The sequence below is a fragment of the Altererythrobacter sp. CAU 1778 genome (assembly GCF_054482795.1).
The window spans coordinates 618,442-673,323 of the sequence record NZ_JBTLRP010000002.1 but is presented as its reverse complement, the minus strand read 5'-3'; the positions used below and the strand labels follow the sequence as shown (position 1 = coordinate 673,323).

General features: G+C 63.8%; 57 protein-coding genes, 2 tRNA genes and 1 other RNA gene (2 of these 60 cut by a window edge). 22 read left to right on the top strand and 38 right to left on the bottom strand.

From position 1 onward, the window contains the following. Together fabF and ACXYN8_RS11430 are read right to left on the bottom strand one after the other, a co-directional pair. Positions 1–575, bottom strand: the 5' end (the start) of a protein-coding gene (gene fabF / locus ACXYN8_RS11435) for a beta-ketoacyl-ACP synthase II (protein ID WP_458889572.1). Its footprint begins 685 nt before the window's first position; 575 of the gene's 1,260 nt are visible here — the first part of the coding sequence; it begins with the start codon at positions 573–575; its stop codon lies beyond the left edge, outside the window. Between the two features lie 130 nt (positions 576–705). Then, entirely contained in the window at positions 706–942 is a 237-nt protein-coding gene (locus ACXYN8_RS11430) for an acyl carrier protein (RefSeq protein WP_458889571.1), read from the bottom strand. A gap of 259 nt (positions 943–1,201) precedes the next feature. Here ACXYN8_RS11430 and ACXYN8_RS11425 point away from each other — a divergent pair, with 259 nt between their 5' ends. Continuing rightward, on the top strand, positions 1,202–1,633 hold the full coding sequence (locus ACXYN8_RS11425; RefSeq protein WP_458889570.1) for a ferritin-like domain-containing protein: 432 nt from the start codon (positions 1,202–1,204) through the stop codon (positions 1,631–1,633). Positions 1,634–1,696: 63 nt separating this feature from the next. On the opposite strand, the gene aspS is transcribed toward ACXYN8_RS11425, so the two are convergent. Then, complete coding sequence (gene aspS, locus ACXYN8_RS11420; protein ID WP_458889569.1) at positions 1,697–3,562, bottom strand: aspartate--tRNA ligase; 1,866 nt, start codon at positions 3,560–3,562, stop codon at positions 1,697–1,699. Positions 3,563–3,764: 202 nt separating this feature from the next. On the opposite strand from aspS, the gene rnd reads away from it, so the two are divergent. From rnd to ACXYN8_RS11405, 3 genes are all read left to right on the top strand, one after another. Further along, positions 3,765–4,997: a ribonuclease D gene (gene rnd, locus ACXYN8_RS11415; protein ID WP_458889568.1), complete on the top strand. Its 1,233-nt coding sequence runs from the start codon at positions 3,765–3,767 to the stop codon at positions 4,995–4,997. A gap of 10 nt (positions 4,998–5,007) precedes the next feature. Beyond that, entirely contained in the window at positions 5,008–5,904 is an 897-nt protein-coding gene (locus ACXYN8_RS11410; RefSeq protein ID WP_458889567.1) for a hydrogen peroxide-inducible genes activator, read from the top strand. 76 nt (positions 5,905–5,980) lie between these two features. Then, positions 5,981–6,358, top strand: coding sequence for a PilZ domain-containing protein (locus ACXYN8_RS11405; RefSeq protein ID WP_458889566.1), 378 nt, complete (start codon positions 5,981–5,983; stop codon positions 6,356–6,358). A 16-nt stretch (positions 6,359–6,374) separates the two neighbouring features. On the opposite strand, the gene pgsA is transcribed toward ACXYN8_RS11405, so the two are convergent. Next, a complete protein-coding gene (pgsA, locus tag ACXYN8_RS11400) occupies positions 6,375–6,941 on the bottom strand; it encodes a CDP-diacylglycerol--glycerol-3-phosphate 3-phosphatidyltransferase (RefSeq protein ID WP_458889565.1) in 567 nt (188 codons plus the stop codon). A 128-nt stretch (positions 6,942–7,069) separates the two neighbouring features. On the opposite strand from pgsA, the gene ACXYN8_RS11395 reads away from it, so the two are divergent. Further along, positions 7,070–8,431 (top strand): MFS transporter, encoded by a 1,362-nt coding sequence (locus ACXYN8_RS11395; protein ID WP_458889564.1) that lies wholly within the window; start codon positions 7,070–7,072, stop codon positions 8,429–8,431. On the opposite strand, the gene ACXYN8_RS11390 is transcribed toward ACXYN8_RS11395, so the two are convergent. Together ACXYN8_RS11390 and ACXYN8_RS11385 are read right to left on the bottom strand one after the other, a co-directional pair. Continuing rightward, positions 8,428–8,628, bottom strand: a complete 201-nt coding sequence (locus tag ACXYN8_RS11390; RefSeq protein ID WP_458889563.1) for a hypothetical protein — start codon at positions 8,626–8,628, stop codon at positions 8,428–8,430. The two genes, ACXYN8_RS11395 and ACXYN8_RS11390, sit on opposite strands and share 4 nt — an antisense overlap. A 110-nt stretch (positions 8,629–8,738) precedes the next feature. Next, a complete protein-coding gene (locus ACXYN8_RS11385; RefSeq protein ID WP_458889562.1) occupies positions 8,739–9,152 on the bottom strand; it encodes an EVE domain-containing protein in 414 nt (137 codons plus the stop codon). A gap of 136 nt (positions 9,153–9,288) precedes the next feature. Between ACXYN8_RS11385 and ACXYN8_RS11380 the strand changes: the two genes are divergently transcribed. From ACXYN8_RS11380 to ACXYN8_RS11360, 5 genes are read left to right on the top strand one after another with little or no spacing between them, the layout of a single operon-like run. Continuing rightward, complete coding sequence (locus ACXYN8_RS11380) at positions 9,289–10,905, top strand: putative bifunctional diguanylate cyclase/phosphodiesterase (RefSeq protein WP_458889561.1); 1,617 nt, start codon at positions 9,289–9,291, stop codon at positions 10,903–10,905. A 57-nt stretch (positions 10,906–10,962) separates the two neighbouring features. Continuing rightward, positions 10,963–11,772: a diaminopimelate epimerase gene (dapF, locus tag ACXYN8_RS11375; RefSeq protein WP_458889560.1), complete on the top strand. Its 810-nt coding sequence runs from the start codon at positions 10,963–10,965 to the stop codon at positions 11,770–11,772. Continuing rightward, on the top strand, positions 11,772–12,947 hold the full coding sequence (locus ACXYN8_RS11370; protein ID WP_458889559.1) for a MiaB/RimO family radical SAM methylthiotransferase: 1,176 nt from the start codon (positions 11,772–11,774) through the stop codon (positions 12,945–12,947). The genes dapF and ACXYN8_RS11370 overlap by 1 nt, the downstream gene beginning before the upstream one ends. Next, the gene (gene ftsY, locus ACXYN8_RS11365) at positions 12,944–13,864 is read left to right on the top strand and encodes a signal recognition particle-docking protein FtsY (protein ID WP_458889558.1); all 921 of its coding nucleotides are present in this window, start codon (positions 12,944–12,946) and stop codon (positions 13,862–13,864) included. The genes ACXYN8_RS11370 and ftsY overlap by 4 nt, the downstream gene beginning before the upstream one ends. Continuing rightward, positions 13,864–14,514, top strand: coding sequence for an inner membrane-spanning protein YciB (locus ACXYN8_RS11360; RefSeq protein ID WP_458889557.1), 651 nt, complete (start codon positions 13,864–13,866; stop codon positions 14,512–14,514). The genes ftsY and ACXYN8_RS11360 overlap by 1 nt, the downstream gene beginning before the upstream one ends. A gap of 7 nt (positions 14,515–14,521) precedes the next feature. Here ACXYN8_RS11360 and ACXYN8_RS11355 read toward each other — a convergent pair whose 3' ends face one another. The 10 genes from ACXYN8_RS11355 to ACXYN8_RS11310 all read right to left on the bottom strand — a co-directional run bounded on the left by ACXYN8_RS11355 (position 14,522) and on the right by ACXYN8_RS11310 (position 22,705). Beyond that, positions 14,522–16,435, bottom strand: coding sequence for a potassium transporter Kup (locus ACXYN8_RS11355; RefSeq protein ID WP_458889556.1), 1,914 nt, complete (start codon positions 16,433–16,435; stop codon positions 14,522–14,524). 114 nt (positions 16,436–16,549) lie between these two features. Then, positions 16,550–17,209: a hypothetical protein gene (locus ACXYN8_RS11350; RefSeq protein WP_458889555.1), complete on the bottom strand. Its 660-nt coding sequence runs from the start codon at positions 17,207–17,209 to the stop codon at positions 16,550–16,552. Then, the gene (locus ACXYN8_RS11345; protein WP_458889554.1) at positions 17,206–17,613 is read right to left on the bottom strand and encodes a cytochrome c-type biogenesis protein; all 408 of its coding nucleotides are present in this window, start codon (positions 17,611–17,613) and stop codon (positions 17,206–17,208) included. Before ACXYN8_RS11345 ends, ACXYN8_RS11350 begins: the two co-directional genes overlap by 4 nt. After that, positions 17,610–18,146, bottom strand: a complete 537-nt coding sequence (locus tag ACXYN8_RS11340) for a DsbE family thiol:disulfide interchange protein (RefSeq protein WP_458889553.1) — start codon at positions 18,144–18,146, stop codon at positions 17,610–17,612. Before ACXYN8_RS11340 ends, ACXYN8_RS11345 begins: the two co-directional genes overlap by 4 nt. Continuing rightward, complete coding sequence (locus ACXYN8_RS11335) at positions 18,143–20,092, bottom strand: heme lyase CcmF/NrfE family subunit (protein WP_458889552.1); 1,950 nt, start codon at positions 20,090–20,092, stop codon at positions 18,143–18,145. Before ACXYN8_RS11335 ends, ACXYN8_RS11340 begins: the two co-directional genes overlap by 4 nt. A gap of 13 nt (positions 20,093–20,105) precedes the next feature. Further along, the gene (gene ccmE, locus ACXYN8_RS11330; protein WP_458889551.1) at positions 20,106–20,570 is read right to left on the bottom strand and encodes a cytochrome c maturation protein CcmE; all 465 of its coding nucleotides are present in this window, start codon (positions 20,568–20,570) and stop codon (positions 20,106–20,108) included. Continuing rightward, positions 20,570–20,710: a hypothetical protein gene (locus tag ACXYN8_RS11325; RefSeq protein ID WP_458889550.1), complete on the bottom strand. Its 141-nt coding sequence runs from the start codon at positions 20,708–20,710 to the stop codon at positions 20,570–20,572. The genes ccmE and ACXYN8_RS11325 overlap by 1 nt, the downstream gene beginning before the upstream one ends. Beyond that, entirely contained in the window at positions 20,703–21,437 is a 735-nt protein-coding gene (gene ccmC / locus ACXYN8_RS11320) for a heme ABC transporter permease CcmC (protein WP_458889549.1), read from the bottom strand. Before ccmC ends, ACXYN8_RS11325 begins: the two co-directional genes overlap by 8 nt. 73 nt (positions 21,438–21,510) lie before the next feature. Continuing rightward, positions 21,511–22,572 carry a Leu/Phe/Val dehydrogenase gene (locus tag ACXYN8_RS11315; RefSeq protein WP_458889548.1) on the bottom strand — a complete coding sequence of 354 codons (1,062 nt, stop codon included), beginning with the start codon at positions 22,570–22,572 and terminating at the stop codon, positions 21,511–21,513. Positions 22,573–22,628: 56 nt separating this feature from the next. Further along, positions 22,629–22,705 (bottom strand) — tRNA-His (locus tag ACXYN8_RS11310). A 170-nt stretch (positions 22,706–22,875) separates the two neighbouring features. Between ACXYN8_RS11310 and ACXYN8_RS11305 the strand changes: the two genes are divergently transcribed. Then, positions 22,876–23,541, top strand: coding sequence for a prolyl hydroxylase family protein (locus ACXYN8_RS11305; RefSeq protein WP_458889547.1), 666 nt, complete (start codon positions 22,876–22,878; stop codon positions 23,539–23,541). Continuing rightward, positions 23,538–23,906 (top strand): hypothetical protein, encoded by a 369-nt coding sequence (locus ACXYN8_RS11300; RefSeq protein ID WP_458889546.1) that lies wholly within the window; start codon positions 23,538–23,540, stop codon positions 23,904–23,906. The genes ACXYN8_RS11305 and ACXYN8_RS11300 overlap by 4 nt, the downstream gene beginning before the upstream one ends. 69 nt (positions 23,907–23,975) lie before the next feature. Here the strand turns inward: ACXYN8_RS11300 and rpmE are convergent, their stop codons facing one another. The 12 genes from rpmE to rpsB all read right to left on the bottom strand — a co-directional run bounded on the left by rpmE (position 23,976) and on the right by rpsB (position 35,190). Next, positions 23,976–24,200: a 50S ribosomal protein L31 gene (gene rpmE / locus ACXYN8_RS11295; protein ID WP_458889545.1), complete on the bottom strand. Its 225-nt coding sequence runs from the start codon at positions 24,198–24,200 to the stop codon at positions 23,976–23,978. 101 nt (positions 24,201–24,301) lie between these two features. Next, positions 24,302–24,751 (bottom strand): 3-hydroxyacyl-ACP dehydratase FabZ, encoded by a 450-nt coding sequence (gene fabZ / locus ACXYN8_RS11290; RefSeq protein WP_458889544.1) that lies wholly within the window; start codon positions 24,749–24,751, stop codon positions 24,302–24,304. Between the two features lie 30 nt (positions 24,752–24,781). Next, positions 24,782–25,453: an OmpH family outer membrane protein gene (locus ACXYN8_RS11285; RefSeq protein ID WP_458889543.1), complete on the bottom strand. Its 672-nt coding sequence runs from the start codon at positions 25,451–25,453 to the stop codon at positions 24,782–24,784. Beyond that, positions 25,453–28,125 (bottom strand): outer membrane protein assembly factor BamA, encoded by a 2,673-nt coding sequence (gene bamA / locus ACXYN8_RS11280; protein WP_458889542.1) that lies wholly within the window; start codon positions 28,123–28,125, stop codon positions 25,453–25,455. Before bamA ends, ACXYN8_RS11285 begins: the two co-directional genes overlap by 1 nt. A gap of 155 nt (positions 28,126–28,280) precedes the next feature. After that, positions 28,281–29,405: an RIP metalloprotease RseP gene (rseP, locus tag ACXYN8_RS11275; protein ID WP_458889541.1), complete on the bottom strand. Its 1,125-nt coding sequence runs from the start codon at positions 29,403–29,405 to the stop codon at positions 28,281–28,283. A gap of 1 nt (position 29,406) precedes the next feature. Continuing rightward, positions 29,407–30,561 carry a 1-deoxy-D-xylulose-5-phosphate reductoisomerase gene (locus ACXYN8_RS11270; protein WP_458889540.1) on the bottom strand — a complete coding sequence of 385 codons (1,155 nt, stop codon included), beginning with the start codon at positions 30,559–30,561 and terminating at the stop codon, positions 29,407–29,409. Beyond that, positions 30,558–31,247, bottom strand: coding sequence for a phosphatidate cytidylyltransferase (locus ACXYN8_RS11265; protein WP_458889539.1), 690 nt, complete (start codon positions 31,245–31,247; stop codon positions 30,558–30,560). Before ACXYN8_RS11265 ends, ACXYN8_RS11270 begins: the two co-directional genes overlap by 4 nt. Beyond that, a complete protein-coding gene (gene uppS / locus ACXYN8_RS11260; RefSeq protein ID WP_458889538.1) occupies positions 31,234–31,923 on the bottom strand; it encodes a polyprenyl diphosphate synthase in 690 nt (229 codons plus the stop codon). The genes ACXYN8_RS11265 and uppS overlap by 14 nt, the downstream gene beginning before the upstream one ends. A 25-nt stretch (positions 31,924–31,948) precedes the next feature. Continuing rightward, a complete protein-coding gene (frr, locus tag ACXYN8_RS11255) occupies positions 31,949–32,506 on the bottom strand; it encodes a ribosome recycling factor (protein WP_458889537.1) in 558 nt (185 codons plus the stop codon). Positions 32,507–32,509: 3 nt separating this feature from the next. Beyond that, the gene (gene pyrH / locus ACXYN8_RS11250) at positions 32,510–33,232 is read right to left on the bottom strand and encodes a UMP kinase (protein ID WP_458889536.1); all 723 of its coding nucleotides are present in this window, start codon (positions 33,230–33,232) and stop codon (positions 32,510–32,512) included. A gap of 176 nt (positions 33,233–33,408) precedes the next feature. After that, positions 33,409–34,335: a translation elongation factor Ts gene (gene tsf / locus ACXYN8_RS11245; RefSeq protein WP_458889535.1), complete on the bottom strand. Its 927-nt coding sequence runs from the start codon at positions 34,333–34,335 to the stop codon at positions 33,409–33,411. Between the two features lie 96 nt (positions 34,336–34,431). Beyond that, positions 34,432–35,190 carry a 30S ribosomal protein S2 gene (gene rpsB, locus ACXYN8_RS11240; RefSeq protein WP_458889534.1) on the bottom strand — a complete coding sequence of 253 codons (759 nt, stop codon included), beginning with the start codon at positions 35,188–35,190 and terminating at the stop codon, positions 34,432–34,434. Between the two features lie 361 nt (positions 35,191–35,551). On the opposite strand from rpsB, the gene ACXYN8_RS11235 reads away from it, so the two are divergent. Next, entirely contained in the window at positions 35,552–35,794 is a 243-nt protein-coding gene (locus ACXYN8_RS11235; protein ID WP_458889533.1) for a hypothetical protein, read from the top strand. On the opposite strand, the gene ACXYN8_RS11230 is transcribed toward ACXYN8_RS11235, so the two are convergent. Beyond that, a complete protein-coding gene (locus tag ACXYN8_RS11230; protein ID WP_458889532.1) occupies positions 35,766–36,587 on the bottom strand; it encodes a CDP-alcohol phosphatidyltransferase family protein in 822 nt (273 codons plus the stop codon). The genes ACXYN8_RS11235 and ACXYN8_RS11230 overlap by 29 nt on opposite strands. Then, positions 36,584–37,330: a phosphatidylserine decarboxylase gene (locus tag ACXYN8_RS11225; RefSeq protein ID WP_458889531.1), complete on the bottom strand. Its 747-nt coding sequence runs from the start codon at positions 37,328–37,330 to the stop codon at positions 36,584–36,586. The genes ACXYN8_RS11230 and ACXYN8_RS11225 overlap by 4 nt, the downstream gene beginning before the upstream one ends. Positions 37,331–37,446: 116 nt before the next feature. Between ACXYN8_RS11225 and ACXYN8_RS11220 the strand changes: the two genes are divergently transcribed. Continuing rightward, entirely contained in the window at positions 37,447–38,520 is a 1,074-nt protein-coding gene (locus ACXYN8_RS11220) for a phosphatase PAP2 family protein (protein WP_458889529.1), read from the top strand. Between the two features lie 3 nt (positions 38,521–38,523). On the opposite strand, the gene ACXYN8_RS11215 is transcribed toward ACXYN8_RS11220, so the two are convergent. The 3 genes from ACXYN8_RS11215 to ACXYN8_RS11205 all read right to left on the bottom strand — a co-directional run bounded on the left by ACXYN8_RS11215 (position 38,524) and on the right by ACXYN8_RS11205 (position 42,362). Next, positions 38,524–40,005 carry a Ppx/GppA phosphatase family protein gene (locus tag ACXYN8_RS11215; protein WP_458889528.1) on the bottom strand — a complete coding sequence of 494 codons (1,482 nt, stop codon included), beginning with the start codon at positions 40,003–40,005 and terminating at the stop codon, positions 38,524–38,526. Next, on the bottom strand, positions 40,002–42,179 hold the full coding sequence (locus ACXYN8_RS11210) for an RNA degradosome polyphosphate kinase (protein WP_458889527.1): 2,178 nt from the start codon (positions 42,177–42,179) through the stop codon (positions 40,002–40,004). Before ACXYN8_RS11210 ends, ACXYN8_RS11215 begins: the two co-directional genes overlap by 4 nt. A gap of 97 nt (positions 42,180–42,276) precedes the next feature. After that, positions 42,277–42,362: transfer RNA gene (locus tag ACXYN8_RS11205), tRNA-Tyr, on the bottom strand. Between the two features lie 151 nt (positions 42,363–42,513). Between ACXYN8_RS11205 and rlmB the strand changes: the two genes are divergently transcribed. Continuing rightward, positions 42,514–43,323 carry a 23S rRNA (guanosine(2251)-2'-O)-methyltransferase RlmB gene (gene rlmB, locus ACXYN8_RS11200; RefSeq protein ID WP_458889526.1) on the top strand — a complete coding sequence of 270 codons (810 nt, stop codon included), beginning with the start codon at positions 42,514–42,516 and terminating at the stop codon, positions 43,321–43,323. 90 nt (positions 43,324–43,413) lie between these two features. On the opposite strand, the gene ACXYN8_RS11195 is transcribed toward rlmB, so the two are convergent. Then, complete coding sequence (locus ACXYN8_RS11195) at positions 43,414–43,686, bottom strand: HU family DNA-binding protein (RefSeq protein ID WP_458889525.1); 273 nt, start codon at positions 43,684–43,686, stop codon at positions 43,414–43,416. A 260-nt stretch (positions 43,687–43,946) separates the two neighbouring features. Then, entirely contained in the window at positions 43,947–46,340 is a 2,394-nt protein-coding gene (lon, locus tag ACXYN8_RS11190) for an endopeptidase La (RefSeq protein WP_458889524.1), read from the bottom strand. 143 nt (positions 46,341–46,483) lie between these two features. On the opposite strand from lon, the gene hrpB reads away from it, so the two are divergent. From hrpB to ACXYN8_RS11165, 5 genes are all read left to right on the top strand, one after another. Then, positions 46,484–48,889 (top strand): ATP-dependent helicase HrpB, encoded by a 2,406-nt coding sequence (gene hrpB, locus ACXYN8_RS11185; protein ID WP_458889523.1) that lies wholly within the window; start codon positions 46,484–46,486, stop codon positions 48,887–48,889. A 15-nt stretch (positions 48,890–48,904) separates the two neighbouring features. Further along, positions 48,905–49,183 (top strand): ETC complex I subunit, encoded by a 279-nt coding sequence (locus tag ACXYN8_RS11180; protein ID WP_458889522.1) that lies wholly within the window; start codon positions 48,905–48,907, stop codon positions 49,181–49,183. Positions 49,184–49,242: 59 nt separating this feature from the next. Then, positions 49,243–49,337, top strand: an RNA gene (ffs, locus tag ACXYN8_RS11175) — signal recognition particle sRNA small type. Between the two features lie 58 nt (positions 49,338–49,395). Continuing rightward, entirely contained in the window at positions 49,396–51,168 is a 1,773-nt protein-coding gene (locus ACXYN8_RS11170; protein ID WP_458889521.1) for a DNA polymerase III subunit gamma/tau, read from the top strand. Between the two features lie 13 nt (positions 51,169–51,181). Then, a complete protein-coding gene (locus tag ACXYN8_RS11165; RefSeq protein WP_458889520.1) occupies positions 51,182–51,523 on the top strand; it encodes a YbaB/EbfC family nucleoid-associated protein in 342 nt (113 codons plus the stop codon). Between the two features lie 3 nt (positions 51,524–51,526). Here the strand turns inward: ACXYN8_RS11165 and ACXYN8_RS11160 are convergent, their stop codons facing one another. Beyond that, positions 51,527–52,537, bottom strand: a complete 1,011-nt coding sequence (locus tag ACXYN8_RS11160; protein ID WP_458889519.1) for a polyprenyl synthetase family protein — start codon at positions 52,535–52,537, stop codon at positions 51,527–51,529. 65 nt (positions 52,538–52,602) lie between these two features. On the opposite strand from ACXYN8_RS11160, the gene ACXYN8_RS11155 reads away from it, so the two are divergent. Then, complete coding sequence (locus ACXYN8_RS11155; protein WP_458889518.1) at positions 52,603–52,899, top strand: chorismate mutase; 297 nt, start codon at positions 52,603–52,605, stop codon at positions 52,897–52,899. A 15-nt stretch (positions 52,900–52,914) separates the two neighbouring features. Here the strand turns inward: ACXYN8_RS11155 and ACXYN8_RS11150 are convergent, their stop codons facing one another. Together ACXYN8_RS11150 and ACXYN8_RS11145 are read right to left on the bottom strand one after the other, a co-directional pair. Beyond that, positions 52,915–53,547 carry an exopolysaccharide biosynthesis protein gene (locus ACXYN8_RS11150; protein WP_458889517.1) on the bottom strand — a complete coding sequence of 211 codons (633 nt, stop codon included), beginning with the start codon at positions 53,545–53,547 and terminating at the stop codon, positions 52,915–52,917. A 66-nt stretch (positions 53,548–53,613) separates the two neighbouring features. Beyond that, positions 53,614–54,777 (bottom strand): acyl-CoA dehydrogenase family protein, encoded by a 1,164-nt coding sequence (locus tag ACXYN8_RS11145; RefSeq protein WP_458889516.1) that lies wholly within the window; start codon positions 54,775–54,777, stop codon positions 53,614–53,616. A 97-nt stretch (positions 54,778–54,874) separates the two neighbouring features. Here ACXYN8_RS11145 and ACXYN8_RS11140 point away from each other — a divergent pair, with 97 nt between their 5' ends. After that, positions 54,875–54,882: the beginning of an alpha/beta fold hydrolase gene (locus ACXYN8_RS11140; protein ID WP_458889515.1), read on the top strand. 865 nt of this gene lie beyond the right edge of the window; the window shows 8 of its 873 coding nt (coding positions 1–8); the start codon lies at positions 54,875–54,877; its stop codon lies off the right edge, out of view.

Here is a 54,882-nt window from a genome sequence, read left to right as displayed (position 1 = left end):
AGCATGACATCGGCGTCGCCGTCCTTGATCATCCGGGCAGCATCGCCGATCGAATGGGCCCCGGTGGAGCATGCGGTCACGACCGCATGGTTCGGCCCCATCATGCCGTATTTGATCGAGACCTGTCCGCTGATCAGGTTGATCAGGCGGCCGTGGACGAAGTGCGGGCTGACACGGCTGGGGCCGCGTTCATGCAGGTTGATCGATTCCAGTTCGATCCCCGGCAGACCGCCGATGCCCGAACCGATGGAGCAGCCCGCGCGAAGCTTCAGGTCTTCGTCCATCTCGGTCAGGCCGGCATCTTCCAGCGCCTGTCCTGCCGCGTCGATGCCGTAGATGATGAAGGGATCGACCTGCCGCTGCACCTTGGAGTCGACGCGAAGATCGGGGTCGAAGCCCCACGGATGGTCCTTCGCCTTCACCTCGCACGCGATCTGGCACTTCTGGTTGGAAGCGTCGAAGCGCGTGATCGTGCCAGCGCCGCTTTCCCCGGCTATCAGGTTCTTCCACGAGGTTTCGACGTCCGCCCCAAGCGGAGTGACAAGTCCAAGTCCGGTTACGACCACACGGCGCATAGCATTCTCCAAAACGCAGAACAGGCCCAGCCCCGCCGGGCTGAGCCTGTCGGAGCCCGCTTGGCCCGGCACCCTTCAACGGGGCGTCAGGCCCGCCCCTCGATGAGGGCGGCGGGCTGAACCCAGGGGCTTAGCCCTTGTGTTCTTCGATATACTTGTTGGCGTCGCCGACGGTGTTGATCTTTTCCGCCGCATCGTCGGGGATTTCCACGCCGAATTCTTCTTCGAAGGCCATCACCAGTTCGACGATGTCGAGACTGTCTGCGCCCAGATCGTCGATGAAGCTGGCTTCGGGAGTGACCTTGTCTTCCTCGACGCCGAGGTGCTCGACGACAATCTTTTTCACGCGGTCAGCGGTATCGCTCATAATTGGCCCTCTATTCATGGGGGTTGATCAGTTGCGTTTCGCCCTAATGAACGCGCTTGGCAAGCGCAAGGGCAGTTCGTTCGGGGAATCGCCTGCAATCGAGCCGGACGTAACGGATACCGGCCCCGGCGGCTATCCCTGCGCCCAATCGAGCGCCTCATGCGCCCAGCCGAATCCCCTCGCAATAAAAACTCGGAGCGAATGCTGCGCAGGGCCGTTGGTGTGGCATCTATCCAATTGAATCAAGGATGCTCTTACTATGGCTACCACGACCTTCAAATCGCTCATCGATACCACCTGGGACTCGGTCGAAGGCTACCGCAAGGCCGCCGAAAAGGCGGACAGCAGCGGCCTGAAGCAGGCCCTCAACCAGCGCGCGTCGCGCCGCGAGCAGACGTTGCAGCAGATGAACTCCGAACTGCAGCGCCAGGGCGACGAACTGGTGACCAAGGGAACGATGACCGGCGAACTGCACCAGATGTGGCTCGGCATCTCGGACCTGTTCGAGCGTGGCGACGAAGCCGCGAGCGAGCGCGTCGAGGAAGGCGAAGACTACATCAAGGGCAAGTTCGAGTCCGCACTGAACGACGACGATCTCGCCGCAGAGGAACGTTCGGTCGTGCAGCAATGCTATGCCGAAATCTGCGAAGGCGAGAAGTTCGCCGACATGATCGAAAACCAGTACGACTGATCAGCGAGCACGTCGTACCGGGAAAGGGCGCGAAGGTCTGACCTTCGCGCCCTTTTCCACGTCTCAGCCGTTCTTGTTGTCCGGCGACTGATCGCGATCGGTCGCCTGCGAGTTCATGTCGGTCTGCTCCGCCGCCGGGGCGGCCTCGACCGCCTCGCGGGCAGCTGCGGACAGCTGGATATGCACATCGCGCAACTGGCGCGGACTGACGACGGAGGGTGCGCCCATCATCAAGTCCTGCGCACGCTGGTTGAGCGGGAATGCGATGACCTCGCGGATATTCGGCTCGTCCGCGAGCAGCATGACGATGCGATCGATCCCCGGTGCCGAGCCGCCGTGAGGCGGTGCGCCGAGCTTGAACGCCTCGATCATGCCGGAGAAGTTCGCGTCGACATCTTCCTGCGAGTAACCGGCAATCTCGAATGCCTTGTACATGATGTCGGGGCGGTGGTTACGAATGGCACCGCTGGACAGTTCATAACCGTTGCAGACGATGTCGTACTGCCACGCCTTGATTTCGAGCGGATCGGTGTTTTTCAGCGCGTCCATCTCGCCCTGCGGCATCGAGAACGGGTTGTGGCTGAAGTCGACCTTCTTCTGGTCTTCGTCATATTCGAACATCGGAAAATCGACGATCCAGCAGAACTTGAAGCAGTTTTCCTCGATCAGGCCCAGCACCTCGGCAACGCGGGTGCGCGCGGCCCCTGCCAGCTTGGCAGCATCCTTTTCCTTGCCTGCCGCGAAGAAGAGGCCGTCGTTTTCGCCAAGACCCAGCTCGGCATAGAGCTTCTCCATGCCTTCGGTGCCGTGGTTCTTCGCGATCGGCCCACCGAACTCGCCGCCCTTGCGGGTGACGTAGCCCAGGCCGGCAAAACCTTCGCGGCGGGCCCAGTCGTTCATCTCGTCGAAGAACTTGCGGCTCTTTTCATGCGTTTCGGGTGCCGCCACCACGCGGACGCGCCCACCACCGCCGACGATCTTCTCGAAAAGGCCGAAGCCGCTTTTCTCGAAGTGCGACGTGACGTCGCTGATCTCCAGCGGGTTGCGGAGATCGGGCTTGTCGCTGCCGTATTTCAGCATTGCTTCGGCATAGGGAATGCGCGGGAAGCTGCCCGCGGGCGTTACGCTCTTGCCGCCGGAGAATTCCTCGAACACGCCAGCGAGCACGGGCTCGATCGTGTTGAACACGTCTTCCTGCGTCACGAAGCTCATTTCGAAATCGAGCTGGTAGAATTCCGGGCTGCGATCGGCGCGCAGGTCTTCGTCACGGAAGCAGGGAGCGATCTGGAAATAGCGATCGAAACCGGCGACCATCAGCAGCTGCTTGAACATCTGCGGCGCCTGCGGGAGCGCGTAGAACCGCCCCGGATGCAGGCGGCTGGGCACGAGATAGTCGCGCGCGCCTTCGGGGCTGGAAGCGCCAAGGATCGGGGTCTGGAATTCGCTGAAACCCTGGTCGATCATCCGGCGGCGCAGCGAGGTGATCACCCGGTTGCGCAGCATGATGTTGGCATGGACACGCTCCCGCCGCAGGTCGACGAAACGATATTTGAGGCGCGTTTCCTCGGGATAATCTTCGGCAGAATTGACGATCAGCGGCAGTTCGTCGGCACGGCTCTGCACGGTCACGCCGCGCGCAAAAACCTCGATCTCGCCGGTCGGGAGGTTCCGGTTTACCGCGACCTTGTCACGCGCCTTCACCGTGCCGTCGATGGTGACGACCGATTCCAGCCGCAGCTTTTCGAGCACGGGCAGCGCCTCGCTGTCGGAATCGGCGACAATCTGGGTGATGCCGTAGTGGTCGCGCAGGTCGACGAACAGGACGCCTCCATGGTCGCGCTTGTTATGCACCCAGCCCGAAAGGCGGACGGTATCGCCGACGTTGTCCTTCGTCAGCTGTGCGCAATTGTGGGTACGATAGGCGTGCATCTAAAATCTTTCCGTTTTCCGGGCTATGGCGCTATGCGCGCGCTTGCTGTCGCCCCTGGTCTGCCGAGGGTGTGGTCTGCGGCGAAGGATGGGCGCGCTAACAGGCGAAGGCCACCACTTTGTCAAGCCGTGCGGCGCAAGGCGTATTTACTGGGGCGATGTGCCCCGATGGGCGGCACACCGCCCGAGCAAGAAAAGACCGATGAAAATACACGACCTGATTACCGACACTGCCACGCTCGACGCCTTGTGCGAGCGGCTCGCCAAGTCCGACTTCGTCACCATCGACACGGAATTCATGCGCGAGAATACCTATTGGCCCGAACTCTGCCTGGTCCAGATCGCGAATGAGGAAGAAGCCGCCGCGATCGATCCGCTGGCCGACGGCATCGACCTCTCTTCCCTGATCGCGCTGATGTGCGAGAACGAAGACGTGCTGAAGGTCTTCCACGCGGGCGGGCAGGACGTCGAGATCATCTACAACATTTCCGGCAAGACACCGCAGCCGATCTTCGACACGCAGATCGCGATGATGGCGATCAGCCAGTCAGAGCAGATCGGTTATGCCAACCTCGTCGAAAGCTGGCTTGGCCTGACGATCGACAAGGGCGCGCGTTTCACCGACTGGAGCCGCCGCCCGCTGACGGACCGCCAGATCGAATACGCCATTGGCGACGTGACCCACCTGTCGGAAATCTTTCCGAAGATCCTTGCGAAGCTGGTCAAGACCGGGCGCGGCGCGTGGCTCGACATCGAGATGGAAAAGCTGGCCGATCCGGCTAATTACGCACAGGAACCCGGCGAATCCTGGCGCCGTATCCGAGCCCCCAGCCGGAATGCCCAGGTGCTCGGTCGACTGAAGGCTCTCGCCGCGTGGCGCGAGATCGAAGCGCAGGACAAGAATATTCCGCGCGGCCGCATCGTGCGCGACGAGACATTGGCCGACATCGCCAGCCACCCGCCCAAGAAACAGGCCGACCTCGCCAAGGTCCGCGGCCTGTCGGGTGCCTGGAAGGAGAACGAGATCGGAAAGCGGCTCATGCGCACACTGGCCGCTGCCGAGCCCTTGCCGAAAGACGAGATGCCCGAACGCAAGACAGGCGTACCTCTGGGCAAGGAAGGCGCGCTGGTTGCCGATCTGCTCAAGCTCCTGCTTAAGATCCGCGCGCGCGAAATCGACGTCGCAAGCCGCCTGCTGACCAAGGCGAACGAGCTGGAAGCGCTTGCGTCCGGGGTGCGCGATCTCCCGATCCTCGAAGGCTGGCGCTACGAGGTCTTCGGCCGGGAAGCGCTCGAACTGGTCGAGGGCAAGATGGCGTTCGCAGTGAAGAAGGGCCGCCTCGCGATGACCCATGTCGACGACATGCACGCCGATATGCTGCCTCCTCGCGGGGACGCTCCGACCGAACCCGCCCCCACCGAAACTGCCGAGTGAGCCAGCGGTCGTGAGCACCTATCTGCCCACGATCAAGCAGCTGCAATATCTGGTCGCGCTGCACGAACACACGCATTTCGGCCGCGCGGCTGAAGCGAGTTTCGTTTCACAGTCGACCCTTTCGGCGGGAATCCGCGAGCTCGAATCGCTCCTGGGTGTCACGCTGGTGGAGCGGAGCCGCCGCGTGGTGCGCTTCACGCCGCTGGGCAATCAGGTGGTCGCCAAGGCCCACCGCCTGCTGCGCGAGGCGGAGGAACTGAGCGATCTGGTGCAATCCTCCGGCAAGCCGTTGTCCGGCGAACTCCGGATGAGTGTGATCCCGACGATCGCGCCTTTTCTGCTGCCCAAGATGCTGCCCCGCCTGCGCCGCGAACGTCCGCAGCTGAAGCTCTTCCTGCGCGAGGAGACGAGCCAGGACGCGATCGAATCGCTCCATCACGGGCGCGCGGATTGCGTGCTGCTGGCCCTCCCCTTTCCGACCGGAGAAGTGGAGAAAGAGGTGATCGCCACCGACGATCTGCTCGTGGCTTTCCCCAAGAACGATCCGCGCGATCCCCCGGAAGAGGTGCCGCCCGCGATGATCGACGAAGGGCGATTGCTGCTGCTGGAAGACGGGCATTGCCTGAAGGACCACACCCTCGCCGCCTGCAACCGCCCCGGCATGAATGCCAGCGCCACGATGATCGGCACCAGTCTTCACACCCTGGTGCAGATGGTCGACAATGGTCTCGGCCTGACCATCCTTCCGCGCATGGCGGTGGACGCGGGTATCCTTACCGGCACCGACGTTGTCGCCCGCCCGCTTAAATCCGCCAACGCCCACCGGCAGATTGCCCTCGTCTGGCGGAAGAATTCGCCGCGCGCGGATGATTTCCGCCTCTTGGCAGGCGAGCTTCAGTCGGGGTAGCCTCTGACCGGCGCATTTACCTTTTGTTTGCGAGGTCGGAGTACCCGCTGACGATGGGGAATTCAGGAGAGTTGCTATGCGACTTTACAACCGGATGGAGACAGACCTGCCAATCGTTTGCGCCTTCGATGGGCGCAGCGAGCCGGTCCAGCTGTACAATCTTTCGAGCGGCGGCTGCATGGTCGAAGCCGCGCCCGACGGGCTTGCCGTCGGAATGAACACGAAGGTCGTTCTCGACAACACGGTCGAATTGTCTGGGCGTGTTGCATGGCACATCGGTCGCAACGTCGGCATCCAGTTCGACGTGCCGCTGCACGCCGCTGTCATCAACAAGTTCGGTTACGCCGCGTCGGCCGAAGGTTTCGACGCGACCGAATGCCTGGATCGCTTTGGCCTGCCGCTTGACGCGGCGCGTCACGCATCGGCCGGCCATCGCGAAAACGTGGCCGACTGAACGAACTGCGGCCCCGTCAATCCATGTGGAGCAGTCCGACACGCAGGTAATCCCAGCCGGTAACGAGCGTCAGCACCGCTGCGCCCCACAGGCAGGTCAGGCCGGTCAGATGGATCCATTCGTAATGCGGCAATGCGCCGCCGAGGATCAGCGCCCCCAAAGAGAGCAGCTGGAACGTCGTCTTCCACTTCGCCAGCTTGGTGACCGGCACGGAAATCTGCAATCCGCCGAGGAATTCGCGCAGCCCCGAGACCGCAATCTCGCGGACGAGAATGATGAGGCCCGCAATCACGTGCATGTCGCCCACGTAGGGGCCGCGCAGAATGCCCTGCGCTGTCAGAACGAGAATGACGGCCGCGACCATGATCTTGTCAGCGATCGGATCGAGGAAAATACCCAGTTTCGAGACCGCGCCGCTCGACCGCGCGAGATAGCCGTCGAAATAATCGGTGATGCCCATCAGGCAGTAGAGCGCGAAGGCAACGCCATAGCCCAGCTCCCAGTCCGGCCACCACAGCAGGAAGGCCAGCAGCGGGACCGCGAAGATACGCGACATGGTCAGCAGGTTGGGCAAGCTCAGCATGGGCGGCACCCTTAGACGAGCCGGACCACGGGCAAAAGCGTTTCGCGCGGCCTTGTCCACCTCGCGATAACCGCTAGACAGGCCGCGGTGCGCGAGTGGCGCCGCAAAACGGGTCCGACGACAAGCGCATGACGACTTCCACACATCTCATGCGCTCGCGCCGCTTCGTGCCGCTCTTCGCGACGCAGCTGTTCAACGCCTTCAACGACAATCTCTACAAGACCGCGATGGTCCTGTTCGTCGTCTATTCGATCTACAACGACGAGGCGGCCGAAGGCATCTTCAGCGCGGTTGCCTCCGCGCTCTTCATCCTTCCCTTCTTCCTGCTGTCCGCGCTCGCCGGCCAGCTCGCCGATATGCGCGACAAGGCCGCCATCGTGCGCAAGGTAAAGGCGTGCGAAATCCTGTTGATGCTGATCGGGGCAACCGGCCTGCTGCTGGAATGGAAGGGATACGACCTGCCAGCGTCGATTCCGCTCGGTTTCATGACCATCGAAACCAGCTGGCCCATCGTTCTGATGCTGTTCGCGCTGTTTCTGACCGGCGTGCAGTCGACCTTCCTCGGTCCGATCAAATACGCGATCCTGCCGCAGCACCTCCACAAGGACGAAGTCCTGGCAGGCACCGGCTGGGTGGAGGCAGGCACGTATATCGCCATTCTCGCCGGCACTATTTTGGCAGGCTGGATTCCGGTCGAAGTGGCGGCTGTCGCCATTATAGGCGTATCGATCGCGGGCTACTTCACCAGCCGCTCCATCCCCGACGCGCCGCCGCAGGCCCCCGACGAAAAGCTGGACTGGCACCTGATCCGCGCGTCCTACACGCTGGTGCGCAATACGATGGCCGATGCGCGCGTCTATTACGCGATCCTGGCCATCAGCTTTTTCTGGACCATTGGCGCGGTGCTGTTCATCCAGTTCCCGCCGCTCGCCAAGAACGTGCTCATGGCAAGCAAGGAAGTCGCGAGCCTGTTCCTCGTCATTTTCAGCGTCGGCGTGGCGATCGGTTCGGTCTCGATCAATGCGCTGCTCAAGGGCACGGTTTCCGCGCGCTTCGCCCCGCCAGCCGTCATCGCCATGGGGTTGTTCGTCGCGACGTTCTACCTCGTGTGCCGCGCCTGGGCGGCGGATGTTGACCCGACCCGGTTGATGAACGTCAGCGAATTCATCGCCTACCCCCTTGCCGAGTTGCTGCTGTTCAACCTGCTGCTGATCGCGATTGCCGGCGGCATCTTCGTCGTGCCGCTCTACGCCTTTCTCACCACCAAGGTCGCGGCAGGTCAGGCGGCGCGCACTATCGCCGCGAACAATATCGTCAACAGCTTCGCCATGGTTGTGGGATCTCTGCTGGCGATGGGCCTCAGCGCGGTCGGCGTGCCGATCGTCGAGCAATTGCTGCTGAGCGCTGCGATGTGCCTCGTTTCCGCGTGGCTCGGCTGGCTGCTGTTCCGGGCGGAATGCAACCACCCGGACGCTGCGCTGGTCGACTAGACGATAAAGGTCATCGCGGCGACGAAGCAGGCCGAATAGGCCATCACGAATTCGCGCGCGTCCTTGCTGGTAAAGAGCCAGTCATCCTCCGCCTCTTCCGCGATCGCAAGATCGTCCACGGTGCGGACGTGCGGTGGCAAGCTCGCCAGAAAAGGATGGCGCGCCGATTCGTCTGTGAGGACAAGGTTTCTTCTCATGGCCACCGGGATTAACCCGTTGGTAACCATGCGGCAGGGGCGTTAACCCTGATTTGTGGGGATTGTCGCGCGGCGGGACAAAGCGGAAAGCGACAGCCCGCCAGCGGGAACTATTCGCCCGCCAGTTCCAGCACGATCTCCCATTCGCTCTGCCGTACTTCCGCGACCGACAGGCGGGACAGCTTGACCAGCTCCATCTCCTCCAGCCGAGGATCGGCTTTGATCTGCTTGAGCGTGACCGGGTTCGCGAGCGGTCGAACCGGCTTCACCTTCACTGCGGCCCACTTGCCTTCCGGATCATTGGGATCGGTGATGCCGGCAACGCTGACTTCCATGATCCCGACGATCTCCAGGCCCTTCACCGAGTGGTAGAAGAACGCCTGATCGCCGACCTGCATCGCGGCAAGGTTGTTCTTCGCGCGATGGTTGCGCACGCCGTCCCAGGTGGTCTCGCCATCACGAACCAGATCGTCCCAGCTGAAAGCGGCGGGTTCCGATTTCATCAGCCAGAGATTGTCGGACATGGTGTTCCTCGTTGCGGTTTCTAGGAATGCGGGAGAGACGGGGCTTCACCAGATCGCGCGCGATTGCACAAGGGGCCGCGTTAAGACGAATTTAGCCAAGTTCGGTTAGCCAAGCGCAAGTTGAAGGGGACAGCGCTTGCGTCAGGACGCGGGAAACACAGGCCAGCTACAGGGGACAGACGCCGGATCGCGGCCGACGGGCGAGCGTGCGCGGCACGATTTCGTTGCCTTCGGCATCGCGCTGGCGGCGCTGATCCTGTTCGTCGGCACGGCTGCGCGCGTCCTTCCCGAAGCTATCTCCGCCATCCTTGGTTTCGGCGGACGAGCCGACCCGACGATGACCAGCATCCTGCTGCTGAACATTGCCGTTCTGCTGTTCGGTTGGCGACGCTATTCCGACCTGCGTCGTGAAGTTGACCAGCGCCGCCAGGCCGAGGCGGAGGCCAACCACCTCGCGGATACCGACGCGTTGACCGGCTGCCTCAACCGTCGCAGCCTGCTTACGCGTGGCGCGGCGATCGCAAAGGCCCATTCGGGGCGCGTGGCCCTGCTGCTGCTCGATCTCGACAATTTCAAGCATATCAACGATGTCCACGGCCACCGCTGCGGCGACGAGGCCTTGCGCGAAACCGCCAGCCGCATCCGGGCATACCTCCGCCACGACCAGCTGCTGGCGCGTCTCGGCGGCGACGAATTTGCGTGTGTCGTCCCGTTCGGACCAGACGGCGCGGACGAACTGATCCGCCTGGCCGGAAGGCTGGTCGATACCGTCAGGCAACCCTGCGAAATTGACGGCGTGACGATCTCCCTCAGCGTCTCCATGGGGATCGCCTCAACGCCGATGCAAGGCGAAGCGGCGGACGATCTGATCGAAGTGCTGCTGAACAACGCCGATGTTGCGATGTATCAGGCCAAGAAGCAGGGCAAAGACCGCTTCGCCTGTTTCGAAGCCTCCATGCAGGACGAAAAGGAATTCCGCGAACGGATCGAACGCGGCATCCGCCACGGCCTGCGCAACCGCGAGTTCGTGCCGTTCTATCAGCAGCAGATCGAGCTGGAGAGCGGCGCCATCACCGGCTTCGAAATGCTCGCCCGCTGGAATTCGGAAGACCTCGGCAGCATCTCGCCTGAAATCTTCATACCGATCGCCGAGGAAATGGGCGTCATCGGCGAACTGTCCGAGCAATTGCTGGAACAGGCGTTCGAGGATGCGACCGCGTGGGACGCTGGACTCTCTCTTTCCGTCAATATCTCGCCGGTGCAGCTGCGCGATCCGTGGTTCGCTCAGAAGATACTGAAGCTGCTCCACCACAAGGGGCTCCAGCCCTCGCGTCTCGACATCGAGATCAGTGAGCGGTGCCTGCACGAGAACCTCGTTGCAGTGCAGACCATGGTCGCCAGCCTGCGCAATCAGGGTGTGAAGATCAGTCTCGACGATTTCGGCATGAGCTACGCGAACCTCGCACGGATGCACGACCTGCCTTTCGACCGTATCAAGATAGACCACACCTTCGTCGCCGGTCGCGGTGATGCGGCAGAGGACGAGAAGCTGATGAAAGCCATCATCGCGCTGGGCCAGAGCCTCGGCCTGCCGATCACGGCGGAAGGGATCGAGAGCGAAGGCGTGCTTTCGATCTTGCAGAAACTGGGTGAGATCAAGGGCCAGGGCTTCCTCTACGGGCAACCTGCCGACGCGCGCGAAACGCTGCGACTGCTCAGCGAAATTCGGCCCCGGCAATCCGCCCACGGCTGACGCCTTCGGGGAAAGACTGGACGAAGGTGGGTCCGCGGCATAGACGCCCGCAGCAGTATGGATGTCGCTTTCGTCAAGATGCACGGCCTCGGCAATGACTTCGTCGTGCTCGACGCGCGCGATGCGCCCCTGCCCGCCCAGATGACGCCCCCGAAGGCAAAGGCGCTGGCGGATCGGCGCACCGGCATCGGCTGCGACCAGCTGATCGTGCTGGAGCCGGACGCAGATGCCGATTTTCGGATGCGGATCTTCAATCACGATGGCAGCGAAGTGGAAAGCTGCGGCAATGCCTCGCGCGCAGTGGCCCTGCTGCATGGCCGGCCAGCAATCGTCGCAACCGGCGGCGGGCCCATCGCGCTCGAACCGCACGAAGGCGGGGCGAGCGTGGACATGGGCAAGCCGCGTTTCGATTGGGAAGCAATCCCCCTCGCCTACGCGATGGATGCTTCCGCCATGCCTTTGGGTTGGGAAGAACTGGAAAACCCCTTCGCGATCAATGTCGGCAACCCGCACGCGGTATTCTTTGTCGACGATTGCGACGCGATCGATTTGCTACGCCTGGGACCCCTGATTGAAAATGACCCGGTCTTCCCGCGGAAAGTGAACGTCAACGTCGCCAGTCCTCGCGCGGATGGGGGCATTCGCCTGCGCGTTTGGGAACGCGGTGCCGGCCTGACCCGGGCGTGCGGAACCGGAGCGTGTGCGACGGCCGTGGCAGCTATCCGCCGCGGCCTTGCCGCGTCCCCCGTCACGGTCGAACTGCCCGGCGGCGAACTGACCATCGCGTGGGAGCACGGCGGCGCGATCCGCATGACCGGCCCTGCGACGGAGAGCTTTCGCGGCACGTTCGACTGGGATGCGTTCTGATGGGTGTCGACGTGGTTACGCTGGGCTGCCGCCTCAACCTCTCGGAGAGCGAAAGCATCCGTGCGATGCTGGACGGTGACGGCGGGGACATCGTCGTCGTCAACTCCTGTGCCGTTACCAGCGAAGCGGTGCGCCAGACGCGGCAGGCCATACGCCGCGCCCGCCGCGCAAATCCGGACGCGAGACTGCTCGTCACCGGATGCGCTGCCGAGGTCGAGCGCGAGGCCTTGGGCGCCATGCCCGAAGTCGATGGGCTGGTCGCCAACGCAGCCAAGCTGGACCCACGCAGCTGGAACGCGCCGGTTGCGCGGGGGCCTTTGCCGCCGGTCCACACCCGCGCCTTCATCGCCATTCAGAACGGATGCGATCACGCCTGCACCTTCTGCGTAATCCCGCAAGGGCGCGGTACCAGCCGTTCGCTCGCCGTGGCTGAAGTCCTTCGTGTCGTGGGGCGTGAGTTTGAACGCGGGGCAAGGGAAATCGTGCTGACCGGCGTCGACGTGACAAGCTGGGGGCAGGACCTTCCCGGCAGACCAGCGCTGGGGCAACTGCTCGAAGCCATCCTTGTGGCCTTCCCCACGCTGGAGCGGCTGCGGATGTCCTCGGTCGACGGCGTGGAAATCGACGAACATATGTTCGAACTGCTCACCTCCGAACCCCGGGTGATGCCGCATCTGCACCTTTCGTTGCAGCATGGTCACGACCTGATCCTCAAGCGCATGAAGCGACGCCATTCCGCATCGCAGGCGGCCGATCTGGTCGCCCGCCTGCTGGATCGTCGCCCCGGCATCGCCATCGGCGCGGATATCATCGCTGGCTTTCCCACCGAAACTGAAGAGCACCACCGCGCCAATCTCCACCAACTGCGCGCCCTGCCCGTGGTCCATGCGCATATCTTCCCTTACAGCCCGCGACCCGGCACGCCCGCCGCACGAATGCCGCAGGTGGATCGCGTCACGGTCAAGCATCGCGCCGCGGAATTGCGGGCTGCGGCGGCCGAAATCCGGGAAACCTGGTTGCAATCGCAGCTTGGCAGGCCACATCGCGTACTGGCCGAAGCCGATGGAACCGGCCACGCCGAAAACTTCGCGACCGTGGCCCTCCCTGCCGGAACGCGGCGCGGAGAGGTCGTTACGGTGACGCCTACCACTCTGGAAAACGGATTGCTGACATGAGCGGCGAAAGCTGGACCGACCGCCTGTTCGGGGGCTTTCGAAAGACCTCCGATCGGCTGGGGCAGAACCTCACCGGCCTCGCCACCGCGCGGCTCGACGAGAGCACGCTCGACGATCTCGAGGATGCGCTGATCGTCTCCGATCTCGGGCCGAGCGCCGCGCGCCGCATACGCGACAAGCTGGCCGAAAAGAGCTTTGGCCGCGACATCGACGAACGCGGCCTGAAGGAAGCCGTGGCGGAAGAAATCGCCGCCATTTTGCGCCCGGTTGCAAAGCCGCTCGAAATCACGGCCTTTCCGCGCCCGCAGGTCATCCTCGTCATCGGCGTGAACGGCAGCGGCAAGACGACCACCATAGCAAAGCTTGCCCACCTGTTTCAGGAAGACGACTACGGCGTCATGCTGGCGGCGGGCGATACTTTCCGCGCGGCGGCAATCGGTCAGCTTGCGGTCTGGGCCGATCGCATAGGTGTACCGATCATCAAGGGGCCGGAAGGCGGCGACCCGGCCAGCATCGTGTTCGATGCGGTCAAGCAGGCGACGGCGACCGGGATCGATGCGCTGGTGGTAGACACCGCCGGCCGCCTCCAGAACAAGCGTGAACTGATGGACGAGCTGGAGAAAATCCGCCGCGTGCTGGGCAAGCTCAATCCCGAAGCACCTCACGATGTGGTGCTGGTGCTCGACGCCACCAACGGTCAGAACGCGCTCAGCCAGATCGAGACGTTCCGCGATGTCGCGGGCGTCACCGGTCTCATCATGACGAAGCTCGACGGCACCGCACGCGGCGGCGTGCTGGTCGCGGCGGCGGAGCAGTACGGCCTGCCGATCCACGCGATCGGCGTGGGCGAGACTATCGACGACCTGCGCCCCTTCGATCCGGACCTCGTCGCGCGCGTTATTGCAGGAGTTGCCTGATGAGCGATACGGCGGAAAAGAAGAAAGGTTCGGGCTGGCTCAACGTCGCGGTCGATTACGGGCCGCTGCTCGTCTTCTTCGTGACCTATCGCTATTTTTCGCCCGATGGCGAAGACCCGGTGGGCGAAGTCTTTGCGATGGTCCGCGGCGTGGGCGCCTTCATCGTTGCGGCGATCATCGCGCTGCTGGTGTCAAAATTCCGCCTCGGCAAAGTGTCGCCGATGCTCTGGATATCCACGGCGCTGATCGTGGGTTTCGGCGCATTGACGATGTTCTTCCAGGACCCGTTCTGGGTGCAGATCAAGCCCACGGCGGTCTACGTGCTGTTCGGGGTGGCCCTGCTGATTGCGTGGATGCGCGGGACCGCCCTGCTGAAGCTGCTGCTCGACGCGGCGTTCGAGGGTGTCGACGAAGCCGGCTGGTTGAAGCTGTCGCGCAACTGGGGCGTGTTTTTCCTGTTCCTCGCCGCGCTTAACGAGGTGCTGCGGCTCAGCCTGCCCTTCGGTGACTGGCTCGCTGCGAAGCTGTGGGTGTTCCTGCCGCTGACGTTCCTGTTCACCTTCACCCAGATCCCCATGCTGCTGAAGCATGGCCTCGCAGTAGAGGACGAGGACGAAGTGATCGAGAACGAGCCGCCGACCGGAAGCTGACTGCGCGTCAGATTTCCATCTGGCTGCCGAGTTCGACAACGCGATTTGTCGGCAGGCGGAAGAATTCCATCGGCGTTGCCGCGTTGCGGACCATCCAGGAAAACAGCCTCTCGCGCCAGATGGCCATGCCCGGCTTCTCCGCGCTCAGCAGCGTCTGGCGGCTGAGGAAGAAGCTGGTCTTCATCATGTCGAACTCTCCACCGCAGATCTCCCGCCGCTTGAGCTCCGCCGGAACGTCGGTTTCCTCCATGAAGCCGTAGTGCAGCACGATGCGATAGAAACCGTCGCCCAATTCCTCGATCTGGCACCGCTGAGCGGCATCCACATAGGGCGAATCGTCGATCTCCACGGTCAGCACGACGACCCGCTCGTGCAGGACCTTGTTGTGCTTGATGTTGTGGAGCAGCGCGGATGGGACGCCGCTGCCCGACGATGCCATGAAGATCGCCGTTCCGGGCACGCGCTGGGCGCTGTTGCGGGCGGACTTGGCGAAGACGTTGAGCGGCAGGCCCACCTCGCCCATGCGCTCGCGCATAAGCTTGCGACCCTTGGCCCAGGTCGTCAGCAGGGTGAAGGCGATGCCGCCCACCACCAGCGGGAACCAGCCGCCGTCCGGCACCTTCGTCAGGTTCGCTGCGAAATAGGCACCATCGACCACCAGGAACAGGATCACGACCGGGACCCCGTACCACCACTTCCATTTCCAGACCGCGAGCAACAGGACTGCCATCAGCAGCGTGTCGATCGTCACCGCGCCGGTGACCGCGATGCCGTATGCCGAAGCGAGGTTGGAGGAGTTCTGGAAGACGAACACCAGCATGATCACGGCCACCATCAGCGCCCAGTTGACGACCGGAATGTAGATCTGGCCCTGATGTTCGTCGCTGGTGTGCAATGTCGACAGGCGCGGAATGAAGCCGAGCTGGATGGCCTGATGCGTGATGGAGAACGCGCCGGAAATGACCGCCTGGCTCGCGATGAAGGTCGCTGCGGTGGCAAGCAGGACCAGCGGCAGGCGCAGGCTTTCGGGCGCGAGGTAATAGAACGGGCTCTGGATCGCCTCGGCAGCGGCCGCAGGTTCGAGGTTCATCACCATCGCCCCCTGCCCGAAATAGTTGAGCAGCAGGCAGGGCATGACGAAGCCAAACCAGCTCAGCTTCATCGGTCCGCGGCCAAAGTGCCCCATGTCGGCGTAAAGCGCCTCCGACCCGGTGACGGCCAGCACGACCGAACCAAGCGCGAGGAATGCCAGCGTTCCGTCGATGACGAAGAAATTGATCGCGTAATAGGGATTGAGGGCGTGCAGGACTTCGGGCGCGGATACGATCTGGATCGTGCCCAGCACCGCAATCACGGAGAAGTAGAAAATCATCACGGGCGCGAAGAGCGCACCGACCTTTGCCGTGCCGCGCTTTTGCAGCAGGAACAGGAACACCAGCAGGCCGACCGCGATCGGGATCACGAGCTTGTCGAGGCGATGGTCGACCACCGTCAGACCCTCGACCGCCGAAAGCACGGAAATCGCGGGAGTGATCATGCTGTCGCCGTAGAACAGCGATGTCGCGAAAACTCCGAGCAGTACCGTTACCCAGGCGTATCGCGAGTTGGTGAGGTGGCGCGAAAGCAGCGCGACCAGCGCGAGGCTACCGCCCTGCCCCTTGTTGTCGGCGCGCATCAGGATGCTGACATACTGGATCGCAACGACCAGCAGCATGGACCAGAAGATCAGGCTGACGACGCCCAGCACGTGCAGCCGGTCGAGCGCGAGCGGATGCGGCCCCGCGAAGGTCTCGCGAAAGGCGTAAAGCGGGCTCGTACCGATATCGCCGAACACGATGCCGATCGCGCCCACGGCCAATGCGACCTTGGCGTCGGAGCGCTTGGCACCTGTCAGGGGATGGGAAGCGTCGGATTGCGACATCGGGATTGCGGCCCCTCGTTTGCCCTTGTTCACGCGCATCTAACGGCGCGCCGGGCGGGAAAGCGCGGGCGATTAGCACCGCCATTGTGCGGGTGCAACATGGATAAGTGCAATCTACCGCGTCGGTTCGGCAATGGGACGCGGACCTGCCTGTTCGAGGCTGGCGTCCAGCGAGGCGAGGCGGCTCTCCATCAATCTGCGCTCCTCGCTGCCGGGGGCGGAACGCTCGACTGCCTCGGCCCAGGCAGCGCGCGCCTCTCCCGCTTCGCCGGCACGCAACAGAGCAAGGCCGAGGAAGAAGGGGACGCCTGCACTTTCGGACGCCGCTGCCTCGGCACGTCGCCACGCGATGCGCGCGGATGCGGGTATGGTACCGTCGGCATGAGCGACCAGCACGTTGCCGAGCGCCAGCCATGCCTCCGAATCCTGGGGATATTCCCGAGCCATTCCCCCATAGAGCGCCGCTGCATATTCAAACCTGCCGGCGCGCGCCATCGCGTCTGCGGTGATCAGCGCGGCCTGGTTCCGGCTGTAGTAGCGTTCCGCAATAACCTCGCGCCGCAGTTCGACGAGTTGCGCACCCTCTTCGGAGCGTTCCTCACGCGCGGCAACGGGCTGCCCTGCCTGCCCCGGCGAACCTTGCCAGGCATAGCCTGCCAGCCCGAACACCATCGCCGCCGCGAGCGCGGTCGCCATGCTGCGAGGCATATCGAGGATCAGCACCGCGACGACGATGCAAGCCAGGACCAGACCGAGACCGAGCAACCAGATCACGCGCGCCTCCTCATGCGGCGAAAGACAATTGTCGCTCCCGCCAGCAGGAACAGGACCGGCAATGCGAACAGCGGCCATGTCACGCCTGAAAGCTGCGGATCGTAGCTGATGTAATCGCCATATCGATCGATCAGCCAGTCGCGCACCGCTTCCGGACTCTCCCCGGCAGCGATTCGCGTGCGAATGTGGTGGCGCATGTCACTCGCCATGGTGGCATCGGAGTCCGCGACCGACTGCCCCTGGCAGGTCAGACAGCGGATTGTCTCCATCACCGCCCTCGCATCCGATTCCTGCGCCGGATCGTCCAGCTGCACATTCGCGAGCGGCGCTTCGGGCAGGCCCTGCTGCGCATGGAGCGCCGGCGCAAGACCCAGCAGCAGGAAACAGAAGATCAAGCGTCTCATGATGCCTCTGCCTTTTCCAGTTCGGCCAGCAGCAGGTCCACGTGCTCCGGACGGATTTCGCCGACGTGCTGGTAGCGGATCGTACCGCTGCCATCGATCACGAAGGTTTCAGGCACGCCGGAAGAGCCAAGCTCTATCTGCACTTCGGAGCGCTCGTCCGATCCGATGCGGGCGAACGGATTTCCGTAGCGCGCCAGAAAGGCGTCGACGTCCTCGCGTCGGTCGCGAATCGCGACCGCGTTGATCTCCGCACCGCGCTGCCGAAGAACCTCGAGTTGCGGAGCCTCGACCGCGCAAGGCACGCACCAGCTGGCAAAAACGTTGAGCAACCGCGGCTTGCCCGCGAAATCCGCACGCGACAGCGCCGGGACCCCGCTGGCGGCAGGCGGCAGGTCGAACTGCGGCAGGGACTTGCCCACCATTGCGCTCTCGACCGTCCGTTCTGCCGGATCGCTCAGGTCGAGCAGGAAGAACGTGACGATCCCGGCGAACAGGACCAGCGGAATCCACAGGAACCAGCCTTTGCCGGTCATGCCGCGCTCTCCTGCCGCTCGGCTATCCGGCGCTGGATGTAGCGGCGCTTCAGATCGGCCAGAACGCGACCGACCAGCGCCACAGTGCCGCCCAACGCGACGAGGATGCCACCGAGCCAGATAAGCGTGACGAACGGCTTCCACCACAAGCGCATCTGCCAGCGATCTCCCTCAGCCTCCTTGCCGACCACGGCGTAGAGCTGCCCGTTCCAGCGGGTGTGGATGGAAACCTCGCTCGTCTCCTGCTGCGGCGACCAGTAGGTACGGGCCTGGCTTTCCAGCAGCACCGGCTCGGCCTTGGCGTGACTTGCCGTGATCTGCGCCTCCAGCGCGGTCCAGTTCGGTCCGGCTACCGGCGCCACGTCGGATAGCGTGATTTGCCATGGCCCGATCTCGGTGGTGTCGCCGATCGCCATCGCCTTGAGGCGTTCCTGCGTGAAGGCAGCATCGCTCGCCGCGCCGACCATCGCAACGGCGAGGCCGAAGTGCGCCACCACCATGCCCCATGTCGCGAGCGGGGTGCGCAACAGATTGCGCCCTGCGAGCGGAAGCAGGCTCGCCACGGCAAGACCGAGGCCCAGAGCCATGCCGAGCAAGGGCAGGAAGCCGATGTCGGTCGAAAGTCCGAACAGCGCCAGCGCCACCACGACCACCGCCAGCCACAGGATCGCCTTGCCCTGCACCCGTCCGATCGCGTCCCCGCGCCAGCGCAGCAGCGGACCTACCGCCATGACCGCGACCAGCGGCAGGAAGAACACCGCGCCGACCGGATTGAAATAAGGTGGCCCCACGGAAATACGTGCGCCGAGGACCTCGGCCATCAAGGGGTATAGCGTGCCGAGCAGCACGATGGCGAGGATGCCGGTCAGCAACACGTTGTTGACCACCAGCGCGCCTTCACGACTGACTGCGGCGAAGCGCTTGCCCTCGGCAACTGCATTGGCGCGCAGGGCGAACAGCAGCAGCGCGCCACCAATGTAGATGATCAGCAGCGCGAGGATGAAGCTCCCCCGCTCCGGATCGACGGCGAAGCTGTGAACGCTGGTCAGGATACCGGAACGCACGAGGAAGGTGCCGACCATCGACATCGAGAACGCGATCACGCCCAGCATGATCGTCCATGTTCGCAAGGCATCGCGCGAGGCGAGCACGCTGACGGAGTGGAGCAGCGCGGTCGCTGCCAGCCAGGGCATGAGCGCGGCGTTTTCGACCGGGTCCCAGAACCACCATCCGCCCCAGCCCAGCTCGTAATAAGCCCAGTAACTGCCTGCGGTCAGGCCGAGGGTCAGGAATATCCACGCGCCCAGCACCCAGGGCCGCATGACGCTCGCAAAGTCGGGCGTCACCTGCCGCGTGATCAATGCGCCGACCGCGAAGCTGAACGCCACCGACAGGCCGACATAGCCGACGTAGAGTGTCGGCGGGTGCATCGCGAGGCCAACGTCCTGAAGCAGCGGGTTGAGGCCGAGCCCCTCCTGCGCTGCCGGACTGAGCCGCTCGAACGGGTTGGAACTGAACAGCAGGAAGGCGTAGAAACCCAGTCCGACGAAACCTTGTGCGGCAAGCGTCGCCAGCATCGTGCGTTCCGGCAGGCGGCGCTCGATTGCCGCGATCAGCGCGCCCGACAGCGCCATGATCGTGACCCATAGCAGCATGGAACCTTCGTGGTTCCCCCATGCCCCGGTGATCTTGTAGAGCAGCGGCTTGGCGGTGTGCGAATTGCTCGCGACGAGCAGGACCGACAGGTCGGTGCGCGCGAACAACCACAACAGCATGACGAACGCCAGCAAGGTCAGTCCGCCCTGCAGGACTGCTGCCGGCCGAACCAGCGTGCCGAGCGTCGCGCCCGCCTCGCCATCCTTGAGCGCAAGAGCGCCCGCCAGCAATTGCAGCGCCGCGAGCGCCGCCGCCAGCCACAGGGCGAGTAGTCCGAATTCCGCTATCATGTGGTGATGCCGATCACCGACCTTCGCCGGTCTCTGCCACGACTTCACGCTTCTGCGCGGCAGTCATGTCCTGCAACTCGCGCGGCACGTAGTTCTCGTCGTGCTTGGCGAGCAGATTGGTGGCGACGAATGTGCCGTCCGCCCCGATACTGCCCTCGGCCACCACACCGGACCCTTCGACGAAAAGATCCGGGAGGATGCCGGAATACCGCACGGGCACCTGCGCATCCCCGTCGCCAACCACGAAGCGCACTGTGACACCGTCCGACATCGTCTGGAGCGAGCCTTCCCGGACCATGCCGCCAAGCCGTACGGCCTGACCTGCGGAAGGCGGCTCGGCGACCATCTGGCTCGGCACGTAGAAATAGCTAGCCTGGTTACGCAGGCCCCATGCCGCGAGCATTCCCGCCGCGATCAGCGCGACGAGCGCCAGCACGACCATCACCAGCCGCTGGTGCTTCGGTTTGAGAGCCGCCATCACTTGCGCCGTGTCTCCGCCCGGCGGTTCTCGGCCCGTTGCATAGCGCGCCAGCACCAGCCGATCAGCAGCAGCGTGCCAGCGATGGTCAGGCCATAAGCGGCATCGACGAAGGCCATCTGGTCGAGCGATTCACGCATGGATCGGATCGTCCATTGCAGCCTTGCGCCGTAACCGCGCCTCGGCCTGCACTTCGGCAAGCAGCGCGCGCATCCGCATCAGCATCGCGGCGCCGAACAACAGCGAAAAGCCAAGCGAGGCCGCCAGCAGACCATAGAGAAACGCGGGCGCCATGGCGGAACCCGAGGTGGAGATGCTCGGCGGTTGGTGCAGGCTGTTCCACCACAGCACGGAGAAGTGAATGATCGGGATGTTGACTGCCCCGAACAAGCCGAAAATAGCCGGAACGCGGCTCGATCCGCCTTCACGGGCGACCGCTCCGGACAGCGCGATGTAGCCGAGGTAGAGGAACAACAGGACGAGGAAGCTGGTCAGTCGCCCGTCCCATTCCCACCACGTGCCCCAGGCCGGACGGCCCCAGATCGAACCGGTGGCAAGGCCCAGCGCGGTAAAGACCGCGCCCGGCACCGCCGCTCCGCGCGCGGCGAGCGCCGCCAGCGGGTGACGCCAGACCAGTTCCATGAGACTAGCGATCGCGATGGCGCTCCATCCCGCCATGCCAAGCCACACCATGGGCACGTGCACGAACAGGATTCGCACCGTCTCGCCCTGCAACCGTTCCTGCGGCGCGAAGGCGTAGCCGTAGATCATCGCGCCTGACGAAAGCAACAGTCCGGCACCCAGCAAAAGGGGCGTCAGCCAGCGGGCCAGTTTCAGGAAACGGGCAGGATTTGCGTAGGCGTGCATCGATCGGTCCGGTCGTCGGTGCTTTGGCACCCCCGCCGCATTTCAGCAAGGGCGAGTGGCGGCTGCCCGACAGTCAGCGGCCAATCAGCTTCTGTGCCATGCGGTCGGCGACGACGTCCGATGAAATGCCGGTGCTCTCGCTTTCCTGCCATATCATTTCGAGGCGATCGGGAATCGCCGCAATCCGCTGGCGCACCTCGTTGAGATCGCAGGGCTGACCGTGCTGACGGCACAGATATTCGAGAGCCACGCTGATAATGCCGCCGGCGTTGATGACGTAATCGGGCGCGTAGAGAATGCCGCGCGCGGCAAGTTGTGCGCCATGCTCGGGCCGCGCGAACTGGTTGTTTGCGCCGCCCGCCACGATCGCGCAGTCGAGCCGCGCAATGCCGTCGTCGTCGAGAATAGCGCCCAGCGCGTTTGGACTGAAGACATCGCAGCTGGTCGACATGATCGCATCGGCGGCGACCGCCTCTGCATCGAGCGTTGCTGCAAGCTGCTGCGCGCGGTCGGCATCGACATCGGCAAGAGTGAGTCGCGCGCCCTCGCCTGCGAGCAACCGCGCAACGCCGCCGCCAACGCTGCCGACGCCCTGAACGGCGACGTGGACCCCCTCGACGCTATCGCGGCCGAGCTTGTGACGAACCGCGGCCTTTATGCCGTGGAAGATGCCCATGGCGGTGAAAGGGCCAGGATCACCGCCCGCCTCGCCTTCTGCAACCGGCAGGCCGGAAACGAATTGCGTGCGCTTCGACACGGCGACCATGTCCGCTTCCGAAATGCCGACGTCTTCGGCGGTGACATACTTGCCGCCCAGCCCGTCGACCGCATCGCCGAATGCGGACAGCATTTCCGCCGTCTTTCGCTTGTCGGCCGGGGCGAGGATCACGGCCTTGCCGCCGCCCATAGGCAGTCCGGCCATGGCGTTCTTGTAGCTCATCCCCCGGCTGAGCCGCAGCGCATCGCGCATTGCGTCGCCGGGCTCGGCATAATGCCAGAACCGCGTGCCGCCCGCTGCGGGGCCAAGGTGGGTGGAATGCAGCGCAATGATCGCGGTGAGACCTGACGTGCGGTCATGGACGAGTTCGACCCGCTCGTGCTCGTCGTAATCCGGTTCGGTCCAGAAAGCGGTCATCGTATCGGCCCCCGCGCGTATGGCGTTGCATTTTTATCGCGCGAATACTGGGAAAATGGGGCGACCGAGGGGGCTCGAACCCCCGACCTCCGGTACCACAAACCGGCGCTCTAACCAACTGAGCTACGGTCGCCACACACCCCGGCATTCGCTTGACGCGGGGGCTGATACGCACTTGCACAAGGCGGTCAAGCCGCCTTCGCTGCGGGGGCGAGCCTGTTGCACAGCACACCCGACATGGAAAGCGAAAACTTCGCGGAATGCGCGCAAACGCAACTTTCTTGCGCGGCCTTGCGGCTTGTGATGAAAGCCCGGGACGATATGCTGCATGGCGTGAACCAGAACGACGAATCCATCGCGCGCCTTGTCGCGGACTATCCGTCGGCACGGCGCGCTCCGTTTCCGAAGCTCGAATTGTTCAGCGTATCCGATTTTCTGCCAGCGGATCTGTGCGAGGCGCTGATTGCGCTAATCGACACCGAACGCCGTCCGTCCACCCTCGCCGACGAGAACGGGGACGCCTATTTTCGCACCAGCGAGACGTGCGACCTTCCGCCGGAGGCGCCGGAGGTCAGCGATCTGGAAACCCGGCTCGCAGCGCTCAACGGCATCGATCCGCAATTCGGCGAACCGGTGCAGGGGCAACGCTACGCCGTCGGGCAGGAGTTCAAGGCCCACACCGACTATTTCGAACCCACCGGCGCGGACTACGACAAATACTGCTCCGTCGCAGGCCAGCGAACCTGGACCTTCATGGTCTATCTCAATCCGGTCGAGGCTGGCGGCGGAACGCGCTTCAAGGTAGCGAAGAAGACCTTCCAGCCCGAAACCGGAATGCTCGTGGCCTGGAACAACCGGCGGCCAGACTTGTCGCCCAACCCCAACACGCTTCATCACGGCATGAAGGTACGGAAAGGTGTCAAATACGTAATCACGAAATGGTACCGGGAAAAGCCATGGGGCTGGTGAGCCGTTTGCCGCCGGTCGTGCAGACCATCCTCGCTGCCTTGGCGGCGAGCGCCGTCGCGACGCTGTGGTGGATGTGGGCAGATGACATTGCGCCTGGCCGGGCGCTCCACACCCCTTTCCCTTATCTGGCAGCTTTGGGCGCCGTGGTGATCGGCGTGCCCTTGTGGCTGTTCCAGTACGAAAAGCTATCGCGATCCCTGCTACTATGCCTGTTGCTGGCAACTCTCACGGCCACACCCGGCATTGCGCTGGCGTTCAGCTACTTCCTGTTCGGAAGAGCCGTGTTTGCATCGTATCTGCTGCTCGGAACCGTATGGGTCGGAACCTCGGTATTCTGGGTGATCGCCCGCCGCATTCGCTACTGACAAACGAAAAGGGCGGCCCCGTCGGACCGCCCTCCTAACGGGCCGAAGCCCGCGTGGCTGATAAAGCCGTTATTTCTTGAGGCTGAGCCCGCCGAAACGCTTGTTGAAGGCTGCAACGCGGCCACCTTCCTGAAGCTGCTGCTTGCCGCCGGTCCATGCCGGGTGGCTGGTCGGGTCAATGTCGAGCGCGAGCGTGTCGCCTTCGCTGCCCCAGGTGGAGCGCGTCTGGAACTCGGTGCCATCGGTCATCTTGACCGTGATCATGTGGTAATCGGGATGCGTGTCAGCCTTCATGGCTCTGGTCCTTTGTAGCATGAGCCCGGTTCCGACCGGGCGCGCTGTGAAATTGGAAGCGGCGCCATTAGCGGCAACGCCGCCGATTGGCAACCTTCCGATCAGGCGTCCGCGATCATGGCGGTGAAATCCACCTCGCAGGTCACCTTGCCTTCGATGCTGGCCTCGCCATGAAACTTGCACACACGCGCGCGCTTCTGGACGAAGCTGGCCTTCAGGTCGAGCAGCACGCCCGGCTCTACCGGCGCGCGGAACTTCGCATTCTCGATCGCCATGAAATAGACCAGCTTGCCTGATCCGGCGAGTTCCAGCGTCTCGACCGCCAGAATTCCGGCAGCCTGAGCCAGTGCCTCGATCTGGAGCACGCCGGGCATGATCGGCCGGCCCGGAAAATGGCCCTGGAAGAAGCTTTCGTTGAAGCTGACCGCCTTCACCGCGTGGATCGATTCGTCGCGAACCAGTTCGGCCACGCGATCGACCAGCAGCATGGGATAGCGGTGCGGCAGCGCGGCAAGCACCTTCGTGATGTCGTAAGACGTCTCAGCGCTCATCGCTCTGCCCCACCCCTGTCCGTATGTTGTTCAGCGGCCCTGAACGGGCTGCTGCGCCGGGGCCTGCGCACCGGCCTGCGCAGCCTGAGCGGCCTGCGCTTCGCGTATCTGGCGGGGCATCCAGCCAGCCGGCGGCACGAGCTGCGCCGAGGGGATCAGGCGGTTGAGTTCGTTCAGCACCGCCTGGTTCATGTTGAGTGCTTCGGCAGCGTAGATCACGGTGTCGGGGCTCAGCACAAGCTGGACCTTCTGCGCGCTGGCAGCGTTCTCGATCGCGGCGGCGAGCTGGTCCTGGATCTGCTCCGCCACGTAGGCGCGGCTGAGTTCGACCGGTTGCAGGATGGTGGCCAGCTCACGCTCGCCCTGCTGGCGGATCTGCTGGATCTGATTGGCCTGCGTCTGCAGCGTCTGCTGGTTCGCATTGGCAGCCTGGCTGGCGGTCTGCAGGTTCTGCACCAGCGGGGTCAGCTGGGCGTTCAGCGCGTTCTGGCGCGTGGTCGCCTGATCGATCTGCGCCTTGTAGGTCGTCTGGCGTTGGGTCTGCGCGGTCTGGAACGCGGTCGAGTTCGCGACCACGGCGTTGATGTTCACGATGCCGACGCGCTGCGCGGCCTGCGCCGCTGCGGGCGTTGCCGCCATGGGCGAAGCGATGGCAGCAAGAGCGAGACCGGCGGCCATCGCCGGCTTGGTAAGAATGTGCATTAGAACTGTGTCCCTACATTGAATGAGAACCGCTTCGTATCGTCACCTTCCTGCTTTAACAGGGTCTGAGCGAAGTCGATGCGGAAGGGGCCGAACGGCGAATTCCAGTTAACCCCGATGCCCACCGAGACGCGCGGTTTCGGGCTGTCGCCGACGAACCGTTCGCGGAAGGCAGGAAGTGTCTGTCCGAGCGCAATTGCCCCCGTCGGAACGTTGCCACCGTCCGGGATGGCGAGCGTAACGTCGTCGTCGCGCGTATCGGGATCGTTGTCCTGGAAATACAGCGGAACGCCGTCGTCGTTGCGGGTCGGAATGAAAATCTCGTTGCCGAGCGGGCTCTGATTGAGTTCCGGCGCGGTAACGTTGAACAGCGACCCGACATCGACGAAGATCGACGGACGCAGACCCAGTTCGCGAGCGCCCGAGCCCAGCGGAATCTCGACTTCCGCACGCCCGAGGTAATAGGCATTGCCGCCCAGCGAATCGTCCTGCGTATCGGCAACCGTCACCCCGCCCTCTCCATCGGAGGTGAGGAATTCGCGCAGCACGCGCGGGCCGACACCGCGAATGTCGAAGCCGCGCATCTGCGGTTCGCCAAGGAAGAAGCGGTCGGTCAGCAGGACGTCGTCCACGCCTTCGCCGCGGTCCTTCAGACCCTTGATGTAACCACCCTCGGCAGAGAGCGAGAAGATGAACCCGCTGCCGAGCGACCAGAACTTCGCCGCGTTCGCGCGGCCGCGGGCATACCGCACGTTCCCGCCCAGACCGGCAAAGTCGGTCGACACCGTCACCGTCTCACCGCGTGTCGGGCGAACGCGGTTGTTGAGCGTGTCGTAGATCAGCGAAAGGCCGACGATCGAGCTGGTGCGATTGCCCAGCGCTTCGCAGATGTAGCGGCCCGCGATCAGGGGCTCGCATTCCTGCACCCCGTCACCGTCGAAGTCCGAGAAGAAGCGGCCCTCGTCGATCGTGATCTGGTCGTAGTTGAACGTGTATTTACCGATCAGCGACATGTATTCTGACAGGGGCACCGCACCGCGCAGCTGCGCGCCGGTGGTGGCCTGCTCATACGTCGCATTGTCGCGGTTGAAGAAGCCGTTGTTGTAGTCGCGCCGGTAGATGTCGAAGCCGGCCGAGAAGTTCTTGTCGAACACATACGGCTCGAAGAAGCTGATCGTGCCGGAGCGCGAGAAGCGGGACCAGTTGACGCTGGCACCTACGGTCTGCCCGCGACCGCGGAAGTTCCGCTGCCGGATGGAAGCCTGAAGGATGAAGCTCTCGAGGCTGGAGAAACCGGCCGAAAGCTGGAGTTCGCCGGTCGGCTTTTCCTCGACATTCGCTTCGAGCAGGATGCGGTCGAGCTGACTGCCCGGCTTCTGCTCGATCTCGAAGTTTTCCTGGAAGTAGCCAAGCGAATTGATGCGGTTCGTCGAACGCTTGACCGACAGGGAGTTGAAGGCGTCGCCTTCCGCGATGCGGAATTCGCGGCGCACGACCTTGTCCTGCGTCAGCGTGTTCCCGTTGACGTCGATCTGCTCGACATAGACGCGCGGTGCCTCGTTCATCACGAAGCGCACGTCCATGGTCTTGCTCTCGCGGTTCGGCAGGAATTCCGGCGAGACGTCGGCGAAGGCATAGCCGAAGGTGCCGGCGGTTTCGGTCATCTGCTCGACCGTGTCTTCGACCAGCTTGGCGTCGTACCAGTCGCCGGTCTTCATCGGCAGGCTGGCGGTCAGTCGCTCGCTGTCGAAATCGCGGATCAGGCTTTCGGCAGTCACGTCACCGAACTTGTAGCGTTCCCCTTCTTCCACCACGTAAGTGATGATGAAGTCTTCCTTGTCCGGCGTAAGCTCGGCCACGGCGGAAACGACGCGGAAGTCGGCGTAACCTTCGGTCAGATAGAACAGACGCAGCTTCTGCTGGTCGAATGCAAGGCGGTCGGGATCGTAGCTGGTGTTGGAGCTGAAGATCGTCAGCAGACCGCCGGACTCCTTGGTCACCATCTCGCCCTTCAGCTCGTTATCGCTGAAAGCCTCGTTACCAAGGATGTTGATCTGACGGACCTTGGACTTGGGCCCTTCGCTGATTTCGTAGACGATATCGACGCGGTTCTGGTCGAGCATGACCATGTTCGGTTCGACCACCGCGGCAAAGCGTCCCTGCCGCTTGTACAGCTCGATAATGCGCGCAACGTCGGCGCGGACCTTGGAGCGCGTGAAGATCTGGCGCGGCGCAAGCTTGATTTCCGGCAGGATCTTGTCGTTCTTGATCCGCTGGTTGCCTTCCAGGATGATGCGATTGACCACCGGATTCTCGACGACTTCGATCACCAGGTTCCCGTCGTTGAAACGGATGGTGTAATCGGAGAACAGCTCGGTCTCGGCGAGGTCCTTCAGCGCCTGGTCGCCCGCGGCCTGCGTGTAGACCTGTCCGGTGCGCAGCTTGATATAGCTGAGGATCGTTTGCGGCTCCAGCCGCTGCGCGCCAGCGACCGAAATGGTGCGGATGACCTGCTGCTGATCGAGCGATGTGGTCGTCGGGCTCGCGGGCTCGGCCGCGGTATCCTGCGCCAGCGCCGCGCCGGGCACCCCGGCAAAGCAGGTTCCGGCGAGCAGCAGCGCCGTCGCCCGAGAGATATTGCGTCCGCTGGTGGAGATCGAAAAGTTCGACACGCGTGTTCCCGTCCTGGTTGCGCTGGCTTGGCACGTTCGCCCGGAGCAAAGGCTGCCGGGGAAACAGTGGCCGCCCTCTGCCCGATGGCGCGATGCCAATCAAGCGTAGTCGGGTCGGCTGCCGCCTTGCCGGCGCGATTTTACCCGGAAATCACCTACCCGCTCGAAAGGCCGGTCAGCGATACCAGATCGTTGATCGTCACGAACAGCATCAACGCTAGCACGAAGGCTATGCCGGTGCGGAACGCCCATTCCTGACTGCGGGGACCAAGGGGTTTGCGGCGGATTGCTTCTGCCGCGTAAAATGCGAGGTGCCCACCGTCGAGGGCGGGGATTGGCAGCAGGTTAATGAATGCCAAGTTAATTGAAATAAATGCCGCAAATTCCACGAAACTTTGCCAGCCGAGCGACAGCCGCTCGCCGCTGAATTTCGCGATCTTCAGCGGCCCGCCAAGTTCGGAGACGGGACGGCGCCCGGTGATGATCTGCCCCAGCCCGTCGATCCCCATGGCGAGGATTTCGCCCGTCCTGCTGACACCTACGCCGATAGCTTCGATCGGTCCCACGGGAACAAGCTCCCCGGGGACGGCCTGCACGCCGAGGTAGCCCTTGCGGTACTCGTTGCCGAACCGGTCCTTTTCAACCAGCGCGGGGATCGTGAAATCGAGTTCGATCGCCCGGCCCTCACGCTCCAGTCCGAGCCGGATCGATTCCCCCGGATGCATCACGACGTGATTGCGCAGATCGAGGAACGAGCCGATCGCCTTCCCGTCGATGGCGGTAATTTCGTCGCCAGGCTGTACGCCCGCGGCCATTGCCGCCCCGTTTTCCTCCACTGCAGCAACACGCGGCGGGATGACGACGTCGCCATAGGCGTAGGCAAATCCGCCGAGGATCAGCACTGCCACGGCGAAGTTGGTGAATGGCCCTGCCGCAACGATCAGCGCGCGTTGCCACAGGGTCTTCGCCTGGAACGTCTGGGCACGCTCTTGCTCAGGCAGGGCGAGCCATTCCTCGTTCTCGACCGAGCGGCTCGACGGGTCCATGTCGCCCGCAAACTGGACGTAGCCGCCCAGCGGCAGGGCAGCGATTTTCCAGCGGGTGCCGCGCTTGTCGGTCCAGCCGACAAGTTCCTTGCCGAAGCCGATCGAGAAGGCATTGGCCTTCACGCCGAACCAGCGCCCGACCAGATAATGCCCAAGCTCGTGCACCGTGACGAGCGGACCCAGCACGGCCAGAAAGCCGACGATCCACATCCACCAGGGTATCGCATCAGTCACTTCAGGCGGTCTCCAGCATATCGGAAGCCATCGCGCGTGCTTCGGCATCGATCGCCAGCACATCGGCAAGCGATGCGGGCGCAGGCGGAGCATAGCGGGAAAGCAGTTGCTCGACCATTGACGCAATGCGGGTGAACTTGATCTGACCGGCGAGGAAGGCGGCGACCGCAATTTCGTTAGCGGCGTTCAGCACGGCTGGCGCCGCCCCACCCGCTTCCGCCGCCTGCCGCGCAAGGCGCGTCGCGGGAAAGCGAGTTTCGTCGGGGGCAAAGAAACTGAGTTCGCCGATGGTGGGCAAGTCCAACGCCGGCATCGGCGTATCCATGCGCTCCGGCCATGCGAGGCAGCTGGCAATCGGCACGCGCATGTCGCTGGGGCCAAGCTGCGCCAGCGTGGACCCGTCGCGGTACTCGACCATCGAATGAATGACGCTTTGCGGGTGGACCACGATGTCCAGCCTGTCGAGCCCAACAGGGAACAGGTGCCAAGCCTCGATCAACTCCAGCCCCTTGTTCATCATGTTCGCGGAATCGACACTGATCTTCGCGCCCATGTCCCAGTTCGGATGCCTGACCGCCTGTTCCGGCGTGGCTGCGTCCAGCTGGGCTTCAGTCCATTCGCGGAATGGCCCACCGCTCGCCGTCAGCGTGATGCGCTTCACATGGGCGAGCGTATTTCCGGCGAGACACTGGAAAATGGCATTGTGCTCGCTGTCCGTCGGCAGAAGCGTGGCGCCGTGACGCTCCACCGCGTCCATCAGCACGCCGCCCGCGGATACCAGCGCTTCCTTGTTGGCTAGCGCGATGGTGCCGCCCTGCTCGACTGCTGCCATTACCGGGGCGAGGCCCGCGCAGCCGACGATCGCCGCGACCGTCAGATCCGCACCGCGCCGCGCCGCATCGACCAGCGCTTGTGGACCGCCTGCTGCTTCCGTGTCGCTCCCCGAGAGGCCCGCCCGCAGTTCGGCTAGGCAGCCAACATCTGCCACCACCGCAAACTCTGCGTCGAACTCCCGCGACAGGTCTGCAAGCTCGCTCGCCGAGCAATTCGCCGTCAATGCGACGACGCGCCATTCGCTACGATTGCGGCGAATAAGGTCTAGTGTCGACGCGCCGATCGAGCCGGTCGCGCCGAAAATGGAAATGCTGCGTGTCACGGGTGCATCGCCCAGAGCGGCAGCGCAGCGATAGCCACGGGCAGCAATCCGTCCACCCGGTCGAACACGCCGCCATGACCGGGGATCAGGCGCGAGCTGTCCTTCACGCCTGCGCGCCGTTTCAGCCAGCTTTCGAAAAAGTCGCCTGCTTGTGCCAGCACCGCCAGCACCGCGCCGATTGCGAAGGCAACCAGCAGCATCGGTGTAAGCTTCAGCCCGCCCATGTTGTAGATCAGAAAACCGGTCGAAACGCAGCCCGCCAACGTGGCACCTCCGATGAGCCCGGCCCAGGTCTTGGAAGGGCTGATCGACGGTGCGATCTTCGGTCCGCCGATGGCCCGGCCGGAGAAATAGGCGCCGGTGTCCGTTGCAATCACGACCGCGACCACGCCCAGCAGGACGGCGATCGGCAGCTTAGCAAGGCTCAATCCCGCCGCCGCAATATAGGTCGCACCAAGCACCAGGGCGATGACCAGCCCCGCGCCGGCGAATGCGCGCCGCGAAAGCCGCGCGTATTCGAGGAACGTCAGGCCTGCGACCACCGCGACCAGGCCGACCCACGCCCAGCCGCCCAGCCATAGCGCCAGGCCGACGATGGCGAGCATGACCACGGCCGATAGCGACCGCACCTTCAGATCGGACGTCCGGGTAGCCAGCGGCACGGGCATCGATTCACCGTCCCCCATAGCGCCGCTCCCGCCCGGAAAACTCGCTGAGGGCCTGCCGCAAGTGATCGACGGAGAAGTCGGGCCACAAAGTGTCGGTGAACCACATTTCCGCATAGGCACACTGCCACAACAGGAAGTTCGAGAGGCGGATCTCTCCACTGGTGCGGATCAGCAGGTCGAGCGGCGGCAGATCGGCGGTATCGAGGTGTCGCGCGATCCCTTCGACCGTCACGCTTCCGTCATCGGCCTGCGCTGCGTTGGCAGCGCGGGCGATCTCGTTCTGCGAACCATAGTTGAGCGCGACGGCAACGGTCTGCGTGCCGCCGGCGGTCCTCTCTAGGGCATCTTCCAGCATCTCGACGATGTCGGGAGCGAGCCCCCGCCAGTCACCGATTATCTTCAGCCGAATGCCGTTTTCAATGAATTCGGGCAGGTCCGATTTGATGAACTTTCGCATCAGGTTCATCAAATCGTCGACCTCGTCCTCAGGCCGTTTCCAGTTTTCCGAGGAGAAGGCGTATAGCGTGATGCACTCCAGCCCGAGTTCGCCGCAGCCGCGCACCAGCTTGCGCACGGCCTCGACCCCGCGCTGATGGCCGATGGCGCGGGGCAAGTGCTTGCGCTTCGCCCAGCGTCCGTTGCCATCCATGATAATCGCGACGTGACGCGCTGTGGGCGGCGATTGCTCTGTCATTGTGTCGGTCCGGAGCGGCCAAGGCTCACTGAGTGAGGATTTCCTGTTCCTTCTTGGCCGCAGCGTCGTCCGCCTCGCCGACGAAACGGTCGGTCAGCTTCTGGACGTCGTCCTCGTGCCGCTTGCGCTCGTCTTCGGAGATTTCCTTCTTCTTCTCGTCTTCCTTCAGCGCTTCGTTCGCATCGCGGCGTACGTTGCGGATCGCGATCTTCGCGTTCTCGGCATATTTGCCGGCCAGCTTTGCAAGATCGCGACGACGCTCTTCCGTCAGATCGGGCATCGGCAGACGCAGGGTCTGGCCGTCGATCATCGGGTTCAATCCGAGATTAGCGTGGGCAATGCCCTTCTCGACCGCGCTGATGTTGCTCTTGTCCCATACCTGCACGCTCAGCATCCGCGGCTCGGGCGCCGAAACGGTGGCGACCTGGTTCAGCGGCATCATCGCGCCATAGACCTCGACATGAACGGGATCGAGCAGGCTGGTGTTCGCACGGCCCGTGCGCAGACCGGAAAGATCGCTTTTCAGGCTGTCTACCGCACCGCTCATCCGACGTTCGATGTCAGCCTTGTCATATTTCGCCATTACTTACCCTTTCGCTTGAACGACCGTCTGGACGCCCTGTCCGCTGAGCACGCGGGCCAGATTGCCCTGCTCGCGAATGGAGAATACGACGATCGGAATGTCATTGTCACGGCACAGCGCCACGGCTGACGCGTCCATGACCTTCAGATTGTCCGCCAACACGCGGTCGTAACCCACTGTTTCAAAACGCTTGGCCTGCGGATTGGTCTTTGGATCGCTATCATAGACCCCATCGACGCTCGTACCTTTCAAAAGCGCATCGCACTTCATTTCGGCCGCACGCAATGCCGCGCCGGAATCGGTCGTGAAATAAGGCGCACCCACACCGGCAGCGAAGATGACGACGCGGCCCTTTTCGAGATGCCGTTCCGCGCGGCGGCGGATGACCGGTTCGCACACCTGGTCCATCTGGACCGCGCTCTGCACGCGGGTCGAGACGCCCAGTTGTTCGAGCGCGTTCTGCATCGCCAGCGCGTTCATCACCGTGGCGAGCATACCCATGTAGTCGGCCTGCGCACGGTCCATCCCCTGCGCCGCGCCTGCCATTCCGCGAAAGATGTTGCCGCCGCCGATGACCAGGCAGATCTCCAACCCGGTGTCCTTGGCTGCCTTCACCTCTTTCGCCAGTTCGGCAACGAAAGCCGGATCGATCCCGAACTCGCCATCGCCCATCAACACCTCGCCCGACAGCTTGAGGAGGACGCGTTTGGCGGAGCTGAGCGGCATGGGTGAACGTTATCCAGAAATTGTGGGGACTTCGCGGTCCTTAGCGGGCGCAGCCGACCCGCGCAAAGGGAAAGGCTGCGCGGCTTGTGACAGCAAAAAGGCCCCCGGACGCCATGTCCGGAGGCCTTTTGCGAGCGCGGTCCCGGGGCAAATCCCGGTCTCCCGCAATTCGGTGATCAACCGCCGACGGCAGCAGCGACTTCTGCGGCGAAATCGCTTTCTTCCTTCTCGATGCCTTCGCCGAGCTGGTAGCGGACATAGTCCGTCAGTTCGATCTTGGCACCGGCGTCCTTGGCGGCCTGCGCGACGACCTGTTCGATCGGGGTCTTGTTGTCCATGACGAACAGCTGGCTCAACAGCGCGTTTTCCTTGGCGAACTTCTTCACCGCGCCGTCGACCATCTTTTCCTGCACTTCAGCCGGCTTGCCGCTTTCGGCAGCCTTTTCTGCGGCAATCGAACGCTCACGCTCGATCATTTCGGCGTCGAGGCCGTCGGCGTTCAGCGCCTGCGGGAAAGCAGCAGCAATGTGCCACGCCAGCTTCTTGCCGAGGTCTTCGAGCACGGCGCGATCCGCGTCGCTTTCCAGCGCCACGAGCACACCGATCTTGCCCAGGCCGTCAGAGGCGGCGTTGTGGACGTAGGGGAAGACGACGCCTTCGTTCACCGAAACGCTCTTCACGCGGCGAACCTGCTGGTTCTCACCGATCGTGGCGACGTTGTCGGTCAGCTTGTCGGCAACGGTGCCGCCGTCGGGATAGGCAGCAGCCTTGAGCGCGTCGACGTCATCGCTGTCCTGCGCCAGCGCGACCTGCGTCGTCTTGCGAACGAAGTCCTGGAACTGGTCGTTCTTGGCCACGAAGTCCGTTTCCGAGTTCACTTCGACGGCAACGCCCTTGGTGCCTTCCACGGCCACGCCGACGAGGCCTTCCGCTGCGGTGCGGCTCGACTTCTTCTGTGCGGTGGCGAGGCCCTTCGCGCGCAGTGCGTCGACAGCGGCTTCGATGTCGCCGTTCGCTTCTTCGAGCGCCTTCTTGGCGTCCATCATGCCTGCGCCGGTCTTTTCGCGCAGCTTCTTAACGTCAGCAGCTGTGAAAGCAGCCATGGTCAATTCCTTCAGCAAAAATGTGGGCGCCAGGCCACGAAGGGCCCGGCGCCGTTGGTCTTGTGGCGCGCCGAGATGACGGCGCAGCGACAGCGATCAGGCGCTGGCAGCCTCGGCCTCTGCCGGCGGCTCTTCCATCGCTCCCATATCTTCGCCCGACTCGGGAGCGGCACGGTTGCCACCCTTCGTCGCAGCTTCCGAAACGGCGTCGCAATACAGGCGGATCGCCCGGCTCGCATCGTCATTGCCCGGGATCGGGAATGCGATACCGCTCGGATCGACGTTGGTGTCGAGCACCGCGACCACCGGAATACCAAGCACGTTGGCTTCCTTGATCGCGAGATCTTCCTTGTTCGCGTCGATCACGAACATGACGTCGGGCAGGCCGCCCATGTCGCGAATGCCGCCGAGCGACATTTCGAGCTTGTCGCGCTTGCGCGTGAGGTCGAGGACTTCCTTCTTGGTCAGACCAGCGGTGTCACCCGAAAGACGCTCATCGAGCGACTTCAGGAACTTGATCCGTTCGCTGATGGTCTTCCAGTTGGTCAGCATCCCGCCGAGCCAGCGGTAGTTCACGAAGTGCTGGCCCGCGGCGAGCGCTGCTTCGCGGATCGGATCCTGCGCCTGGCGCTTCGTGCCGACGAACAGAACCTTGCCGCCCGCGCCGACCGTCGACGAGATGAAGTCGAGCGCACGCGCGAACAGCGGCACGGACTGCGACAGGTCGATAATGTGAACACCGTTGCGGGCGCCGAAGATGTACGGCTTCATCCGCGGGTTCCAGCGGTGGGTCTGGTGGCCGAAGTGTGCGCCGGCCTCAATCAATTGCTGCATCGTGACGGTAGGAGCCGCCATAGATAATTCCTTTCCGGTTTGTCCTCTGGAAGGCAGGGAACCTGCGATGGCCATCGGCCAGCGCGGGCACCGGTATGTCGGCGCCTTCCATGTGAATTTGCCCGGAAATACGTGCGGCAAAGCTGCCGACCGGTCTCCGGACGTGCGCGCCCTTAGCGTCTATGTTCTCGCTTGACCAGTACCAATCGGCGGCGCGGCATAAGGAGAATCGGTCCGATCCAGAACGAATCGGTTGACACTAGGAACATAAAGGGAACATATACTCGCAAGAACGCTTGGGGAACAAAGGTTGTCATACAGCGTTAACCACAACATATCCACAGCCTGCCCCCAAGGTTGTGACCATTGGAAAGATAGTTTGATGGTCGGTTTTCTGATCGCGATGGCGTTGATTGCTATTGCCACTTTCGCAACCCTGTCCCTCGCTCATTCCCTGCGGCAATCGCTTGCCAGCTACCGGGCCGTGACCGCAGAACTGCATCGCACGGAAACCGTCACGGTCATCCGTCGCGAAACCGCAGCTCTCGCTCGCAGCCGGGCAGGTCGTGGCTGGGCCGCTCCCGCAGCCGCGCGCGTCAGCTACGGGCGGCGCGCTGCCGCTTGAACCTGCTGTAGCGAACCAGCGAATAGGGTATCAGGATGAGATACCCGATGCAGATTATCGCCAGGGTCCACCAGGGTTCGAGCAATAGCGCAGCCACTAGAAGTCCCGCGAGCGCGATCGCTTCTAGCCGGATGCTGCGGCGTGGCCTGATCGAAGTCCAGCTGAGCGTCGCCATGTTCGAGATCATCAAGAAGGCGATTACTGCCACCCATGCGGTGACGAGCAGTGGCTCCTTGAACAGTTCGATCCCCGTCGAGACGTGCAGGTAGAAGGGCAGAAACGCCAGCCCTGCCCCCACCGGCGCCGGAACGCCGGTGAGATAGCCGGCCGACTTGTGCGGCTGATCGTCGGTATCGATCTGTGCGTTGAACCTCGCAAGGCGAAGCGCGCAGCAGATTGCGAATGCCAGCGACGCGAACCAGCCGAACCGCGGCAGGTCCTGCAATGTCCACATGAACATGATCAGCGCCGGAGCCATGCCGAAACTGAGCGAGTCCGCGAGACTGTCCAGCTCCGCACCGAAGCGTGACTGCGCTTTGAGGAGGCGGGCTATCCGCCCGTCGATCCCGTCGAGCATCCCGGCGATGAGGATCGCCAGCACCGCCATTTCGAAGTTGCCGCCGATCGCGAATCGGATTCCGGTCAGCCCCACACAGAGCGCCGCGGCGGTTATCGCATTGGGAATGACCGCCCGAAGCGTCAGACCACGCGCCCGTGGCGCAGGCGGAAATACCTCGTCCTCGGCGGCCTTCGGGCCAACGCGATAGCCGGGGTCCGGCCGGTCCGACTTCACTGGGCAACGCCCTCGATCAGGCGTTGCTGCCCAATGCGCGCAATCACTGTCTCACCGGCAACGATCTTCTGACCCAGCAGAACCTCCGGCAGAGTGCCCTGCGGCAGGTAGACGTCGACACGGCTGCCGAAGCGAATCAGGCCAACCCGCTGCCCGGCAGCCACGATGTCGCCCGGCTTGACGAATGGCACGATGCGGCGCGCTACCAGCCCGGCGATCTGGGTAAAGCCGATGGCCTGTCCATTACCCTGTTCGACCAGGATATGCTGGCGCTCGTTCTCTTCGCTCGCCTTGTCGAGATCGGCATTCATGAATTTGCCGGGGATGTAGACGACGCGGCGGATCGTCCCGCTGACGGGGGAGCGATTGATGTGCACATCGAACACGCTCATGAAGATCGACACGCGCGTGACCGACTGGCTGCCCAGCCCGCGCCCGTCCTGGTCGTCGATCTGGAGTTCCGGCGGAGGCTCGACTTCGGTGATAAGCGTGACGAGGCCGTCGGCCGGGGCAATGATCGCATTCTCGTCCTGCGGAACGGCGCGTTCCGGATCGCGAAAGAATGCCAGAGCCCCCAGCGTCAACGCGCCGAACGGCCAGGCCAGTGTCTCCCACGCCAGAAACGCGAACACCAGCGTCACGGCTGCGAAGATCGCGCCGAATTTGTATCCCTCGGGGTGAATCGGGGGCCAGCTCCAGCGTGCTTCGCCCTTGCCCGTGTTATCTACCAGTTCGCCTGCCATTGGGACCACTTAGGGACCGCGGCGCGAGGCGACAAGCGATAGCTCGGACAATCGCAAGCTGCGCCCCGGCCGCGCGTTATCGATTTTGCCAGATTCGCACGCTATGGCAGCAACGCATGGCAACGGGGTATTTCAGGCAGGCCTATCGCGCGCAGGTGCCGGTCTATGCGGTCGCAATCGCGTGGAGCATCGTCGTACTGGCGCTGGCGCAGTCGAAGGGCGTGCTCCCCGGCATCGGCGGCGTCCTGGGGAACGCCAAACTGTTCCTGGCGAGTGGCGTCGTCTTCCTTACTCTCGATCTGTTCGCGACCCTGTGGCGGGAGCGGCCCGACAGCCCGATCGCGTGTCTGAAGCAGCGTTACGGCGATCCCGACCTTCGCCGAGCGTTCCTCGCCGGCGTCCCGCTCCTGCTGATCGTCATCGTCCTCATGCCGCTGTTCTCGATGATGAAGTCGATGATCCCGCTGTTCAACGATTACACCTGGGACGCGACCTTCATCGCGTGGGACCGCGCGCTGTTCTTCGGCCAGGATGCGTGGCGCGTCCTTCAGCCCGTGTTCGGTTATCCCGTCGTCACCGCGCTTATTGCGGTCGCGTATCATCTGTGGATGCTACTCATCTACCCCGGCGTCCTGATGCTGATCTATCACCCCCGCGTTAGCGAAGACACGAAGCGGCGGTTCTTCTTCTGTTACGTTCTCGCATGGGCGCTGGTCGGCGGGGCGCTGGCCACCTGGCTCGCCTCGGTGGGGCCTGCTTTCTTGGAGCCGCTGACCGGCGATGCGACGTTTGCGCCCCAGATGGCTTATCTAAACGCCGCGAACGAGCAGGTGCCGGTGATGACGCTGACCGTTCAGGGGCTTTTGCTCGACTGGTTTCATGCCGACGAAAGCGGGCTCGGCAGCGGGATCACTGCCATGCCCAGCATGCACGTGGCGATTGCTTTCCTCTACTGGCTAGCGTGCCGGGAGATCGATCCGAAGCTGGGTCGGGCCGCCCTTATTTTCCTGATCGTTATCTGGATCGGCTCGGTCCACACCGCCTACCACTATGCCGTCGACGGGATCGTCTCAGGGATCGCAGTTCTGGCCCTCTGGCTGCTGAGCAAGCCTGTTTTCAACTTTTGGGACCGTTTCTCGATGCGCACCGGCGGTGCACCAGTCCAACCCGAAAGCGTGCCGGCAGAATAGCCGTCAGTCCGCGTTGGCGACGGTGCGGACCTGCGGTGCCAGGCCGAGCCAATCTGCCAGAATGGAGAGATCGCTTTCCCCTTGCGGACCAACGAGAGCGGCACTGCCTTCTTCCACTTCGAGGACCAGCCTATCCTCTTCGCGCAGCAGCCGCGTGACTTTCAGGGCAAGCTTCGAACCGCCTCCGAGCCGGCGATGAAGTCGCGTTGCGAGGCCCCAGCCTGCCGCACGTCGAAGCGCTGCCTCATCCGCCAGCCGTTCCACTCCGGGCGGAAAGTCGGAATTGCCGCAACTCGCCCACAGCGCCGATGCGAGTTGACCGCGCCCGGCCATGTCCAGCCCGATCCAGCGCTTGTTGAGCGCCCAGTCCAGCGCGTGGCGGGCCCGCCAGTTCGGTTCGACCCGCGCGTTCGCCAGCGCCAGCTTGGTAGCCCCCATCCGCAAGCGCTCCTCCCCCGGTGCTCCACCACCTGACGCTGCGACGCACCATGCGGCGACCTGCGTCGCAGTGCCCGGATCGACCCCGCGCGAGGCCGCGAAATGTGTCGTCCCAACGAGAAACGGGTCCTGTGCGCGGACCAGCGGATCGAGCTGCTCGAACAGCACGCCCTCTCGCAATCCCCAGGAACTGAAGACCAGCGAATCGGGATCGAGTTCTTCCAGCATGATGGCCAGCAAGGCTGCGGCATGGGGCAGCGCTTCGCTGCGTGAACTTGCAACGCCGGACAGATCTGCCAGCGTATCAGGCGCCTCCGCCGCGACAGCCTTCGCGAAGTCGCGCGCCTGTTCGACCGGCAGCTCGAAACCGTGGGGGTCGTCGATCGGATAGTCGAGCTTCTGCATTGCCCATGCCGCGAAGGCCCGCCAGGTGCCGCCGACCATATACAGCGGTCCGGGATGCCGCCCCGCCCAGCCCGCTTCGCCGATGCAACTGCGGACGCGTTCGTCGAATGCCTGCTCTCCGTGATCTCGCAGGGCAGGCAATCGCAAGGTACCGAGCGGTAGAGAGTGCCCGTCGTGGCTGTCGCCGCCCGCCACAGAAACCAGCTCGAGGCTGCCGCCGCCAAGGTCGCAGACCACGCCATGCGCGTCAGGGAAGGCCCCCAGCACACCCATGGCGGACGCGCGGGCCTCTTCCTCGCCGGTGAGGACGCGCGGCACGAGTCCGGCATTCGCAGCGCGGTCGACGAATGCGGGGCCATTGGCTGCATCGCGCACGGCGGCAGTGGCCAAGACTTCGACGGATTCCATTCGCAGATTGTCGAGGATCATCGCGTATCGCTGAAGCGCGGGCAGTGCGATGTCGAAGCCTTCCTCCGGTATCTCCCCGGTCGCTTCGAGATCGCGGCCAAGCCGCGCGACGACCTTCTCGTTCACCCAGGTGCTCGGCGCGCGCGCGGGCTCGCCATAGACCACCAGGCGGACCGTGTTCGAACCGATGTCGACGACGGCGCGTCGCTGCTCCTTCGCGTCTGCGCGGTTCAACGTGCGCGCCTGCCGAGCGACAGCTTGGGCACGGATTTCGACCCGAGCGCTTCGCCGCGCCCGGAAAGGGAAGGGTTGGTCATGAAGTAGTCGTGGCAGTTGAACGGCGTTTCGCCAAGGGGCGCGCGCTCGTAACTCCCGTCGCTCTGCAAGTTCCAGCTCAACACATCGTCGAGCAAATTGGCCATCAGTACCTGTTCGAGAACCTGATCGTGAACGGTCGCATTGCGGATCGGCACCAGCACCTCGATCCGGCGATTGAGATTGCGCGACATGGCATCGGCGGACGAAATGTACACTTTCGCCCGCGCGCTCGGCAGCGCGTAGCCATTGGCAAACGCCCATATCCGCCCGTGTTCCAGAAAGCGTCCGATGATCGACTTGACGCGAATGTTCTCCGACAGGCCGGGCACGCCGGGCCTCAGGCAGCAATTCCCGCGCACGACCAACCGGATATCAACGCCCGCGGCGCTTGCATCGTAGAGGCGGTCGATGACGCCCTTCTCGGTCAGGGAATTCAGCTTGGCCCAGATCGCGGCCGGTCGCCCCTTGCGGCTGTTTTCGATCTCGCGATCGATCAGCTCGTACAGCGTGGCGCGCAGGTTGAGCGGAGAAATCGCCAGCAGTTCCGCCTTCGGTTCGACATAGCCGGTGATGAAATTGAACAGCTTACCCGCATCCCGGCCATAACGCGGGTCTGCCGTGAAGAAGCTGAGGTCGGTGTAGATGCGCGAAGTGAGAGGGTGATAGTTACCCGTGCCGAAATGGCAGTAGGTGCGATTGACGCCGTCCTCCCGCCGCACGACCATTGCGACCTTCGCATGGGTTTTCCAGTCGACGAACCCGTAGATGACCTGCACGCCCGCGCGTTCCAGCTCGCTCGCCCACTGGAGGTTGCGTTCCTCGTCGAAGCGGGCCTTCAGTTCGACCACCGCCGTCACCGACTTGCCGTTTTCCGCCGCTTCGATCAGTGCGTTTATGATCGGTGACTGGTCGCCCGCGCGGTAAAGCGTCTGCTTGATCGCGATCACGGCCGGGTCGCGAGCAGCCTGTCGCACGAAGTCCACGACGACCTCGAAACTTTCGTACGGGTGGTGGACGATGAAGTCCTTGGCCCGGATCGCTGCGAAGCAATCGCCGTCATACTCCGTCACCCGCTCCGGATAGCGCGGGGTGTACGGCGCGAACTTGAGCTCGGCGCGGTCCTCGTCAACGATTGCCGCGAGGTCCGCGATGCCCAGCAATCCCCTGGTGCGCGCCACCATCGTCTGCGGGACGGTAAGCTGCTCGCGCAACAACGCCTCTGCATCGTTGTCGAAGGCTTCTTCCAGCTCAAGCCGGATGACGCTGCCACGGCGCCGCCGCTGGATGGCGCTACGGAAATAGCGCACGAGATCTTCGGCTTCCTCCTCGATCTCGATGTCGCTGTCGCGCAGGATACGGAACACGCCGTCGCGGTGCACTTCGAAACCGGGAAACAGGCTGTTCGCATGTGTGCGGATCAAATCCTCGATCGCCACATACGTCGCGTCGTCACCTGCCAGCCGCACGAAGCGATTGAGGCCCGACGGGATCAGCACCATGGACGTCAACGACCCGCCGCCGTCCTTGCGTTCCAGATCGAACAACAGCCCCATGCCGAGGTTCGGGACGAATGGAAACGGGTGAGCCGGGTCGATCGCCTGCGGCGTCAGCGCGGGCAGAATGTGATGCACGAAATACTGGCGAAGTTCCCGGCGCCGGTCAGCGTCCAGAGAAGCGATCGCGGCGATACGGACGCCCTCGCCTTCCAGCAGTCGTCCGATTTCGGCGAGGCTGGCCTGCTGCCGCTGCTCCAGCGCATCGATCCGCTCGCGAATGGCGGCGAGCTGCTGGCTCGGCGTCTGACCGTCGATCGACAGCCGTTCGATCCCGCGGTTCACCTGCCCGGCAAGCCCTGCCACGCGGATCATCATGAACTCGTCGAGATTGCTGCCCGAAATGGAAAGGAAGCGCAGCCGCTCAAGCAGGGGATTGTCGGCATTGTCCGCCGCGCTGAGAACGCGGTCGTTGAACGACAGCCAGCTCAGCTCTCGATTGAAATAGCAGTCGCCCGGTGGACGCTGCAAAGCGGAGCTTTCCCGGTTGTCGATGGCGGGGGATTCATCTCGGGAGAATGGATGGCCGGTAGACATGACCCGAAAAGCGCTGCTGCCAACAGCCGCGCCGGTCAAGCCCCATGGCGCGCCAACGCGACACGGTCACATTTCAGGCATTGGAGCGGAAGAAAGGTGGTGGACAGGGCTGGATTCGAACCAGCGTACGCTTGCGCGGGCAGATTTACAGTCTGCTGCCTTTAACCACTCGGCCACCTGTCCACACCCTGAGGCATTTGCGGCCCTGAAGCCGCTTGTCGGACCGCGCTAGAAGCCGGTCCTGAGTGCCGAGAGGCGCCCCATTGGCGAAGCCGCGCTTGCCTGTCAATGGCCGTGCTGGCAGGACGCCGCCTCACACTTGCCACAAGGATCGATGGAATTGGCCAGGAAAGGCGACAAGCGCGCATTGCGCGGCCGCGCAGGGCGGATGAAGAACGGACGCGGAAGCGGCCGGGCGAGCAGCGGCCAGGTGCGCCTGTGGGGCCGCCACGCGGTCGAAGCGGCGCTCAAGAACCCCGAACGCAGCCATCGCAAGCTGTGGGCGACGCGCGAGGGGGTCGAATCGCTCGATGGCGAACTGCCCGAAGGTTTCCCGGTCGAATATGCCGATGTCGCCGACCTTGGGCGACTGGTCGCCAAGGATGCGCCGCATCAGGGGCTGGTGCTGGAGTGCGCCGCGCTGGAGGATCTGCATCTCGACGATGTGCTCGATGCCGATAGCGGACGCCCGATCGTGTTTCTCGACCAGGTGACCGACCCGCACAACGTGGGAGCCATCCTGCGCTCCGCCGCGGCATTCGACGCCGTCGCAATCGTCACGCAGGATCGGCACGCACCGCCCGAATCGGGCGTGGTGGCCAAATCCGCTTCCGGTGCGCTCGAGTTCGTGCCGTGGGTTCGCGTCGTCAATCTGTCCCGCGCGCTTCAGGAAGCCGCGGAGGCTGGTTACTGGCGCATCGGGCTAGCCGGTGAGGCCGAGAGCGATTTCGCGGCCGCCCTGCCTGCGGGCCCGGTTGCCATCGTCTTGGGCGCAGAAGGCGAAGGCCTGCGACACAACGTCGCGGAACATTGCGACACGCTCGCCAAGCTGCCGATCAGCGAGGCAATGGAAAGCCTGAACGTCTCCAATGCTGCGGCCATCGCGCTTTACGCAGCAAACCAGAAGCTGCGGCAAGCAGACTAGGGCGCTGCATCGGGCACGAAAAGGCCGCCCGGACCATTGGGTGCGGGCGGCCTTTGTCACTCTGTGCTGCGTATCGGAACCGCAGTTAGATCAGTTAACCGCGTCCTTCAGACCCTTGCCTGCCTTGAACTTCGGCTGCGTAGAGGCCGGGATCTTCATCGGTTCGCCGGTCCGGGGGTTACGCCCGGTCGATGCCTTGCGGCGCGCGACGGAGAAAGTGCCGAACCCGACGAGCCGGACTTCATCGCCCTTGGACAGAGACTGCGTAATCGTGTCGAAAACGCTTTCCACCGCACGCGTGGCGTCGGTCTTGGAAAGTCCGCTGCTGTCTGCGACTGCGCCGATTAGCTCGTTTTTGTTCATTGGTTTCGGAACCCCCTCTGGATCGGATGTCTGGACGATGGCCGGTTCGCCATCGCGATAACGGCGGAGTTCACCCGCTTTTCCCGGTCAAGTCAAAGGCAAACGCGCCCTAAACAGCACGTTTGGCCGCAAATAGCGGCGCTTTGGCCCCCTATTCCCCGAACGGGACGGAATTGCCCGGCGACAGACGTGGCCCAGTCAAACGCCGCATGAGGTGACGCCGCCCGATTCGCTGCATCGCAGCACCGGGCGGCGAAATCTCAGTGTGCGGTCGCAGCACCGGCAGGGGTAACGCCCCCGGCGACAGGCTGGCTGGCGAGATCGTCCGCCTCGGTCCACTCGATCGGCGCGGGGATGGCGGTCAGCGCACGTTCCAGAACCTGATCTACATGGCTGACCGGCACGATCTCCAGTCCGTCGGTAATCGTGTCGGGTATCTCGGCGAGATCCTTCACGTTCTCTTCCGGGATCAGCACAGTCTTGATCCCGCCGCGCAGCGCCGCGAGAAGCTTCTCTTTCAGCCCGCCGATCGCCAGCACCCGGCCACGCAGGGTGACTTCGCCTGTCATCGCCACGTCCGGTCGCACCGTCACGCCAGTCAGCGCCGACACGATCGAGGTGACCATGCCCACGCCGGCGCTCGGGCCGTCCTTTGGCACTGCGCCCTCGGGTAGGTGAATGTGGATATTCTTGCGCTGGAAGATGCTGGGCTTGATGCCGTAGGCAGGCGCGCGCGCCTTGACGAAACTGAAGGCTGCGGCGACGCTTTCGTTCATCACCTCACCCAGTTTGCCGGTGGTCTTGACCTCGCCCTTGCCCGGCGTCGTGACGCTTTCGATGGTAAGCAGCTCGCCGCCCACTTCGGTCCAAGCGAGCCCGGTGACTGCACCGACCTGTGCCTCGTCTTCGCTCATGCCGTGCTTGAACTTACGCACGCCCGCAAACTCGCCGAGGTTTTCGGGCGTGATCGTGACGCTCGCGACCTGCTTTTCGAGAATCTTGCGAAGGCTCTTGCGAGCCAGCCGTGCGATCTCACGCTCCAGCGTGCGGACGCCCGCTTCCCGCGTGTAGTAACGGATCAGGTCGCGCAAGCCACCTTCGGTCAGTTCGAACTCGCCCTTCTTCAGGCCGTGGTCCTTGATCTGCTTGGGCAGCAGGTGCCGGGTCGCGATTTCGACCTTCTCATCCTCCGTATAGCCTTCCAGCCGGATGATCTCCATCCGGTCGAGCAACGGCTGCGGGAGGTTCAGGCTATTGGCCGTAGTGACGAACATGATGTCCGACAGGTCGATGTCGAGTTCCAGGTAATGATCCTGGAACTTCGCATTCTGTTCGGGATCGAGCACTTCGAGCAGCGCCGACGCGGGATCGCCACGGAAATCCTGGCCGAGCTTGTCGATTTCGTCGAGCAGGAACAGCGGATTGCTCTTGCCCGCCTTGCGCAGGTTGGAGACGATCTTGCCCGGCAGCGAGCCGATATAGGTGCGCCGATGGCCGCGGATTTCCGCTTCGTCCCGCACGCCGCCCAGCGACTGGCGGATGAACTCGCGACCGGTGGCCCGCGCAATCGACTTTCCGAGGCTGGTCTTGCCGACGCCCGGCGGACCGACGAGGCACAGAATTGGCCCCTTCAGCTTGTTGGTGCGCGCCTGCACGGCAAGATACTCGATGATCCGGTCCTTGACCTTTTCCAGACCGTAGTGGTCCTCATCCAGCACGGCCTGGGCCTTCGCGATATCCTTCTTCACGCGGCTCTTCTCGCCCCACGGAAGGCCGAGCAGGACGTCGAGGTAGTTGCGAATGACAGTCGCCTCGGCACTCATCGGCTGCATGGTCTTGAGCTTCTTCAGCTCCGACGTCGCCTTTGCCTTGGCCTCGTCCGACATCTTGAGCGTGTCGATCTTCTGCTGGAGTTCGGCGATTTCATCGCCTTCCTCGCCCTCGCCGCCAAGCTCGGTCTGGATCGCCTTGAGCTGTTCGTTGAGGTAATATTCGCGCTGCGTCTTCTCCATCTGCCGCTTCACGCGGCCGCGGATCTTCCGCTCGACCTGAAGAACGGAGAGTTCGCCTTCCATGAAAGAATAGACCATCTCCAGCCGCTTCAGCGGATCGGCTTCGTCCAGCAAAGACTGCTTGTCGGCAACCTTGGCGTTGAGGTTGGCGCAGATCGCATCGGCCAGCTTGCCGGCGTCGTCCATCTCGGCCAGTTCGTCCTCGATCCCGTCGGGCAGCTTCTTGTTGAGCTTCGCGTAGTCGCGGAACTGGTCGACCGCGGTGCGCATCATGGCCGCGACTTCATTGCCGCCGACCGTCTCTTCCGGCACCGGATCGACCGAAGCGACGACCAGATCGCCCTCTTCACGCAAATCCAGCAGGGTCGCGCGCGATTGCCCCTCCACCAGCACGCGGACAGTGCCATCGGGCAGCTTCAGCATTTGCAGCACCTGCGCCACGACGCCGTTCTCGAACAGATCATCGCGTTCGGGATCGTCGCAACCGGGATCGTGCTGGGCGAGGAGGAAGATCTCCTTCTCGTTTTCCATCGCCTTTTCCAGCGCGGCGACCGACTTGGGTCGTCCCACGAACAGCGGCACGACCATGCCGGGAAACGCGACGATGTCGCGAAGGGGAAGAAGGGGGAAAGTTTTGCTCATAATTCGGGTCCGTCCAGCGGCGCAGCGGCCGCGTCCAATTGACCTGGGATATGGGAAGGCGTCGCACCCGCCGCAACCGGCAGCATGGCGAATGCTGTGGAGACGCTTGCGGTGAGGTCGCAGCACCGGCTAGCGCGGGGATGATGGCCGACCTGCCGATCCATGCCGTTTTGCCGCAACTCTGCGACGCACTGAGCACGCGGACCGCCGCCGTGCTGATTGCCCCACCGGGCGCGGGCAAGACCACGGCTGTCGCGCCGCGCCTGCTGGACGAGCCGTGGTGCCAGGGTCAGATCATCCTCACCAGCCCGCGCCGCGTGGCCGCGCGTGCGGCGGCAGAGCGGATGGCAGCCATGCTGGGCGAAAAGCCGGGCGAGACAGTGGGATACGTCACCCGGCTCGACACCAAGCAATCGAAGTCCACGCGCGTAGTCGTGATGACCGAGGCGATTTTCGTATCCCGCATCCTCGGCGATCAGGAACTTGGCGGCATCTCCGCCGTGCTGTTCGACGAAGCGCACGAGCGCAGCATCGACATCGACCTCGGGCTGGCGCTGGCGATCGAGAGCCAGTCCGTGCTGCGCCCGGACCTGCGGATCTGCGTTATGTCAGCCACCATCGATGGCGACCGCTTCGCAGCCCTGCTCGACAATGCATCGGTCGTCACCAGTGAGGGCAAGGCGCATCCGCTTGAGATACGCTGGCTTGGCTCGTCGCCCCAGCAGCGGATCGAGGACGCGAGCGCCGAGGCTGTCCGCACCGCATGGCGGGAGACAGAGGGTGACATACTCGCTTTCCTGCCCGGCGTGCGGGAGATCGAGAGGACGCAGGAAAGACTTGCCGCCGCCCTGCCCTCCGCCGTGCTCCTGCCGCTGCATTCGCAGGTCCGCCCCGAAGAACAACGCCGCGCTCTGGTCCGCGATGCCGAGGGGCGCCGCCGGATCGTGCTGGCAACCAGCATCGCGGAAACCTCGCTTACGCTCGATGGTGTCAGCGTGGTGGTGGACAGCGGGCTTGCGCGGCGGCCGGCCTTCGATGTCGCCGCAGGGCTGAGCCACCTTATCACGACGCGCGCCAGCCGCGCTGCTGCGGACCAACGCGCCGGCCGCGCTGCGCGACAGGGTCCGGGGGTTGCCTATCGCCTGTGGGAGCAGGCGGCGCACACCGGGCGCATCGCCTATGACCCGCCGGAGATCGCCAACAGCGATCTTGCGCCCATGGCCCTCGCGCTGGCGCAGTGGGGCGCGTCGTCGCCGCAACACCTTCCCCTGCTCGATCCACCGCCAGCGCCCGCGTGGGACGAGGCGCTGGCCCGGCTGAAGGACCTTGGCGCGGTGGGCGACAACGGCGCAATCACTGCGCGGGGCAAGGAGCTGGCCGCCCTCCCCATGCACCCGGTCCTCGCAGCCATGGTACTGGCAGGGGCTGAAGACGGACAGGCCGAAGACGCAGCGTGCCTTGCCCTGCTGCTGCAAGAGCGGGGCCTTGGCGGGCGTGGCGAGGATCTGCTGGGTCGGCTCGACCGCTTCAGGAACGACCGTGGCACCAGGGCAGAAGCCTCGCGAAAGCTCGCCCGGCGATGGGCCGGCCTCGTAGCCGTGGGGGCAGAGCGTGTCGGGACGAACCCTGCCGTGTTCCTCGCCCAGGCCCTGCCCCGGAACCTTGCCCGCCGCCGCGACAGGAGCGGCGAGAGCTGGCACTCCGTTGGCGGTCGGGGCTTCGTGCTCGACCCGGCCTCGCCGCTCGCCAGCGCCGAGTGGCTGGCGATCGGAGATGCGCAAGGCAGCGCGCGCGGCGCTCGCATAACCGCGGCAGCGACGCTGACCGCCGCCGAAGTCGATGAGCATTTTGCCGAACGCATCGAACAGCGTCGCACCTTGCGCTGGAACGATCAGGCCGGGCGCGTCGAAGCGCGGCTGGAAAAGCGGCTCGGCGCGATCACATTGTCGAGCGGTCCCGACCCGTCACCCGATGCGAATGCCGTCGAGGCCTTGCTCCTGGAGACGGCGCTGGCCAAGCGCGACAGCCTTCTGCCTGCCAATCTCGTCGCCCGGTCCACTCACGCCGGCGTGATGGATCTCGCCAGTGCCGATGCCGAGCTCTGGCTGGCACCGCTGCTGAAAGGCCGACGTGATCTGGCCCTTGAGCCTTCGAGGGTGGCTGAGGCGCTCCTCGCCACGCTCGACTGGGACACGCGCCAGCGGCTCGACCGGGTAGCCCCGCGCGCCTTCACCTCGCCCGCAGGCACACAGCACACCATCGACTACACCGGCGATGGTGCGCCCTCCGTCGAAGTTCGGGTCCAGGCGCTGTTCGGCCTCGATGAGCATCCGATGATCGGCGGCACGCCGCTTCTACTCCAGCTTACCAGCCCCGCCGGTCGGCCGATCCAGGCGACCCGCGACCTGCCGGGCTTCTGGCGAGGCAGCTGGGCCGATGTTCGCAAGGAAATGAAGGGCCGCTACCCGAAGCATCGCTGGCCCGAGGAGCCATGGCGCGAGGCACCGAGCCTCAAGACCAAACGCGCCTTTTCAAATTCGCCGGGCTGAATTACAGCGCCTCCCATGACCGCACGTATCTATCAGCGACCGCAAAGCGCCATGCAGTCCGGCAAGGCGCGCACCGACCTCTGGGTGCTGGAATTCGAACCTGGCGAGGCGAAGCGCGCCGATCCGCTCATGGGCTGGGCCGGTAGCGGCGACATGAAACAGCAACTGAAGCTGAACTTCGAAAGCTGCGAAGCGGCCAAGGCCTATGCCGAGAAGAATGGCATAGAATATCGCATGCACGCCACGCCGCCCAAGACGCTGAAGATCCAGGCTTACGCCGACAATTTCCGCTGAACGTGTCCCCACCGCCGATGCGGTGTTGAAATCCTGCCGATTCGCCGCCATATGGCCGACCGGGAGTCGGGTGGACGTTTGCGTTCGCTCACCGGGTCAGGTCCGGAAGGAAGCAGCCCAGGTGGATTGCGACGGGTCGCCCGGCTCCTTTTTCACATACATCACCGCCGTCGCCCATGACATCGCGCCCGCGAGCGCCTACCTGTCAGCGCATGGGTGATTCACCGGACAATTCCTCCGACCTTCCGTGGGAGACCGACGAGCAGAAGGATGCGCCGAGCGCGGCGGAACTCGAAGCGGCGGGACAGGATTCGATGTTCGGCGCAGCACCGGAAACGCGCGCAGCCGCGCCGCAGCCCGCAAAGATTCCGACGGCACCGGCGCAGCCTTACCGCGTGCTGGCTCGCAAGTATCGTCCTCAGACGTTCAGCGAACTGATCGGGCAGGATGCGATGGTGCAAACCCTCGCCAATGCGATCAAGCGCGACCGGCTGGCCCATGCCTTCCTGATGACCGGAGTGCGCGGGGTCGGCAAGACCTCGACCGCGCGCTTGATCGCAAAGGCGCTCAATTGCATCGGGCCAGATGGAACGGGCGGACCGACGATAGACCCCTGCGGCGTGTGCGAACCCTGCACTGCGATTGCCGAAGGGCGCCACATCGATGTCATCGAAATGGATGCCGCCAGCCATACCGGGGTGGACGACGTGCGCGAGATCATCGAAGCGGTGCGCTATGCCGCCGTCTCGGCGCGCTACAAGATCTATATCATCGACGAAGTGCACATGTTGTCGCGCAATGCTTTCAACGCCTTGCTGAAGACACTTGAGGAACCCCCTGCGCATGTGAAATTCCTCTTCGCGACGACCGAGGTCGACAAGCTGCCTGTTACGGTCCTCAGCCGAACGCAACGCTTCGACCTTCGGCGCATCACGACGCCGCTGCTGCAACAGCACTTCGCCTATGTCTGCGAGCAGGAAGGCGTCGCTGCCGACGAGGAAGCGCTGGCCATGATCGCCGCCGCTGCCGAAGGGTCCGTCCGCGATGGTCTCTCGATTCTCGACCAGGCGATTGCCCATGCCGATCTGGATGCCGACGGCCGGGTCACGGCCGCGCGCGTCCGCGACATGCTGGGACTGGCGGACAAATCGGCACAGCGCGACCTGTTGAAGGCGATATTGTCGGGCGATCCCAAGGCGATGCTGGCGAAAGTCGATTCGCAATATGCACTGGGTGTCGAGCCGTTGGCACTCATGCGCGGGGTCATGGACATGGTCCATCGCATTACCATCGCGCAAATCGGCGACAGCGGCGCGGATGCGGCCACGGCGGAAGAACGCGCGCTTATCGAAGAGTGGGCGCAAAGCATCCCTGCCGGGAAGCTGCATCGCCTGTGGCAACTGGTTCTCAAGGGTTACGACGAAACCCGCCAGGCACCCGACCCACTTGTCGCCGCGCAGATGGCGCTGCTGCGCGTTCTTCATGCCGCCGACCTTCCCGATCCCGGTTCGCTGGTCAAACACCTCGAAACGTTGGCAAGCGCAGCCCCGGCAAGCAACGCCCCTGATCGCTCCACTCCGGCCGAAGCGCCGACCGCTTCGCTCGACTGGTCGGAATTGTGCGAGCGGGTCGACCGCTCCGGCCAGCTTCTCACCGCGCAGACGATGCGCGACTGGCTGCGGGTCATCGAACTGGTACCGGGCAGGCTGGTATTCTCGCTCGCGCCCGGCCTGCCGCTCGATCCGGTGCCGGACGTGAAGGACGCCCTGCTCAAGCTGACCGGCGATCGCTGGCAGGTTGAACAGGTCGCCGAAGGCGGCGCTCCAACGCTGCGCGAACGCGAGGAAGCCGCCAGGGCCGAAGCCGATGCGGCCATGCGCAAGCATCCGCTGGTCGAAGCCGCGTTCGCAGCCTTTCCCGACGCAGAGTTCGTCGAGACGACACCCCCGCCCGCCAGCAACCGCAACTGGAGCCGGCGGGCCTGACTAGGATAGTGACATGAAATCGATGGAAGAAATGCTCAAGGCCGCTCAGGAAGCTGCCGAAACGATCCAGAAACAGATGGGCGATGCGCAGGCGAAGCTCGATTCGATCGAAGTCGAAGGCAAGGCAGGGGGCGGCCTCGTCACCATCCGCTGCACCGCGAAAGGCCGCATTCTTGGCGTGGCAATCGACGACAGCCTGATGAAGCCGGAGGAAAAGTCGATCCTAGAGGATCTGATAACGGCTGCTTTCAACGACGCGCGCACGAAGGCCGATCAGAAGGCCAATGAAGAAATGCAGCGCATCCAGGGCGGCATGGGTCTTCCGCCGGGTTTCAACCTGCCGGGTATGGGCTGAGGCTCAGTATCCGCGGCTGACGGCGAACTCCGCCGCTTCGCCCATGGCAGCACGCGCGCGGTTGTCGGGGAAGATCGACAGCGCGTCGATGGCACGGCTTGCGAAATGGCGCGCCCGCTCACGCGTGGCGGAAACCGCGTCGTGACGGCGGATCAGCTCGACGGCGTGCGCGAGATCCTCGTCCGAATTGGCGAAACCCGCGATCGCATCCTGCCAGAAGCGCCGCTCCGTCTCGTCCCCGCGCGCATAGGCGAGGATCACCGGCAGGGTCATCTTGCCTTCGCGGAAGTCGTCGCCGCGGTCCTTGCCCATCTCCGCCGCGTCGGAATCGTAATCGATGGCATCATCCACCAGCTGGAACGCGATGCCGAGATTGCGGCCATAGTCGTCCAGCGCCTGCTCTTCCTTGTCGCTGCGCTCGGCAACCACCGCGGAAATGCGGCTGGCGGCAGCGAACAGCGCGGCCGTTTTCGCGCCGATGATGTTGAGGTAACGTTCCTCACTCGTTTCGATTACGCGCTGGGCGGTCAGCTGATCGACCTCGCCCTGCGCGATGATCGCACTGGCCGAGGAGAGGATCTTGAGAACCTTCAGGCTGCCGTCCTCGACCATAAGTTCGAACGCGCGGCTGAAGAGAAAATCGCCGACCAGCACGGTGGCGGGGTTTCCGAAAACGAGGTTGGCTGCCTCTTTCCCGCGGCGTGTCTCGCTGCCGTCCACGACGTCGTCGTGCAGCAGGGTTGCAGTGTGAATGAATTCGACCGCCGCAGCCAGCTTGTGATGGCGACTGCCGTTGTAACCGACCAGTTCAGCCCCCGCGAGGGTGAGCATCGGACGCATCCGCTTGCCACCCCCGGCGATCAGATGCCCGGCTAGAGCTGGGATGAGCGGGATCTCGCTCTGCATCCGGTCGAGGATGATCGCATTGACCGAATTCATCGGCGTCGCGGTCAGGGCGAGAATCGGCGAAAGGCTCGGCTCGCTGCGCTTGAAGGGAACGACATCTGCGGTCATGGCCGCGATGAATGGCGGTGCCGCGCACGCTTGGCAAGCGATGAAAGCGTGCTACCTGTTGCGCCATGAGCAATACCGCCGAAGATCCGCAACTCGCCAGCTTCCGCAAAAGCATCGACAATTTCGACGCCGCGCTGATTCATATCCTCGCGGAGCGGTTTCGCATCACCAAGGCGGTTGGCGAGTACAAGGCGACGGCTAAGCTGCCGCCAGCGGACCCGGGGCGGGAAGAACGACAGATCGCACGCCTGCGCAGGCTGGCCGAAGACGCCAACCTGGATCCGGAGTTCAGCGAAAAATTCCTGCGCTTCATTATCGACGAGGTGATCCGTCACCATCGCCAGGCGGGCAGCACGGACTAAGCCGCAAGGGGCCGGTCAGCCCCCACCACCACCCGACCCGAAAGACGCGAGCGCGAAGATCATCGATCCTCCGCCGACTGCCATCGCAATCAGCATCAGCAACCCATCGCGCAATAGGAGCGAGAGGCCGATCGTCGCCACCGCCAGCATCGGAACCGAGCTGGCGAAGGGCAGGAACTCCAGCGGCGGGACACTGAGGCACAGCAGCAGGATGACAATTGCGGCCACCTTCTGACCGCCCTTGCCCACCATCCAGTCCAGCCTGTCGCCGAGGTGGTCGTCGATCCATTCGGCCATGCTGTCCAGCTTGTGCGCCCCCTTGGCGAGCTTGTCGCCGTCGAAGCCGCGACGAAGCACGAATTCCGGGAGCCACACGTGCTCTCGCCCGATGAGCATCTGGAGCGCCAGCAAACCGATCAGAACCGCCAGAACCGTCGGAACGCCGGGTATGCCACCGATCGGGCTGACCTCTATGATGGGCAGAAGGATGAGCAACGGGGCGAAGCTGCGCGTGCCAAAGGTATCGAGCGCATCGCCGAGACAGACTTCGTCGTTTTCCTCGCCGAGTTCCTCGACGGATTCGAGCACGTCTTCGAGATCTTCCGGCTCACTCTCGTGCGATTTCCCGCGCCCTGCTTGCTCGCTCATTGGCATTCTCCCCGGTTCCGGAACGCAGAGCGTTGCGGTTCTTTCCTCCTCTGAAGGGAGGTCGTGTCACATCGAGCGGGCAATCACCATCTTCATGATCTCGTTCGAGCCGCCGAAAATGCGGCTGATCCGGCTGTCGCGGAACATCCGCGCGATCGGATAATCGTTGATATAGCCGGAGCCGCCGTGAAGCTGCAGGCACTTGTCCACGACCTCACCCTGAAGTTCGGTGACCCAGTATTTCGCCATGCAGGCGGTCGGCACATCGAGCTTGCCTTCGAGATGCTTGGCGATGCAGTCATTCACGAAGATACGCGCTGCCGTGCCCCGCGCCTTCAGATCGGCAAGCGTAAATTGCGTATTCTGGAAGTCCCAGATCGTCTGCCCGAACGCCTTGCGTTCCTTGGTGAAGGCGACCGTTTCTTCCAGTGCCCGCTCGATCGTGGTCATGGCCCCCATGGCGATGATCAGCCGTTCCTGCGGCAGTTCGCCCATAAGCTGGTAGAAGCCCTTGCCTTCCTCTCCGCCCAGTACGGCATCGCCCGGAACGAACACGTCGTCGAAGAACAGTTCTGACGTGTCCTGTGCATCGAGGCCGATCTTGTCGAGTTTCTTGCCCCGCTGGAACCCTTCCGCCCCCTCGGTTTCGAGCAGCATGAGCGAAATGCCCTTGGCCCGCTCGCTGGGATCGGTCTTCGCGACGACGATGATGAAATCCGCGATCTGTCCGTTCGAGATGTATGTCTTGGCACCGTTGATGCGATAGCCGTTGCCGTCCTTCAGGGCCGTGGTGGTGATGCTCTGGAGGTCCGATCCCACGCCCGGTTCGGTCATGGCGATTGCGCTGACCAGTTCGCCGGAGACAAGGCGCGGCAGGTACTTCTTCTTTTGCTCCTCCGTCCCGTGACGCACGAGATAGGGCAGGATGATGGTGTTGTGCAGGCTGGCCGCGAAGCCATCGACATTGTGGCGCCCCTGCTGGTCGATGACTACCATCTCGTGCCGGAAGTCTCCGCCGTGTCCGCCGTATTCCGTCGGAACGGATGCACCGAGCAGGCCTGCCTGCCCCGCCTCGGACCAGAACTCGCGTTCGACCTGGCCGTCCTCGCGCCACTTCAGAACGCGCTTTTCCGGCGCGTGCCTTTCGTAGAATTTGCCCACTGCATCGGCGAAAATGGCGATCTCCTCGTCATCCATGAAAGCGGGTTCGGCAACGTCGATCACGGGCATGGGCTTCTCTCTCCAGCAGGATTTTTTCGTTGCCAGCGGGTCTATCAGGTCGGTAGCGGACTGCAACTTGATCGAGGAACAGAGGAGCGGACTGCCCGTGGAATT

What these genes read in the sequence shown, in the direction of transcription:
- uppS (WP_458889538.1), bottom strand. Translation starts at nt 31,923, where the DNA reads ATGACAGAGCAATCGCCGCCCACAGCGCGTCACGTCGCGATTATCATG.
- ACXYN8_RS11385 (WP_458889562.1), bottom strand. Translation starts at nt 9,152, where the DNA reads ATGTCCGACAATCTCTGGCTGATGAAATCGGAACCCGCCGCTTTCAGC.
- pyrH (WP_458889536.1), bottom strand. Translation starts at nt 33,232, where the DNA reads ATGCCGCTCAGCTCCGCCAAACGCGTCCTCCTCAAGCTGTCGGGCGAG.
- ACXYN8_RS11210 (WP_458889527.1), bottom strand. Translation starts at nt 42,179, where the DNA reads ATGTCTACCGGCCATCCATTCTCCCGAGATGAATCCCCCGCCATCGAC.
- frr (WP_458889537.1), bottom strand. Translation starts at nt 32,506, where the DNA reads ATGGCGAAATATGACAAGGCTGACATCGAACGTCGGATGAGCGGTGCG.
- ACXYN8_RS11150 (WP_458889517.1), bottom strand. Translation starts at nt 53,547, where the DNA reads ATGAGCGAGCAAGCAGGGCGCGGGAAATCGCACGAGAGTGAGCCGGAA.
- lon (WP_458889524.1), bottom strand. Translation starts at nt 46,340, where the DNA reads ATGAGCAAAACTTTCCCCCTTCTTCCCCTTCGCGACATCGTCGCGTTT.
- ACXYN8_RS11165 (WP_458889520.1), top strand. Translation starts at nt 51,182, where the DNA reads ATGAAATCGATGGAAGAAATGCTCAAGGCCGCTCAGGAAGCTGCCGAA.
- ccmC (WP_458889549.1), bottom strand. Translation starts at nt 21,437, where the DNA reads ATGCACGCCTACGCAAATCCTGCCCGTTTCCTGAAACTGGCCCGCTGG.
- ACXYN8_RS11360 (WP_458889557.1), top strand. Translation starts at nt 13,864, where the DNA reads ATGAGCGATACGGCGGAAAAGAAGAAAGGTTCGGGCTGGCTCAACGTC.
- ACXYN8_RS11345 (WP_458889554.1), bottom strand. Translation starts at nt 17,613, where the DNA reads ATGAGACGCTTGATCTTCTGTTTCCTGCTGCTGGGTCTTGCGCCGGCG.
- ACXYN8_RS11405 (WP_458889566.1), top strand. Translation starts at nt 5,981, where the DNA reads ATGCGACTTTACAACCGGATGGAGACAGACCTGCCAATCGTTTGCGCC.
- ACXYN8_RS11235 (WP_458889533.1), top strand. Translation starts at nt 35,552, where the DNA reads ATGGTCGGTTTTCTGATCGCGATGGCGTTGATTGCTATTGCCACTTTC.
- aspS (WP_458889569.1), bottom strand. Translation starts at nt 3,562, where the DNA reads ATGCACGCCTATCGTACCCACAATTGCGCACAGCTGACGAAGGACAAC.
- ACXYN8_RS11355 (WP_458889556.1), bottom strand. Translation starts at nt 16,435, where the DNA reads ATGTCGCAATCCGACGCTTCCCATCCCCTGACAGGTGCCAAGCGCTCC.
- ACXYN8_RS11315 (WP_458889548.1), bottom strand. Translation starts at nt 22,572, where the DNA reads ATGACCGCTTTCTGGACCGAACCGGATTACGACGAGCACGAGCGGGTC.
- pgsA (WP_458889565.1), bottom strand. Translation starts at nt 6,941, where the DNA reads ATGCTGAGCTTGCCCAACCTGCTGACCATGTCGCGTATCTTCGCGGTC.
- rlmB (WP_458889526.1), top strand. Translation starts at nt 42,514, where the DNA reads ATGGAATTGGCCAGGAAAGGCGACAAGCGCGCATTGCGCGGCCGCGCA.
- ACXYN8_RS11335 (WP_458889552.1), bottom strand. Translation starts at nt 20,092, where the DNA reads ATGATAGCGGAATTCGGACTACTCGCCCTGTGGCTGGCGGCGGCGCTC.
- rpsB (WP_458889534.1), bottom strand. Translation starts at nt 35,190, where the DNA reads ATGGCGGCTCCTACCGTCACGATGCAGCAATTGATTGAGGCCGGCGCA.
- hrpB (WP_458889523.1), top strand. Translation starts at nt 46,484, where the DNA reads ATGGCCGACCTGCCGATCCATGCCGTTTTGCCGCAACTCTGCGACGCA.
- fabZ (WP_458889544.1), bottom strand. Translation starts at nt 24,751, where the DNA reads ATGAGCGCTGAGACGTCTTACGACATCACGAAGGTGCTTGCCGCGCTG.
- ACXYN8_RS11340 (WP_458889553.1), bottom strand. Translation starts at nt 18,146, where the DNA reads ATGACCGGCAAAGGCTGGTTCCTGTGGATTCCGCTGGTCCTGTTCGCC.
- ACXYN8_RS11305 (WP_458889547.1), top strand. Translation starts at nt 22,876, where the DNA reads ATGAAAGCCCGGGACGATATGCTGCATGGCGTGAACCAGAACGACGAA.
- ftsY (WP_458889558.1), top strand. Translation starts at nt 12,944, where the DNA reads ATGAGCGGCGAAAGCTGGACCGACCGCCTGTTCGGGGGCTTTCGAAAG.
- rpmE (WP_458889545.1), bottom strand. Translation starts at nt 24,200, where the DNA reads ATGAAGGCTGACACGCATCCCGATTACCACATGATCACGGTCAAGATG.
- ACXYN8_RS11430 (WP_458889571.1), bottom strand. Translation starts at nt 942, where the DNA reads ATGAGCGATACCGCTGACCGCGTGAAAAAGATTGTCGTCGAGCACCTC.
- ACXYN8_RS11285 (WP_458889543.1), bottom strand. Translation starts at nt 25,453, where the DNA reads ATGCACATTCTTACCAAGCCGGCGATGGCCGCCGGTCTCGCTCTTGCT.
- ACXYN8_RS11160 (WP_458889519.1), bottom strand. Translation starts at nt 52,537, where the DNA reads ATGACCGCAGATGTCGTTCCCTTCAAGCGCAGCGAGCCGAGCCTTTCG.
- ACXYN8_RS11195 (WP_458889525.1), bottom strand. Translation starts at nt 43,686, where the DNA reads ATGAACAAAAACGAGCTAATCGGCGCAGTCGCAGACAGCAGCGGACTT.
- ccmE (WP_458889551.1), bottom strand. Translation starts at nt 20,570, where the DNA reads ATGGCGGCTCTCAAACCGAAGCACCAGCGGCTGGTGATGGTCGTGCTG.
- ACXYN8_RS11265 (WP_458889539.1), bottom strand. Translation starts at nt 31,247, where the DNA reads ATGGGGGACGGTGAATCGATGCCCGTGCCGCTGGCTACCCGGACGTCC.
- ACXYN8_RS11390 (WP_458889563.1), bottom strand. Translation starts at nt 8,628, where the DNA reads ATGAGAAGAAACCTTGTCCTCACAGACGAATCGGCGCGCCATCCTTTT.
- ACXYN8_RS11180 (WP_458889522.1), top strand. Translation starts at nt 48,905, where the DNA reads ATGACCGCACGTATCTATCAGCGACCGCAAAGCGCCATGCAGTCCGGC.
- ACXYN8_RS11325 (WP_458889550.1), bottom strand. Translation starts at nt 20,710, where the DNA reads ATGCGTGAATCGCTCGACCAGATGGCCTTCGTCGATGCCGCTTATGGC.
- ACXYN8_RS11425 (WP_458889570.1), top strand. Translation starts at nt 1,202, where the DNA reads ATGGCTACCACGACCTTCAAATCGCTCATCGATACCACCTGGGACTCG.
- ACXYN8_RS11145 (WP_458889516.1), bottom strand. Translation starts at nt 54,777, where the DNA reads ATGCCCGTGATCGACGTTGCCGAACCCGCTTTCATGGATGACGAGGAG.
- rnd (WP_458889568.1), top strand. Translation starts at nt 3,765, where the DNA reads ATGAAAATACACGACCTGATTACCGACACTGCCACGCTCGACGCCTTG.
- tsf (WP_458889535.1), bottom strand. Translation starts at nt 34,335, where the DNA reads ATGGCTGCTTTCACAGCTGCTGACGTTAAGAAGCTGCGCGAAAAGACC.
- ACXYN8_RS11370 (WP_458889559.1), top strand. Translation starts at nt 11,772, where the DNA reads ATGGGTGTCGACGTGGTTACGCTGGGCTGCCGCCTCAACCTCTCGGAG.
- ACXYN8_RS11170 (WP_458889521.1), top strand. Translation starts at nt 49,396, where the DNA reads ATGGGTGATTCACCGGACAATTCCTCCGACCTTCCGTGGGAGACCGAC.
- dapF (WP_458889560.1), top strand. Translation starts at nt 10,963, where the DNA reads ATGGATGTCGCTTTCGTCAAGATGCACGGCCTCGGCAATGACTTCGTC.
- ACXYN8_RS11220 (WP_458889529.1), top strand. Translation starts at nt 37,447, where the DNA reads ATGGCAACGGGGTATTTCAGGCAGGCCTATCGCGCGCAGGTGCCGGTC.
- ACXYN8_RS11395 (WP_458889564.1), top strand. Translation starts at nt 7,070, where the DNA reads ATGACGACTTCCACACATCTCATGCGCTCGCGCCGCTTCGTGCCGCTC.
- ACXYN8_RS11155 (WP_458889518.1), top strand. Translation starts at nt 52,603, where the DNA reads ATGAGCAATACCGCCGAAGATCCGCAACTCGCCAGCTTCCGCAAAAGC.
- ACXYN8_RS11225 (WP_458889531.1), bottom strand. Translation starts at nt 37,330, where the DNA reads ATGGCAGGCGAACTGGTAGATAACACGGGCAAGGGCGAAGCACGCTGG.